This is a genomic window from Chryseobacterium flavum, assembly GCF_003385595.1.
In the GTDB taxonomy this organism is placed as follows: Bacteria; Bacteroidota; Bacteroidia; order Flavobacteriales; family Weeksellaceae; genus Chryseobacterium; species Chryseobacterium flavum.
In genome coordinates, this window is sequence record NZ_QNUE01000014.1 from 57,672 (window position 1) to 108,690 (window position 51,019).

44 protein-coding genes and 1 rRNA gene (1 of these 45 running past the window's edge) are annotated in these 51,019 nt (G+C 35.8%); 23 read left to right on the plus strand and 22 right to left on the minus strand.

Annotation, left to right across the window (positions count from 1 at the left end):
• The 8 genes from DRF59_RS16025 to DRF59_RS16065 form a co-directional block, all read right to left on the minus strand.
• Window positions 1-239 carry the 5' portion of an enoyl-CoA hydratase-related protein gene (locus DRF59_RS16025; protein WP_115962438.1) on the minus strand. 562 nt of this gene lie to the left of the window's left edge, so only the first 239 of its 801 coding nucleotides appear in the window; it begins with the start codon at window positions 237-239; the stop codon falls past the left edge of the window.
• 114 nt (window positions 240-353) lie between these two features.
• On the minus strand, window positions 354-818 hold the full coding sequence (paaD, locus tag DRF59_RS16030) for a 1,2-phenylacetyl-CoA epoxidase subunit PaaD (RefSeq protein WP_115962441.1): 465 nt from the start codon (window positions 816-818) through the stop codon (window positions 354-356).
• Window positions 819-1,072: 254 nt separating this feature from the next.
• The gene (gene paaC / locus DRF59_RS16040) at window positions 1,073-1,822 is read right to left on the minus strand and encodes a 1,2-phenylacetyl-CoA epoxidase subunit PaaC (RefSeq protein WP_115962447.1); all 750 of its coding nucleotides are present in this window, start codon (window positions 1,820-1,822) and stop codon (window positions 1,073-1,075) included.
• A 70-nt stretch (window positions 1,823-1,892) separates the two neighbouring features.
• Complete coding sequence (gene paaB, locus DRF59_RS16045; RefSeq protein WP_002981782.1) at window positions 1,893-2,174, minus strand: 1,2-phenylacetyl-CoA epoxidase subunit PaaB; 282 nt, start codon at window positions 2,172-2,174, stop codon at window positions 1,893-1,895.
• 111 nt (window positions 2,175-2,285) lie between these two features.
• The gene (paaA, locus tag DRF59_RS16050; protein ID WP_115962450.1) at window positions 2,286-3,224 is read right to left on the minus strand and encodes a 1,2-phenylacetyl-CoA epoxidase subunit PaaA; all 939 of its coding nucleotides are present in this window, start codon (window positions 3,222-3,224) and stop codon (window positions 2,286-2,288) included.
• A gap of 84 nt (window positions 3,225-3,308) precedes the next feature.
• Window positions 3,309-4,394, minus strand: coding sequence for a 2Fe-2S iron-sulfur cluster-binding protein (locus DRF59_RS16055; RefSeq protein ID WP_115962453.1), 1,086 nt, complete (start codon window positions 4,392-4,394; stop codon window positions 3,309-3,311).
• A 130-nt stretch (window positions 4,395-4,524) separates the two neighbouring features.
• Window positions 4,525-5,841: a phenylacetate--CoA ligase family protein gene (locus tag DRF59_RS16060; protein WP_115962456.1), complete on the minus strand. Its 1,317-nt coding sequence runs from the start codon at window positions 5,839-5,841 to the stop codon at window positions 4,525-4,527.
• A 137-nt stretch (window positions 5,842-5,978) separates the two neighbouring features.
• Complete coding sequence (locus tag DRF59_RS16065; protein WP_115962459.1) at window positions 5,979-6,557, minus strand: TetR/AcrR family transcriptional regulator; 579 nt, start codon at window positions 6,555-6,557, stop codon at window positions 5,979-5,981.
• 380 nt (window positions 6,558-6,937) lie between these two features.
• Between DRF59_RS16065 and clpB the strand changes: the two genes are divergently transcribed.
• From clpB to DRF59_RS16105, 8 genes are all read left to right on the plus strand, one after another.
• Window positions 6,938-9,529, plus strand: a complete 2,592-nt coding sequence (clpB, locus tag DRF59_RS16070) for an ATP-dependent chaperone ClpB (RefSeq protein ID WP_115962462.1) — start codon at window positions 6,938-6,940, stop codon at window positions 9,527-9,529.
• A gap of 230 nt (window positions 9,530-9,759) precedes the next feature.
• The gene (locus tag DRF59_RS16075) at window positions 9,760-10,764 is read left to right on the plus strand and encodes a zinc metalloprotease (RefSeq protein WP_115962465.1); all 1,005 of its coding nucleotides are present in this window, start codon (window positions 9,760-9,762) and stop codon (window positions 10,762-10,764) included.
• Between the two features lie 235 nt (window positions 10,765-10,999).
• Window positions 11,000-11,530: a hypothetical protein gene (locus DRF59_RS16080; RefSeq protein ID WP_115962468.1), complete on the plus strand. Its 531-nt coding sequence runs from the start codon at window positions 11,000-11,002 to the stop codon at window positions 11,528-11,530.
• A 15-nt stretch (window positions 11,531-11,545) separates the two neighbouring features.
• Complete coding sequence (locus tag DRF59_RS16085; RefSeq protein ID WP_115962471.1) at window positions 11,546-12,190, plus strand: hypothetical protein; 645 nt, start codon at window positions 11,546-11,548, stop codon at window positions 12,188-12,190.
• The gene (locus DRF59_RS16090) at window positions 12,169-12,948 is read left to right on the plus strand and encodes a sensor histidine kinase (RefSeq protein ID WP_115962474.1); all 780 of its coding nucleotides are present in this window, start codon (window positions 12,169-12,171) and stop codon (window positions 12,946-12,948) included. The genes DRF59_RS16085 and DRF59_RS16090 overlap by 22 nt, the downstream gene beginning before the upstream one ends.
• A 2-nt stretch (window positions 12,949-12,950) precedes the next feature.
• Window positions 12,951-13,592: a response regulator transcription factor gene (locus DRF59_RS16095; protein ID WP_115962477.1), complete on the plus strand. Its 642-nt coding sequence runs from the start codon at window positions 12,951-12,953 to the stop codon at window positions 13,590-13,592.
• A gap of 239 nt (window positions 13,593-13,831) precedes the next feature.
• Window positions 13,832-14,827 (plus strand): zinc metalloprotease, encoded by a 996-nt coding sequence (locus tag DRF59_RS16100; RefSeq protein WP_115962480.1) that lies wholly within the window; start codon window positions 13,832-13,834, stop codon window positions 14,825-14,827.
• A gap of 298 nt (window positions 14,828-15,125) precedes the next feature.
• Window positions 15,126-16,121, plus strand: coding sequence for a zinc metalloprotease (locus DRF59_RS16105; protein WP_115962483.1), 996 nt, complete (start codon window positions 15,126-15,128; stop codon window positions 16,119-16,121).
• 41 nt (window positions 16,122-16,162) lie between these two features.
• Here the strand turns inward: DRF59_RS16105 and DRF59_RS16110 are convergent, their stop codons facing one another.
• The 4 genes from DRF59_RS16110 to DRF59_RS16125 all read right to left on the minus strand — a co-directional run bounded on the left by DRF59_RS16110 (window position 16,163) and on the right by DRF59_RS16125 (window position 22,371).
• The gene (locus DRF59_RS16110) at window positions 16,163-18,028 is read right to left on the minus strand and encodes a M1 family metallopeptidase (protein WP_115962556.1); all 1,866 of its coding nucleotides are present in this window, start codon (window positions 18,026-18,028) and stop codon (window positions 16,163-16,165) included.
• Between the two features lie 255 nt (window positions 18,029-18,283).
• A complete protein-coding gene (locus DRF59_RS16115; RefSeq protein ID WP_167456688.1) occupies window positions 18,284-19,111 on the minus strand; it encodes an endonuclease/exonuclease/phosphatase family protein in 828 nt (275 codons plus the stop codon).
• Window positions 19,112-19,203: 92 nt separating this feature from the next.
• A complete protein-coding gene (locus DRF59_RS16120) occupies window positions 19,204-21,402 on the minus strand; it encodes a M1 family metallopeptidase (protein WP_115962486.1) in 2,199 nt (732 codons plus the stop codon).
• 87 nt (window positions 21,403-21,489) lie between these two features.
• Window positions 21,490-22,371, minus strand: coding sequence for an SDR family oxidoreductase (locus DRF59_RS16125; RefSeq protein ID WP_115962489.1), 882 nt, complete (start codon window positions 22,369-22,371; stop codon window positions 21,490-21,492).
• 127 nt (window positions 22,372-22,498) lie between these two features.
• Between DRF59_RS16125 and DRF59_RS16130 the strand changes: the two genes are divergently transcribed.
• On the plus strand, window positions 22,499-24,796 hold the full coding sequence (locus tag DRF59_RS16130; protein WP_115962492.1) for a GH92 family glycosyl hydrolase: 2,298 nt from the start codon (window positions 22,499-22,501) through the stop codon (window positions 24,794-24,796).
• A gap of 125 nt (window positions 24,797-24,921) precedes the next feature.
• Here DRF59_RS16130 and DRF59_RS16135 read toward each other — a convergent pair whose 3' ends face one another.
• The gene (locus DRF59_RS16135; RefSeq protein ID WP_115962495.1) at window positions 24,922-26,256 is read right to left on the minus strand and encodes a dihydroorotase; all 1,335 of its coding nucleotides are present in this window, start codon (window positions 26,254-26,256) and stop codon (window positions 24,922-24,924) included.
• A 191-nt stretch (window positions 26,257-26,447) separates the two neighbouring features.
• On the opposite strand from DRF59_RS16135, the gene DRF59_RS16140 reads away from it, so the two are divergent.
• The 8 genes from DRF59_RS16140 to ribA all read left to right on the plus strand — a co-directional run bounded on the left by DRF59_RS16140 (window position 26,448) and on the right by ribA (window position 33,525).
• Complete coding sequence (locus tag DRF59_RS16140) at window positions 26,448-27,902, plus strand: lipopolysaccharide biosynthesis protein (protein WP_115962498.1); 1,455 nt, start codon at window positions 26,448-26,450, stop codon at window positions 27,900-27,902.
• Window positions 27,903-28,045: 143 nt separating this feature from the next.
• Window positions 28,046-29,062, plus strand: a complete 1,017-nt coding sequence (locus DRF59_RS16145; protein WP_115962501.1) for a sugar phosphate nucleotidyltransferase — start codon at window positions 28,046-28,048, stop codon at window positions 29,060-29,062.
• Between the two features lie 113 nt (window positions 29,063-29,175).
• Window positions 29,176-30,015, plus strand: coding sequence for a DUF4292 domain-containing protein (locus DRF59_RS16150; RefSeq protein ID WP_185144929.1), 840 nt, complete (start codon window positions 29,176-29,178; stop codon window positions 30,013-30,015).
• Window positions 30,012-31,574, plus strand: coding sequence for a peptidoglycan DD-metalloendopeptidase family protein (locus DRF59_RS16155; protein ID WP_115962504.1), 1,563 nt, complete (start codon window positions 30,012-30,014; stop codon window positions 31,572-31,574). Before DRF59_RS16150 ends, DRF59_RS16155 begins: the two co-directional genes overlap by 4 nt.
• Before the next feature lie 31 nt (window positions 31,575-31,605).
• Complete coding sequence (locus tag DRF59_RS16160; RefSeq protein ID WP_115962508.1) at window positions 31,606-31,818, plus strand: twin-arginine translocase TatA/TatE family subunit; 213 nt, start codon at window positions 31,606-31,608, stop codon at window positions 31,816-31,818.
• Between the two features lie 14 nt (window positions 31,819-31,832).
• Window positions 31,833-32,447, plus strand: coding sequence for a DUF4254 domain-containing protein (locus DRF59_RS16165; RefSeq protein ID WP_115962511.1), 615 nt, complete (start codon window positions 31,833-31,835; stop codon window positions 32,445-32,447).
• Entirely contained in the window at window positions 32,444-32,905 is a 462-nt protein-coding gene (locus DRF59_RS16170; RefSeq protein WP_115962514.1) for a hypothetical protein, read from the plus strand. Before DRF59_RS16165 ends, DRF59_RS16170 begins: the two co-directional genes overlap by 4 nt.
• Before the next feature lie 23 nt (window positions 32,906-32,928).
• A complete protein-coding gene (gene ribA, locus DRF59_RS16175) occupies window positions 32,929-33,525 on the plus strand; it encodes a GTP cyclohydrolase II (RefSeq protein ID WP_115962517.1) in 597 nt (198 codons plus the stop codon).
• Between the two features lie 123 nt (window positions 33,526-33,648).
• Here ribA and DRF59_RS16180 read toward each other — a convergent pair whose 3' ends face one another.
• On the minus strand, window positions 33,649-34,188 hold the full coding sequence (locus DRF59_RS16180) for a hypothetical protein (protein WP_115962520.1): 540 nt from the start codon (window positions 34,186-34,188) through the stop codon (window positions 33,649-33,651).
• A gap of 117 nt (window positions 34,189-34,305) precedes the next feature.
• On the opposite strand from DRF59_RS16180, the gene DRF59_RS16185 reads away from it, so the two are divergent.
• The 5 genes from DRF59_RS16185 to DRF59_RS16205 are packed head-to-tail and all read left to right on the plus strand — an operon-like array spanning window position 34,306 to window position 39,201.
• Complete coding sequence (locus DRF59_RS16185) at window positions 34,306-35,997, plus strand: glycoside hydrolase family 3 protein (protein ID WP_115962523.1); 1,692 nt, start codon at window positions 34,306-34,308, stop codon at window positions 35,995-35,997.
• Between the two features lie 26 nt (window positions 35,998-36,023).
• Window positions 36,024-37,172 carry an N-acetyl-alpha-D-glucosaminyl L-malate synthase BshA gene (bshA, locus tag DRF59_RS16190; RefSeq protein ID WP_115962526.1) on the plus strand — a complete coding sequence of 383 codons (1,149 nt, stop codon included), beginning with the start codon at window positions 36,024-36,026 and terminating at the stop codon, window positions 37,170-37,172.
• A gap of 28 nt (window positions 37,173-37,200) precedes the next feature.
• On the plus strand, window positions 37,201-38,463 hold the full coding sequence (locus DRF59_RS16195; protein WP_115962529.1) for a DUF2851 family protein: 1,263 nt from the start codon (window positions 37,201-37,203) through the stop codon (window positions 38,461-38,463).
• A gap of 1 nt (window position 38,464) precedes the next feature.
• Entirely contained in the window at window positions 38,465-38,686 is a 222-nt protein-coding gene (locus tag DRF59_RS16200; RefSeq protein ID WP_002981826.1) for a PspC family transcriptional regulator, read from the plus strand.
• A gap of 2 nt (window positions 38,687-38,688) precedes the next feature.
• Window positions 38,689-39,201 (plus strand): GNAT family N-acetyltransferase, encoded by a 513-nt coding sequence (locus DRF59_RS16205; RefSeq protein ID WP_115962532.1) that lies wholly within the window; start codon window positions 38,689-38,691, stop codon window positions 39,199-39,201.
• Window positions 39,202-39,263: 62 nt separating this feature from the next.
• On the opposite strand, the gene DRF59_RS16210 is transcribed toward DRF59_RS16205, so the two are convergent.
• Window positions 39,264-39,998, minus strand: coding sequence for an SIMPL domain-containing protein (locus DRF59_RS16210; RefSeq protein ID WP_115962535.1), 735 nt, complete (start codon window positions 39,996-39,998; stop codon window positions 39,264-39,266).
• A 113-nt stretch (window positions 39,999-40,111) separates the two neighbouring features.
• Entirely contained in the window at window positions 40,112-40,858 is a 747-nt protein-coding gene (locus tag DRF59_RS16215; RefSeq protein WP_115962538.1) for a carboxypeptidase-like regulatory domain-containing protein, read from the minus strand.
• 182 nt (window positions 40,859-41,040) lie between these two features.
• Between DRF59_RS16215 and DRF59_RS16220 the strand changes: the two genes are divergently transcribed.
• A complete protein-coding gene (locus tag DRF59_RS16220) occupies window positions 41,041-44,181 on the plus strand; it encodes a UvrD-helicase domain-containing protein (protein ID WP_115962541.1) in 3,141 nt (1,046 codons plus the stop codon).
• An 81-nt stretch (window positions 44,182-44,262) separates the two neighbouring features.
• On the opposite strand, the gene DRF59_RS16225 is transcribed toward DRF59_RS16220, so the two are convergent.
• The 6 genes from DRF59_RS16225 to rrf form a co-directional block, all read right to left on the minus strand.
• On the minus strand, window positions 44,263-44,772 hold the full coding sequence (locus DRF59_RS16225; protein WP_115962544.1) for a ferritin: 510 nt from the start codon (window positions 44,770-44,772) through the stop codon (window positions 44,263-44,265).
• A 127-nt stretch (window positions 44,773-44,899) separates the two neighbouring features.
• Window positions 44,900-45,346 carry a hypothetical protein gene (locus DRF59_RS16230; protein WP_115962546.1) on the minus strand — a complete coding sequence of 149 codons (447 nt, stop codon included), beginning with the start codon at window positions 45,344-45,346 and terminating at the stop codon, window positions 44,900-44,902.
• 177 nt (window positions 45,347-45,523) lie between these two features.
• A complete protein-coding gene (locus DRF59_RS16235) occupies window positions 45,524-46,474 on the minus strand; it encodes a hypothetical protein (protein WP_115962548.1) in 951 nt (316 codons plus the stop codon).
• Between the two features lie 139 nt (window positions 46,475-46,613).
• Window positions 46,614-49,265 (minus strand): 4-alpha-glucanotransferase, encoded by a 2,652-nt coding sequence (locus DRF59_RS16240; protein WP_115962550.1) that lies wholly within the window; start codon window positions 49,263-49,265, stop codon window positions 46,614-46,616.
• Between the two features lie 137 nt (window positions 49,266-49,402).
• Complete coding sequence (locus tag DRF59_RS16245) at window positions 49,403-50,566, minus strand: T9SS type A sorting domain-containing protein (protein WP_115962552.1); 1,164 nt, start codon at window positions 50,564-50,566, stop codon at window positions 49,403-49,405.
• Window positions 50,567-50,938: 372 nt separating this feature from the next.
• Window positions 50,939-51,019 (minus strand): 5S ribosomal RNA (gene rrf, locus DRF59_RS16250); the annotation flags it as partial.

Sequence of the window (51,019 nt, forward strand, 5' to 3'; positions counted from 1 at the left end):
TCATGGTGCTCTTTACCTACCGCAAAGGCCTCATCCAGATTCTGACCTGAGCAGAACGCTCTTCCTCTTCCGGAGATTGCAACGCATCTTACTGTTTCATCTTCGCTGCATTCTTTAACAAAATCTCTAAGATCTGCCAAAGCCGGCTTTGTAAGGGCATTCATAGTTTCCGGCTGATTAAGAAATGCTATTTTAAGCTTCCCGTCAAAATGCGATTCAATATCGAGTTGTGTGTACATAGTTTAATTTTTTATGATTTCACTAAATTAGTTATAATGTAACAATCTACAGTGTAACAATACAATAAATGTAATGTAATGCTGAACAAATTGCTGCGCTTATACTTTATTAGTTTAGTGACATTTAAAATAGTCAAAGGGCTCCAGACAGTCTAAGCATTGGTAAGACGCCTTACACAAAGTAGACCCGAACCTGCTTACCTGTTTGGTATGTTCAGAACCGCAACGCGGACATTTTTTCGGTTTCCCGATATGGTGTTCGTCTGCTCCTTTTTCGGGAGGTGTGATTCCGTAAGCACGGAGTTTTTCTCTCGCTTCATCGGTTAACCAATCTGTGGTCCAGATCGGAAACATCTTGGTCACTACTTTGGCATCCCATCCGTTTTCTTTCATCATTTTGATAATATCCTCCTCAATAGTAAACATGGCAGGACAGGCAGAATAAGTTGGTGTAATGATTACTTCACAAGTGTTTTCACCTGTGATCTGCGCATCTCTTACAATTCCTAATTCCACAATATTGATTACCGGAATTTCCGGATCCGGAATTAATTCTAATATCTCTAAAGGATTTCTCAACCTCTTATTATTTTTTTTCTAAACAACATTAAAAGAACAATCACAATAATATCAATGACAATTAATACTTTTCCTCGTTCTATATCCTTACATAAATTTCTTCCCGTTATCTGTGAAACACAATCTCCAAGAATACTGGTTTCGTACTTTAAACTAACCTGTGTATTGATTATTCCAAAGTAAAATATTGGGATTAAAATAATCAATACTATTATCAGTACTTTAAAATATTTCTTTTTCAAAATTGCAACCTCCTACCATGTACACCCCGGATACGCTCTCTGCATATACTGAAGCTCACAAAGGATATATCCGAAATACTCTGTATGATATCCTGTTCTTGATTTTGGCTGCATGAAAGGGTTTTCAGGATATTCTAATCCGAAATCCGCAAAATCTTTTTTTGTAACAGCAAGAAATTCTTCATAAAGGACATCTGCATCCGGAGCAATATTTAAAGCAACCAGATCTTCTTCACCTTCTGTTTTAGCAAAAAGGCCTTTCGTATATTCCCAGATATTCTCAACAGCTTTTACCAAACGGGACTTACTTTCTTCTGTTCCCTGAGCAAAAATTTTCATCCAGGATGCAGCATGAGTATAGTGATATCTTACTTCTTTTAATGATTTTTGAGCAATGGCGGCCAACTCTTCATTAGCAGAATTCGATAATGCTTCATACATCAGTTTCTGATATACTGCAAAAACATAAACTTTCAGAATCGTTTGTGCATAGTCTTCATTGGGAAGTTCTACCCAGTGCGCATTCAGATATTCGTGCTCGTATCTTAAAAACGCAATATCATCTTCACTTTTACCGTTATCAATCACTCTTGAAGCGTACACATAAAAGTTATTCGCCTGTCCCAGTTCATCCAACGCAATATTCGTCAATGCAATATCTTCCTCAAGATAAGGACCTTCTCCACACCATTCAGACAAGCGCTGCCCCATAATGAAACTGTCGTCTGCTAGTTTTAATAAATAATTATATAATGGGTTCATTGTTTTAGCTTTTGGCTTTTTGGCATATAGCTTTTGGCAAATTGCCGGCAGCTAACAGCCAATAGCTGTTTTACATATTTTTTACGTCGTTAGGAATCTCGTAGAAAGTCGGGTGACGGTATAGTTTATCATCAGCCGGATCAAAGAACGCTTCTTTATCTACACCTTCCGAAGTCACAATATATTTGCTAGGAACAACCCAAACAGAAGTCCCCTCTTTTCTTCTTGTATAAACGTCTCTTGCGTTCTGCAAAGCCATTTCTGCTGTTGGTGCCTGTACAATTCCAACGTGTTTGTGAGATAATCCCGGTTTAGTCTGAATAAACACTTCCCACATATCTAAATTTGCCATAGTCAAATTAATTTAACAATGTATCAATGTACCGGTTTAACAATGAGATGCTTTGACAAGCTCAGCATGACAATGATGGTTACATTTCTACATTGGTATACTGTTACATTATTATATTACTTCTTTTTGTTGTTTCTCAGCAAAAGCTGCTGCAGCTTCTTTTACCCACGCATTTTCTCTCTGAGCTCTTCTCTTTGTTTCAATACGTTTTTTGTTGCAGGGTCCGTTTCCTTTTAATATTTCCATGAATTCATCCCAGGGAAGTTCTCCGAAATCATAATGCTGTCTTTCCTCATTCCATTTTAAATCTTCGTCTGGAATAGTTAATCCTAAGAATTCAGCCTGAGGAACGGTAACATCAATAAATCTTTGACGAAGGCTGTCATTACTTTCTCTTTTCACCCTGTAATTCATAGAGATTTTAGAGTTTGGAGAACTGTCATCGTTAGGTCCGAACATCATTAAAGCCGGCCACCAGAAACGGTTTAAGGCTGCCTGAGCCATTTCTTTCTGCTGTTTCGTTCCTCGGCAAAGTGCCATTAAAATCTCATATCCCTGTCTCTGGTGGAAAGATTCTTCTTTACAGATCTTTACCATCGCTCTTGAATAAGGGCCATAAGAGTTCCCCATCAACATTACCTGGTTCATAATGGCAGCTCCGTCTACCAGCCATCCGATTGCTCCGATATCTGCCCAGCTTAGGGTAGGATAATTGAAAATACTTGAGTACTTTGCTTTTCCTTCCAGCATATCTTCATAAGTAGCATCTCTGTCTGCTCTGATGCTTCCATCTCCTAAAGTTTCTGTTGCAGAGTAAAGGTATAAACCATGACCGGCCTCATCCTGAACTTTTGCCAAAAGGGCCATTTTTCTTCTTAACGAAGGAGCTCTGGAAATCCAGTTGGCTTCCGGGAGCATTCCTACGATTTCAGAATGGGCGTGTTGCGAAATCTGACGAACCAATAATTTCCTGTAATCATCAGGCATTACATCTTTGGGTTCCACTTTATTTTCTTCGTGAACGTATTGAACAAATTTTTCTAAGTCCATAATCTTTCAATTTAACAATGTATCAGTCTAGCAATGTACCAATGATTGTTATATTGGTAAATTGTTATATTGTTACATTAATTTTTAAACATCATAATTAAGCATCACCACATTGGTTGTGGGGTGACATTGGCAGGTAAGAACATAGCCTCTGGCTACCTCTTCTTCGGTAAGCGCGTAGTTTTTCTCCATGAAAACCTCTCCTTCCAAAACTTGCGCTTTACACGTACAACACACTCCTCCTTTACATGCAAAAGGCACAGGAAGATTGTCTTTCAATGCTTTATCTAAGATACTCTCTTTTTTGGAATTAAGGTGGAAAGAATATTCATCATCATCAATGATTACCGTTACCATACTTTCAATATTGGCAATTGCCTTGAATTCATCGCTCATTTCCTCTGTATTTTCTTCATCCGGAGCGGTGAAATATTCAAATAATACCTGAATAGCAGGTACTTTTTTATCTTTTTTCAGATAATCTGCAATTCCTTTAATCATTTCTGAAGGTCCACAGATAAAATAAGTAGCTTCTCTTACATCAATATCTGTATACCTTTCAAATAACTGCTCCAGTTTTTCAGCAGAAATTCTTCCTTCGAAAACAGGATCCTCATGCTTTTCACGGCTTACCAGATAAACCACTTTAAGCCTTCCGTTGAATTGCTCTACCAGCTTATCAATTTCAGCTTTTCTTAAAACGTGATTCATACTTCTATTACTGTAGAACAGATAGGCATTACTCTTAGGTTCCTGATAAAGACTTTCTTTAATATTGGACAAAACAGGAGTAATTCCGCTTCCGGCTGCCAGTCCAACATATGTTTTCACATTTGTCGGATGATAAGAAGTGTTAAATCCCCCCATCGGAGGCATTACTTCCAATATTTCATCCATATGAAGATGCTCGTTGAAATATCCTGATACTTTTCCGTTTTCCAATAATTTCACCAATACTTCCAGTGTATTGCTTTTTTCACTCGGAGCATTACAGATAGAGTAAGAACGCCTTTCCTCATTCCCATTGATCATCATTCGGAAATTCAGATATTGTCCCTGCTTGAATCTGAACTTATCTTTCAGCTCTTCAGGAATTTCCACCGCTACATTCACTGCATCGGGTGTGTCTTTCTGAACCTTAACCGTTTTAAGTTTATAAAATGAATTCATTATTTTTTTAAGTATTCTTTTTTCAAATTGAGCTATTTCATGAAACAGCCGATATGTCTATTTTTAGATTCCTTTCTCATACTGTTCATTCAATATTTTTACAGAATCGCTACCGGCTATCCTGCATTCTTTATTTCTTCAGAATCCTGTTAATTTTCCCACCTTCACATTTCGGCAAGCTATCCTGAGCATGAACCTTTACTTTTGTGGTGATTCCTACCCGTTTTTTTATTTCGTTTTCTATGTTTTTTCCGAAGTTCCCGACAAAATTAAAATAATCATCGGTATTGGCTTCTATTTTTTGCGATCTCACCAGATCATCGTCTATTTCAACATCAATATCCAAAGCAATGCACATATGCTCCTTCTCCACAGGTGTCAAATAGTAATTAGGAACAACTCCCTTTACATAGGAGAAGGCATCTTCAATCTGACTTGGATAAACATTTACTCCTCTTACAATCAACATATCGTCTGCCCTGCCAACAATGGGCTTCATTTTCACCATTGTTCTTTTGGCATTTTCATCATAGTAAAGACTTGTAATATCATTTGTCCAGTATCGTAAAAGCGGCATTGCTTTTTTCGTTAAAGTAGTGATCACGAGCACACCTTCTTCTCCGAAAGGAACCGGCTGTTTAGTAACCGGATCTAAAATCTCAGGATAAAAATGATCCTCCCAGATATAAGCTCCGCCTTTCTCTTCGAAATCCTCCATGGAAACACCAGGACCTATAATTTCGCTCAATCCGTAGATATTAGTTGCGTGAACTCCCAATCTTTCTTCTATATGCCCCCTGATGATTTCTGTCCAGGGTTCTGAGCCTAAAACAGCATATTTAAGACTAATTTCATCTGCTGATATTCCTCTCTTTGCAAATTCATCTGCAATCGTTAAAGCGTATGATGGAGAACAGCAGATCACTTCCGGTTTAAAATCTACAATCAGATCCACCTGTCTTGCTGTCATTCCTCCTGAAATAGGCAAAACACTCATCCCAAGCATTTCTGCTCCGTAGTGAAGACCTAATCCTCCTGTGAAAATTCCATATCCGTAGGCATTGTGTAACTGCATTCCTGGTTTGGCCCCTGCAGCTTGTAAAGATCTTGCCACAACCTCACTGAAAAGGTCAACATCTTCTTTTGTATATCCTACTACTGTTGGCTTTCCTGTAGTTCCGCTTGAGCAGTGGATACGCTGAAGCTCACTTTTAGGGACAGTAAACAATCCGAACGGATAATTATCTCTTAAATCCTGCTTGTAAGTAATAGGAAGTTTCGTAATATCTTCAATCGACCTTATATTTTGTGGAGATATTTGCAATTCATCAAATTTCTTTCTATAAAATTCCGACTTCTCTCCCAAATAGCTGATCAGGCTGATCAACCGGTCGGATTGAAGCTGTCTCAACTGATCCAGCTCCAGATATTCAACTGAAAAATCCATAAAACTAACTAACATTTGTTAGGTGTAAATTTAAAAAGATTTCGGAAGCTGGCAAAATTTTTATGACTTTTGTCATATTTTGAATGATTCTAAATAAGAAAGATTTTTTTCTTCGGCAGAAAGGACAAGAGGAATGCTTATTTTTTTTGATTCCCCAGCAAACCAAAAAGAATTTTATCTCTTATTTCATTAGTAATTTCGTCCGTTGAATCACTGTCTCTTTTGAACCAGAAATAAGAATTATTTAAAGTATGGAGGATAAATCTGGTGGTAAATGATGGTGATTTCAGCTCCCAGTTTTCAGCTTTATAGATCTCGGAAATCAGTTCTTCAACCTCTTGCTGATAGTTTTTTCTTAATTCTACAAATTCAGAAAGCCTTTCTTCAAGGTGTTTCCATTCATTGGAATAGATATGGGTAACATCACGGTTTTTAAGAACAACGGAAAGGTGCTTGTCCAGCAGCAAATTCAGTTTTTCCCTTGGGGCTATATCAGTATTTTTTACTTCCTGAAGCTCATCGAAAAACTCCTGGGCAATGCCAAAACAAATCCATTCCAAAATTTCTTCCTTTGAACGGATATGTGCATACAATGATGCTGCTTTGATATTGAGTTTCGTAGCCAGGTCCCTTACCGAGCTTCCCATATATCCTTTTTCTTTGAAAAGCTCTACTGCTACGTCTAGTATTTTTCTTTGTTTTTCTTTTAGTTCCATCTGGTAAAATGCAAAAGTAATTATTCTTAATTAAACTGCTTATTTTTTGACCGTAAAAAGAATAAGTCCCTCACAGCAATGTTCAGTTTCATCACTTACTGCTTTACTGCTTTAAGTGCGTATGACTATTTGTTCATAAATTATAAAGAGATAATTGTGAAATCGGAAATTTTGTCAAGTTAAATTTCCGTTAAAAATGCATAATCCGGAAATTTTGTCTATATTTTTTGTAAATTTAATAATTGAACAGTTTTTGTGATACAGTCATCGACTAAATGATTAAATAATTGATGGACATTAAGAAACTAAGCCTCAAAATTTGGTTTCTTGGTGTTTTTTAAAACTAAAATTTAAACCAATCCAATATAAATATATAGAATATGAACTTAAACCAATATACTGTAAAATCACAGGAAGCTATCCAGGCAGCACAACAAGTTGCAATGGAATTCGGCAACCAAAGTATTGAACCTCAACATCTCCTTGAAGGAATCTTTCAGGTAGATGAAAATATTTCGCCTTTCTTATTGAAAAAGTCTGAAGCAGATGCGGCATTAGTAAGAGAGCGCAACCGTGAAAATTTAGAAAAGCTACCTAAAGTACAGGGAGGAAACATTTATCTTTCACAATCAGCCAACAAAGTATTGCTGGATGCACCCAACATTGCCAAGAAAATGGGTGACGAATATGTAACCATTGAACATTTATGGCTGTCTCTTTTGGAAACCACTTCTGAAGTATCCAAAATGCTGAAAGATATGGGCGTAACCAAAAACCTGCTGGAAGGTGCCATTAAAGAATTAAGAAAAGGAAGCAAAGCAACTTCTGCAAGTTCAGAAGAAACATATCAATCCTTAAATAAATATGCTAAAAATTTCAATGAGTTAGCAGCAGAAGGTAAACTGGATCCTGTAATCGGACGTGATGAAGAAATCAGAAGAGTTTTACAGATCCTTTCCAGAAGAACCAAAAACAACCCAATCCTTATTGGAGAACCAGGTGTAGGTAAAACAGCGATTGCAGAAGGAATTGCCCACAGAATTATCAGCGGTGACGTACCTGAAAACCTTATGGATAAAACATTATATTCATTGGATATGGGAGCTTTGATCGCCGGAGCAAAATATAAAGGTGAATTTGAAGAGCGTTTAAAATCAGTTGTCAATGAGGTGATCAAATCGGATGGCCAGATTATTCTTTTCATCGATGAGATTCACACGTTAGTAGGAGCCGGGGGCGGTGAAGGTGCAATGGATGCAGCCAACATCTTAAAGCCTGCTTTGGCGAGAGGAGAATTAAGAGCAATTGGCGCTACTACCCTCAACGAATATCAAAAATATTTTGAAAAAGACAAAGCCCTGGAAAGACGTTTCCAGAAAGTAATGGTGGAAGAACCGGATACTGAATCTGCCATTTCTATCCTTCGTGGTATTAAAGATAAATATGAGGCTCACCACAAAGTAAGAATTAAAGATGAAGCAATTATTGCTGCTGTGGAAATGTCTCAAAGATATATTTCAGACCGTTTTTTACCGGATAAAGCCATCGATCTTATTGATGAGGCTTCTGCAAAACTGAGAATGGAAATCAATTCCAAACCGGAAGAGCTTGATGTGCTGGACAGAAAATTAATGCAGATGGAAATTGAATTGGCTGCTATTTCAAGAGAAGGTAACCAAACAAAAATTGATCACCTCAAAGAAGACATTGCCAAAATATCCGAACAGAGAAACGAGATCAACGCCAAATGGCTGAAAGAAAAACAGAAAAGTGAAGATCTTACCCAGATCAAAAAAGATATTGAGTCTCTGAAATTAGAAGCAGAAAGGGCTTCCAGAGCGGGAGACTATGCCAAAGTAGCGGAGATCCAATACGGAAAACTTCGTGAAAAAGAAGAAGAGTTCAGCAAAGTTGAACTTGAAATGCAGAATCATCAGAATGAGCTTATCAAAGAAGAGGTTACTGCTGAAAACATCTCTGAAGTTATTGCTAAATGGACAGGTATTCCTGTAACCAAATTATTACAATCTGAAAGAGATAAATTATTAAATCTGGAAACGGAACTGCATCACAGGGTAGTAGGACAGGATGAAGCCATTCAGGCTGTTGCGGATGCCATAAGAAGAAACAGAGCCGGATTAAGCGATGAGAAAAAACCTATCGGATCTTTCTTATTCCTGGGAACAACCGGCGTTGGTAAAACAGAGCTGGCAAAAGCACTTGCGGAATTCTTATTCGATGATGAAAACAATATGACCAGAATTGATATGAGTGAATATCAGGAACGTCACAGTGTTTCCAGACTGGTAGGAGCACCTCCGGGATATGTAGGATATGATGAAGGCGGGCAATTAACTGAAGCAGTAAGGAGAAGACCTTATTCAGTGGTACTTTTAGATGAAATTGAAAAAGCACATCCGGATGTTTTCAACACCCTTTTACAGGTTTTAGATGATGGACGTTTAACAGATAATAAAGGCCGTGTGGTAAATTTCAAAAATTCAATTATCATCATGACCTCAAACCTGGGTTCCCATTTAATTCAGGAAAACTTTGAAAATATTACAGAGGAAAACCAGGATGAAATTGTGGATAAAACCAAAGAAGATGTTTTCGACTTATTAAAACAAACCTTACGTCCGGAATTCCTGAACAGAATTGATGAGATTGTATTGTTCCAACCACTAAGAAAAAAAGAAATCGGAAAAATCGTTCAATATCAGCTGAGAGGATTTAACGATATGTTATCAAAAAGAAACATTATCATGACCTTTACCCAGGATGCTGTTGATTATCTTATGAATAAAGGATATGATCCCGTTTTTGGAGCAAGACCTTTAAAGAGAGTAATACAACAGGAAGTATTAAATAAATTATCCAAAGAAATCCTTGCCGGCAATGTAAACGACGGAGACCGGATCACTTTAGATTATTTTGAGGAGACTGGTCTGGTTTTCAGACCTACTGAATAACAAGTAGTTTTTTTCATATACATTATATTTTTGTAGATAAGTGCTGTAGAAAACCTGCAGCACTTATTTTATGAATACCTCTGAAACAAAAAAAACCGTGTAATAACAACACAAATAAAATCCAAATAAAAAACAACGATTATTTACATTTAACATAAAAAAATATTTAAATTATTAAACATATCTTATTAAAATTTACCATATATTCGTTTTCTTAAAAAAACGAATATATGAAAAAAATCTTTTTTGGAGCCTTAATTGCGCTCTTAGTTTCATGTAATAATAATGAAACCGAAAACATTACTCCGGAAAACACAAATGTGGAACAAGCAAACATCACTGCTGGTAAAGAAGCATTCTGCGGTTCTGATATTCTCCGGAAAAAGCACCTTGCAGAGGATCCTGCTGCAATGCAAAGAATGCTTCAGATAGAAAGCCAGACCGCCAACTATATTGAACAGAAAAAGATGGGTAAAATTTTACCTGACGGAAGTATAGAAATACCAGTGATCTTCAACGTACTTTATACAAAAGCCGCTAACAATGTATCTGATGCCAGAATAAATTCGCAAATTGATGTACTTAATAAAGCTTTTGCATCTACTCACGCTGACATTTCAAATATTCCGGCAGAATTCCAGCCGGTTAATGCAGGAGATACCAAAATAAAATTCAGATTGGCTGGTATCAACAGAAAATCAACAAAAACCTCCAGATGGGCACCGGATGATAAAATGAAAAAAGCATCCACAGGAGGAATGGACTCTACAGATCCAACAAAATATCTGAATATCTGGGTAGTGGATTATATGCCGTACCAGTCAGGATATGTCCTGGGTTACGCCACCTTCCCGGAAGATGCAGGACTCTGGAATGACGGAGTAGTTATGATGGATGATTATGTAGGAGAAGGAGGTCCTGATCCAACTCACAATCAAGGAAGAGTTACAGTACACGAAGTAGGCCACTACCTAAACCTAAGACATATCTGGGGAGATGCTAATTGTGGAAATGACTTCGTGGATGACACTCCTCAACAGATTACAAAACACTCCGGAGTACCAACATATCCAAGATATGAAACCTGCGGTGGAGTTTCCCGTTCTGTAATGTTTATGAATTATATGGACTATTCAGACGAAACAACCTTATTTATGTTTACACAACAACAAAATAACAGAATGCAGGCTACCATTTCAGCAACCGGACCACGGGCCGGTTTAAGGGTTCTGTAATTGTTTTAAAAAGAAAAAGGCTGCCTTAAGGCAGCCTTTTTCTTTTAAATCTAATATTCCTCACAATTCAAACCGTAAAGCAACCCAAATAAAAACATATTCCATAGTTTTATTCTTTATAAAAATAACAATCCGTAAAAACACGGTAATTTTTATCGTATAATTCCCCAGGACGTAAGTACATTTGATATCTTTTTTTTACGAAATTTGCTCTTTAATCATAAACAGCTAAGACATGAAAAAATCTACAGATGAACAGACTCCAAAATCCGGCATAATGTCCAGTGATTTGATCAAAACTCTAATAGAAAATTATCGTCAAAATCATCTGAATGCCATCAACAGCAACCTGAATATTAAAGATGCCCATTCCATCTGGTTTGACCTGCCTAAACTGAAAAGGTTTATCGCCACCATGGAGAACGAAGCACGTAAAGTAAACCCCAATTGCACAGAGGATGACCTTGGCATCAGATTTTATTATGCAGCTTACCCCAAAACAGAAAGCTGGGAAATTATGAAAACTCATCCGGTCCCGGAAGAATATGCAGAAAAACATACATTGGTTTTAATTCCTACAATGAAAAAGGAAAATGAGACAGGAGAAACACTTCATTACGATTTCAATCCGCTATATAATGAGCAAACAATGGCATTAGCATTAAATAGCCGAAGTAAAAAACAACAGCCCAAAGATGAAAATTCTATCGGAGAAAATAGCGGACAGCTCATTCCTCCGTCAGATTCTAAAGTGGAATCATTTTAATCATCCCTCAAAAACATGACCGAATTCCAGGATTTCATAAGCAAAAGCATGCTTTGGGTAGAAGGACTCACAGCAGTTATTGCCATTTTCTATTATAATCGCGAAAAAAAACAGCAATGGAAATTTTTCGTATTTTATCTGGTTTTCATTTTTCTCTGTGAAGCATTTGGAAGATGGGGAAACTTTATTTACTTCTCAAAAGCTCAATATTATAATTATTTCGTAATGCCATGCCAGTTTATTTTCTTCTACTGGCTGTATGCAGCAAAATCTTTGCAACAACCAAAACTTTTTTATATCCTGTCACTGCTGTATCTACTATCCTTTATTCCCAACGAAATATTTTTTTCCGGAAATAAAATAGTATTTGCTTTCAACTACACTTTCGGCTGCCTCATTTTAATGCTCCTGGTAGTAATGGAATATTACAAACAAATTAACTCCCACGACATTCTTAATTTTAGTAAAAACAGAATGTTTTACATCAATTTAGGCATCACTCTGTTTTATATTGGCACTCTGCCTTTTTTTGCACTTTATTCCCCTCTGAGAAAATATTTGGAGATTTGGAATATTTATTTTGATTACTTCCTGATATCAGGTATAGTTATGTATATTTTATTCTCAATTTCATTAATATGGGGAAGACAGAACTCTTGATCATCATTATTTTGTTTAATATTTTTTTCGTAATGTTTGTCGTTGCGGTTGTGATCTACATCAGGAATTACAGACAGCGTAAAAAGGAATACCTGAATGAGATTGAAATGAAAAATGAGGTTCACCAGCGGGAGATACTGGCTACCCAACTGGAAATCCAGCAAGCCACAATGCAACAGATCGGACGGGAACTTCATGATAATATCGGTCAGAAACTCACCCTTGTAAGCTTGTATGTTCAGCAAATGCTTTATGAAAACAAAGCTCCTGAAGCAAATGAAAGAATTGATCAGGTCTCACAAATCATCAATCAATCGCTTCAGGATTTAAGAAGCCTTTCCAAAACCTTAACTGATGACAACATCAACCAGAAAGAAATTGTAACTTTGATTCAGGAAGAAGTAGACAATACCAATTCTTTTAAAAAATGCAATATAAGTTTTGAACATAACTTTGACCAGCTGGATTTAAGTTTTGTCCATAAAAATGTCCTCCTTCGAATTACGCAGGAATTTATTCAGAACAGCATTAAACATTCTGAATGCAAGAACATTTTTATCAGCCTAAATACTTCAGAAGATATACTCTGGGAATTGAAAATCCGGGATAACGGAAAAGGATTTGATCTTTCAAAGATCCAATCAAATGGTATCGGTCTTACCAATATGAAAAACAGAGCTAAAATTATTGGGGCAGATTTTCATATTGAGAGCTACGAAAACACAGGAACCCAGCTCCATATTATCTTAAAAAAATAATTATGAAAAAAACAATTGTAATTGTTGATGACCATATTCTTATTGCAAAAGCCCTGGAAGGCATTATTGGCAATTTTAACGAATTTGAAGTAATCTACGTCTGTGAAAACGGAAAAGATCTTATACAGAAATTTGAAGAAGGAAATAAAATTCCCGACATTATCCTTTTAGATATCAGTATGCCTATTATGGATGGTTTTGAAACAGCAAACTGGCTCACGAAAAATCATTCTGACATCAAAGTGATGGCTCTTAGTATGCAGGGAGACGACAACAGCGTAATCAAAATGATTAAAGCAGGAGCAAAAGGTTATCTGTTAAAAAATACTCATCCCAGAGATCTGGAAACAGCACTCTGCAGATTAGTTTCTGACGGTTTTTATTATCCGGAATGGGCTTCAAAAATTATATTTACCAATCTTAACAAGGATCAGCAGACAGAAATGTCAGTAAAAATTTCAGATCGGGAAAAAGAATTTTTAAGATATACCGTAACGGAATTAAGCTATAAAGAAATTGCAGACAAAATGTGCTGCAGCCCTAGAACAGTAGAAAGTTACCGTGATCAGCTTTGCGAAAAACTTGACCTGAAAACCAGAGTAGGCTTAGCTGTGTTTGCCATCAAAAACGGTTTTGCCAATTAAGACTACAGCATATATTTAAATTATATTCAATAAAATAGTTTTGAATTAAAATTTTTCATTTAAATAAAATAAAACAAGAAAATATTTTTATAAAAAACATAAGACACTAAATTAACAATTATCACATATTCAAACATTATGTTAAAAGAATGAATTATATTCAACATTTTGGTTAATTTATTTGCATATTATATTCAAATGGTATAAATTCACGATTCTTAATATAAAAAACAAGACTTATGAAAAAACTACTATTTGGAGCTCTTATGCTCGGCTTGATGTCTGCCTGTAACAGCGACAACATCACAACCCAGAACGAAGAGACTGCAAATCTATCAACCACTTCTTCATTAACTGCTACCAGCAGAATATGTGCATCAGAAGACCTCAGAAAAGCAGCACTTGAAAAAGATCCTGCACTTAGACAAAAATTTGAAGAGCTTGAAGCAAAAACAGAAAAGTTTGCTCAGGATCTGAAGCTAGGCAGAGTTCTTGCTGATGGCACAGTAGAAATACCTGTAGTTGTAAATGTAATATACAGAACAGCTGCAGAAAATGTTTCAGATGCAAGAATCGCAGAGCAAATTGATGTTTTAAATGCGGATTACGGGGGCACTAATTCCGATGCGTCAAACATTCCTTCAGAATTCCAATCTGTAAAAGCCGGTGACGTAAAAGTAAGATTCAGACTGGCCAACACAGTAAGAAAATCCACCACCCAAACAAGCTGGGGAACCAACGATTCCATGAAAAAAGCATCTACCGGAGGTATTGATGCAACAAACCCATCTAATTACCTGAATATCTGGGTAGTGGGTAATATGGGCAATATTCTTGGCTATGCTACATTCCCGGAATCGGCAGGATTATGGAACGACGGAGTAGTAATTGCAGCTCCATTCTTTGGTAAAACCGGAGCAAGCTCTCCATTCAACCTGGGAAGAACAGCTACTCATGAAGTAGGTCACTATCTGAACCTAAGACATATCTGGGGAGATGCCAGATGTGGAAACGACCTGGTTGCAGATACTCCGACACAAACAACCAGCAACGGAGGAAAACCTACATACCCTCTTTATAATCGTTGCAACGGCGTAAGCAGATCCGTGATGTTTATGAATTACATGGATTATGTAGATGACGCAGCAATGTTCATGTTCTCTGCAGGACAAAAAACAAGAATGCAATCTGTAGTGGCAGCTTCAGGCTCCAGAGCAGGATTGAGAGTTTACTAGATTACAATATTAAAAATAGATCGATGAATACTAACCGCCCCGATGGGCGGTTTTTTAATTTTAAATTTTACAGCAACACTATAAATAGATATAATATTTTACGTTAAAAAACACTTAAAAGTGAAATAAAAAAATAATTTTAATAATTTTGATTAAAATTCAACACATACTAAATATAATTATCATAATAACATCAATTATTAAAAAACATTAACAAAATTCAATCAAAATACGAAATAATTTGCGTATTAAATTTATTTAATATAAATTCACACTTTCAAATCCAAAATAATATAATATGAAGAAAATTCTCTTGGGAGCCGGAATTATATTTCTGGCCTCCTGTAACAACGATGTTAATTCTGTAACAGAACAACAGGAAGAAACCCCTACTCAACAACTAACTAACAGAAGATCCTGCCCTTCTGACATGATGCGGGACAAGATCTTAAGCACAGACCCTGCTGCAAGAGCAAGAGTTGAAGCGATTGAACAATTCACAGAAAAACATCTTAATGACATTAAAGTAGGTAAGGTTCTGGCCGATGGTACCGTAGAAATCCCGGTTGTCTTTAATGTTGTATACAACACCAGCAGTGAAAATGTATCCGATACAAGACTACAATCACAGATTGATGTTCTGAACAGAGATTACGGAGGCACCAATGCAGATAACAGCAATACTCCTTCAGAGTTTGTTCCGGTAAAGGCAGGTGATACCAAAATCCGATTCAGGTTAGCAAAAACAGTCAGAAAGCAAAGCAGCATCACAGTCTGGAATCCTGATGAAAATAAAATGAAATCTGCAACAACGGGTATAGCTGCCACCTCTCCGGATAATTATTTAAACATTTGGATTGTTAATAATATGAGTGGCGGAACCCTTGGCTATGCTTATTACCCCGGAACTATTTCAGCTTCTTTAGATGGTGTTGTTATCGCAGCACCTTATATCGGAACAGGATCCGGCACTTCCGCCCCGTTCAATTTGGGAAGAACAGCAACTCATGAAGTGGGTCACTATTTAAATCTACCTCATCTTTGGGGATCTTCCAATACAGGATGCCAGACAGATTACTCCAATGACACTCCTGTTTCTCCGGGCCCGAATTACGGAATACCATCGTATCCTCTCTACCGTACATGTAGTGGAGTAAGCCGATCACAGATCTTTATGAATTATATGGATTACGTAGATGATAAAGTCATGGTCATGTTTACCACTAATCAGAAGCAAAGAATGCAAGCCGTAGTTTCTGCTTCAGGACCAAGATCAGGTCTGAGAGTCTACTAATCAACATAAAAAAAGCCTTCAGGAAATTGAAGGCTTTTATTCTATAATTTTTTACTGTTATCTTCCGGTGTATAATCCATAAAAATATCTCCATCCAAAAGTACAGATTTTACTTTTTTCTTAATTGGAATAACAAGATCCGTAAGCTTCTGGTCTTTTTCCCATATCGAAGGTGAAAAATGAAGTTTCTCTGTTGTTTCATCTTCATACGTCAGAACCGCATCAAACGGGATAGCAAACCCACCGACATTCACAACATTTACAGTTAACAGGTCATTCATCTGGGACACCCCATTTACCTTCAGATCAATATAATTGTTGGTATAGAACCAATTCTGAAAAAACCAGTTTAAGTTTTTCCCCGATCCTGTATTCATTGAATTAAAATAATCCCATGGAACAGGATGCTTACCATGCCAGTTATCCATATAATGATGTAATGCTTTTTTAAATAATTCATCTCCCAGATAATCTTTCAAAGCCAGGTAAGACAAGGAAGCCTTCACATAAGAATTATTACCGTAACCGGAACCACTTACCTGAGTACTCATTGTGATGACAGGCTGATCCTGCTCAGCTGAAGGATCACTGATCCATTTTTTTACCCGGAAGTTTTTATAAAACTCCTTGGCACATGCTTCTCCATTTTCATCAATCCCAATCAAATATTCCAGAGTGGTTGCCCAACCTTCATCCATAAAAGCATATCTGGTCTCATTAATTCCCATATAAAAAGGGAAATACGTATGAGCAATTTCATGATCAGCAGTTAATCTGGCATCCTGAAGATTATCAGGAATACTGCTGTCATTAATCATCATTGGATATTCCATATCAGCATAACCCTGAATAGCCGTCATAACATTATAAGGATATTCAACACCCGGCCAGTTTCTGGAAAACCAATCTAAATTATAGCGCATCCAATCCACATACTGTTCAAAGTCTTTCGCTCCTGCTTTATATCCGGCCTGGACACTTGCTCTCTTTGTTTTTAACTGCACACTGGAAGCATCCCAAACATAATGATTGCTTAGTGCAAAACAAAAATCAGTAATATGATTGGCTTTAAATTTCCATACATTCCATTTATTCTGCTTTGTAACTTTTCCTGATTTCATTTCCTGTTCAGTCGCAATATGCATTACCTTGTCACTTTTCAGAGAAGCCTTATACCTTTTTAAATATTCCGGTTGCAACACCGCCTCAGGATTCAGAAAATCACCTGTTGCCCAAACAACATAATTTTTTGGAGCCGTGATCGCAAAACTATAATCATTAAAATCATTATAGAACTCCTGCCTGTCAGAATGCGGAAGCATATCCCAGCCATTATAATCATCATAAACTGAAATTCGCGGGAAAGAGTAAGCTACATAAAATGTTTCGGGATCTATTTGCCCTTCCCTGCCACTTTGTACAGAAAGCGGATATTCCCAGTCTATTTTAATCTCTGTCTTTGATTTAGGCTTCAAAGGAGATTTCAGTTTAACTTTTTCAACAGTTCCCCAATCATCACTATTAATATCATATTTTACTCCATTTACAATGAATGATTTAATTTTAAGTCCTGAAGACAGAAAATCCTTAGAAACTGTTCCTGAACGTGGAGATTGAGGCTTATGAAGGTTATTCACAAATCTTATAGCCAGCTCATTAAGGGTATCAGGACTATTATTGCTGTAAACAATTGTTTCTTTTCCGGAAACTATTTTTGTAGCAGCATCTACTTTTACCTCAACATTATAAGTTCCTTTATTCTGCCAGTAATTTTTGCCGGGAGCTCCGGACGTATTACGGGTTCCTTTTTCATAAGCTTTTTTTATATTTCTCGGCATATATAAATCCTGGGCAGAAAATTGCAACAACGAAGCAATTAACATTACACCGGAAAAAATTCTCTTCATAATGATCTTTTTTAAGATTGACGCCAAAAATAATGAAAATGTACCATAGATAAACATTTTCCTTTGCGACAACGCATTCTATAAACTGGTTTTAAAAAAAAAATTTTACTTTCTGCTAATTCTTAAAGTCCCATCATTTTTATCTTTGCTCAATAACCATCTCTTTGACTTTAATTATTTCTCTATTCACAAAAAGTAAAAGTAAAATAATGGTCTAAAATGAACTAAACGGCCATCTTTAGACAATACGAAATATCAGAATGAAAGTTCAGTAATAACCGGGAAATGATCTGATGGATAAAGCAGATTCTCTCTTCTGTCATTGATATGCCTATGTGACTTAATTTTAAACCCTTTGGTAAAAATATAATCAATTCTTTCTTTTGGCACTTCATTTATATTGAAGCCTGTAAAAGTTCCTACAGGACCGTAATGCTTCGTTTCCGAATGGTAAAAAGAGTCCTTCATATTCCTCGAAAGAATTTTAATAGGTTCAGTATCTTCTGTCAGATTAAAATCTCCGCTTACTGTTACGGGAAGATTTTTAGGATTAAGCTCCTTGACTTTTTTTAGGATAAGCTCAGAAGACTTCACCCTTGCTACATTTCCAATATGATCAAAATGAAGATTCATCGCGAGAAATTCTTTCCCGGACTTTTTATCTTTAAATATTGCATATGAACAGATTCTGTTCAAAGCCGCATCCCATCCTCTGGAAGGTATTTCAGGAGTTTCGGAGAGCCAAAAAGTACCTGATTTTATAATATCAAGCCTATCTGTATTAAAGAAAATAGCAGAAAACTCCCCTTTTTCTTTTCCGTCATCTCTTCCTACTCCAATGTAATCATAATTCTTAAGTCCGTTTTTAATATCTTTCATCTGCTCAGGTAAAGCTTCCTGAACTCCAAAATAATCGGGATGATAATACGTAAGTAAATCTGCTACATCCTGCTTTCTCTGTGGCCAGGCATTCTCCTTATCGGAATCTACATTTAGTCGGATATTAAAGCTCATTACCGTAAGATCCTGCGAAAATCCCAATACAAAAAGCATCAGGCATACCATTGAAAATCTAAAATTCATAACCTATTTTATCAATAAGAGACAAAAATAAGACTTCTCTGTCAACAGAAAAGTCTTATTTATATCATAATATTGTTAAATTATTCTAAAAGTTATTCTTTACTGAATTTAAATTCCCTTCCGGCTTCCGTAAGGGTAATATTTTTTTTGTCACTGCTGAAAATAATAGTCAGATCAGCCTGATCAAAAATAAACTTATTATCTCCTGTATATTCAAGAGGAAATTCTGCCTGTCCTGCAACCATTCCATAAAGCTGTCCGTTTTTCTCCGTAAAAGTGATCTTAAAGTTAATCTCTTTACTTCCGTAGACACCTGTAAAATCTTTGACATTTATTTTACCTACAGACCTGATGTCAGAAGAGATCCAACTATTGTTTTTTACATTAACATCAGGAGTCACAGAATCCGGATCAAGCTTTACCTCATCTATTTCCTTATCAGAATTCACTTTAAAAGTCCATTCCGTATTTCTTTTCCATACTTCCACAGGGATTTTCACAGTTTGAGCAGTTCCATCCTTAAATTTCACCTGAACTGTAGTAGGCATAGGCAGCTGACCAAGATTTTCAACAGTTACCTGAGCTCCGTTTTTAAAATCTCCGCTGATATATTTTACATTCTTGACGGCCTGGTCAATTTTCCATTTATTAAAGAACCATCCTCTCCAGAACCAATTCAGCTCTTCTCCGGAAACATTTTCCATAGTATGAAAAAAGTCCCATGGAGTTGGATGTTTAAACGCCCAGCGTTTAATATAGGTTCTGAATGCCTTATCAAATTTTTCAGGCCCAAGAATTGCTTCCCTTAAAATGGATAATCCTGTACCTGGCTTATAGTACGCCAAAGCACCGATATTTCTTTCTTTCATATTATCAGGGCCTACCATAACAGGCTCCAGATGATCCCCCATAAGAAAACTCCCCGATCTGGCCAGGTTCTGTTTTCTATAATATTCACCTTTATTAAAAGCTTCCGTTGAAAGTCCATTAATAAAGGTATTAAATCCTTCATCCATCCAGGCAAACAGCCTTTCATTAGAGCCTACAATCATAGGAAACCAGTTATGTCCGAACTCATGATCTGTTACCCCCCAGAGATCCTCTCCCTTTGAATCCATATGACAGAAAACAATTCCCGGATATTCCATTCCCCCCTCGTTTCCTGCAACATTTGTAGCGGCCGGATAAGTATATTCATACCATTTTTTGGAATAATGTTCAATCGCTGCTTTTGTATATTCAGTGGATCTTCCCCAGGCTTTCTCACCGGCACTTTCAACAGGATATGCAGAAATAGCAAGAGATTTTCTTCCACTGGGCAAATTAATTTTTGCAGCATCTATAATAAATCCGGAAGAAGAAGCCCATGCAAAATCCCTGGCCTGTGTAATTTTAAATTTCCAGGTTTTTGTTCCTGCTTGTTTATTTTTACCAATTTCAGATTCCAGGCGGATCATAACTGTTTTATCACTGTTTCTTACCTGATTCCAACGGTTAATTTCTTCTTTACTGTACACTTCTCTCTCATTAAGAAGCTCACCAGATGCTACAACATAATGGCTGGCAGGTACTGTGATGTTTGCCGTAATATTTCCATATTCCAGATAAAATTCCGAAGCACCAAGATAAGGCAGCGTATTCCATCCTAAAACATCGTCATAAACACACATTCTCGGATACCATTGCGCCATAGTAAAGATTCTGCCATTTTTTGTATCCTGTACTCCCATTCTGTCCGATCCGTATTCAGGTGAAATGAAAGAATAATCAATTTTAATCTTTGCTACTCCTCCTTTTGCTTTTAATTCTTTAGGGAGATCAATCTGCATCCTCGTATCTGTAACAGTATATTTCACTTCTTTTCCATCAAGTTTCACTGACTTAATGGAATATCCTCCGTTAAAATCTTCGCCATGTGCCCCATTTCTGCTTCCTGACAACGGAACCACACCATTTCCACGGGAATCTTTTGCAAATAAATTCTGATCCAATTGCAGCCAAAGAAAACTTAGCTGATCGGGGCTGTTATTCGTATAGGTAATTTCAGCAGTACCAGTAATTTCTTTTTTATCTTCATTCAGACTTACATTTAAATGATAATCCGCTGAATTTTGCCAGTAGGCATGACCAGACTGGCCACTTGCTGACCTGGTTTCCGTCCCCGTCTGAGGATAAAAAAAGGGCTTAAAGGCTTCTATATAATCGTATTTTGGAGTTTCTTGTGCATTTAAAGAGCCTGAGAACAGGAAAAAAGTGACAGCCGAAACAAGCACCGGAAGTTTATAACTCATGTGAAAAAATTTTGTTATCCTTCTGCATAAGTAAAAAAAAATCCCGGAATTGTTACAAATCCGGGCACTTTATTTATTTTTTTTAATCTAATTTGATTTTTTAGCTTTTATCATCGCTTCCAATGCGTCCCACATTTCCGCCGGTATTGCTTCAAGCATATTAAATTCACCTGCCCCCTGCAACCATTCACCTCCGTCAATAGTTACTACTTCTCCATTCATATATGCCGAATAATCCGAAACCAGATAGGCAGCCAGATTTGCCAGCTCCTGATGCTCACCCACTCTTCTCAGCGGAACTTTTTTTCTCATATCGAATTTTTCCTGGAGATCACCAGGCAGAAGCCTATCCCAGGCTCCTTTTGTCGGGAATGGTCCCGGAGCAATGGCATTAAATCGAATTCCATATTTTGCCCACTCTACAGCCAAAGACCTTGTCATAGCCAGCACACCTGCTTTTGCACAGGCAGAAGGCACCACATAAGCAGAACCTGTCCATGCATATGTCGTTACAATATTCAGTACGGTTCCGGGACTCTTAGATGATATCCAGTGTTTTCCCACCGAAAGCGTACAATTCTTCGTCCCCTTTAAAACAATATCTAAAATTGAATCAAAAGCAGAATGGGTAAGCTTTTCTGTAGGCGAAATGAAATTCCCTGCGGCATTATTCAATAAAATATCAATCTTACCAAACTCTTTCAGTACAGCTTCTTTCATTGCTTCAACCTCATCCCAGTTTCTCACATCACAAGCTACACAAAGAACCTTACCACCGGTTTCTTCTTCCAGTTCTTTTGCTGTAGCTTGTAGTTTTTCAAGGTTACGCGAAGTGATCACAACATGAGCTCCAAGCTCAAGGAAATATTTTGTCATCGCTTTTCCCAGTCCGCTTCCTCCTCCTGTCACAATAGCTACTTTATCTTTTAATGCGCCTTCACGCAACATTGGCTGTGTATATAAATTCATATGAAATATTTTCCTAAAAATAATAAATATTGAACGGAATGCCCTCAAATTAAATTTATAAATAATGCCATAAATAATATTCTTTGTTTTTTAATTACTTTTATCATTCAATAATATCCTTTCAATTATGAAAAAAACGGGAACCGCTATTCTTCTTTCATTGTTGTTTTTTACATCAACTATTAAAGCCCAAAAGTTTGAAAAGCTCTATCAGTATGTAAATCCACTGATCGGAACAGAAAAAATGGGGCATACTTATCCGGGGGCCACTGTTCCATTCGGAGCCATACAGTTAAGCCCTGAAACAGATACTGTTTCTTATGAACTCAACGGAAAATATAATGGTGAAGTATATAAGTACTGTGCAGGGTACCGCTATGAAGACCAAACAATTACCGGATTCAGTTCTACACACTTTAGCGGAACAGGCCACTCCGATTTAGGAGATTTTCTTATTATGCCGACGGTGGGAACACTCCAATTAAATCCAGGAACAGCCTCCCATCCTGAAAAGGGATACCGGAGCAGGTTTTCTCATCAAAATGAAAAAGCAGAAGCCGGATATTATAAGGTAAAACTTGATGATTATAATATTTTAGCTGAACTGACTGCCACAACACGAGTGGGTGTTCATCGTTATACATTTCCCAAATCAGATCAGTCTCATATCATTTTAGATCTGATGGCAGGTATTTACAATTACAATGGAAAAAATGTCTGGACATATGTTCGTATAGAAAACGGCAACACCATAACAGGTTATCGCCAGACTAACGGCTGGGCAAGAACAAGAACTGTATATTTTGCTATGACATTTTCAAAGCCGTTTAAATCATACGGACAAAAAAACTATGATGCCACACAGGTTTATAAGGGGTTTTGGAGAAAATTTAACCAGACTGAAAATTTCCCGGAAATCGCAGGAAAAGATCTGAAAGTATATTTTGATTTCAACACCACTGAAAATGAATCCATTGAAGTTAAGCTTGCTATTTCTCCTGTAAGTCAAGCTAATGCATTAGAAAACCTTAAAAAAGAAACAGGAAACTTGCATTTTGATGAGGTCAGGACTAAAGCTCAGGAAGAATGGAATAAAGAATTAAATAAAATTGTAATCAAAGGCTCTGAAACTGAAAAGATTAATTTTTATACTGCAATGTATCACACCTTTATCAACCCAACCACTTATATGGATAGCAATGGTGAGTATAAGGGTCTCGATCAGAACACCCATAAAGCAGAAGATTTTACAAATTATACGACCTTCTCCTTATGGGACACCTACCGCGCACTCCATCCCTTCTTTAATATCATTCAGCCCAAACGGAATAATGATATGGTGAAATCCATGATGGCACACTATAATCAGTTTTCAATGAAAATGCTTCCCATATGGTCACATTATGCCAATGACAATTGGTGTATGAGTGGTTATCACAGTGTAAGTGTAGTTGCCGATGCCATTATTAAGGGAAATTATAGCGGAGATCCGAAAGAAGCTCTGAAAGCCTGCGTTGAAACAGCTAATAAAAGAAGTTATGAAGGTATAGGACAGTATATTGACTTAGGTTATATTCCTGCAGAGAAAAACGGGACCTCAGTTTCAAACACGCTCGAATATGCTTATGATGACTGGGCCATCGCCCAACTCGCAAAACATTTAGGGGAAACGGAAATTTACAATACCTTCATCAAACGTTCTGAAAACTGGAAAAATAACTTTGACAAAACCATAGGATTTATGCGCCCCCGTCTTGCAGACGGAAGTTTTAAAAAAGATTTCGATGTACTGAGTACTCATGGACAGGGCTTTATAGAAGGAAATTCATGGAACTACAGCTTCTTTGTACCACAGAACCCACAGGAACTTATAAAAATAATGGGTGGAGAGAAAAAATTTGCTTCAAAGCTTGATGAACTGTTCACCATGCATTTGCCTGACAAGTTTTTTGCAGATACTGAAGATATTACCCGAGAAGGGATCATTGGTGGATATGTCCATGGAAATGAACCTGCTCACCATGTTGCCTATCTGTACAACTGGGCAGGGCAGCCCTGGAAAGCCCAGGCAAACATCCGTCATATTCTGGAAATGCAGTATAAAGCAACGCCAGACGGATTAGGCGGAAATGATGATGCCGGTCAGATGAGTGCATGGTATATTTTGAGTACACTTGGATTCTACCCTGTTGCACCAGGCTCAGAAAATTATTCTATCGGAAGTCCGGCAATTGATCATGCAGTTTTAAACCTGGAAAACGGAAAAACCTTTGAAATTGAAGCCATAAATCAGAGCCCCAAAAACGTATATGTTCAACGCGTCTTATTAAATGGTAAAGAGATTAAAAATTTCACATTGAAACATTCTGAAATTATGGCCGGAGGTAAACTTACTTTCCATATGGCAGACAAAGCGAAAAAATAAATATCTTTTAGATAACGATCCTGGCTAAAAGCCGTAATAAAAAAGTGGGACTTTGCCCACTTTTTTTAATATCTGATAATAGTACCAAAAGAATCAGAATTTTCCAGTTGCATCCCTGTCTATTATTACTCCACTTCAAAAAGGAGACGCTCTCCAAACTTTTCCTCAGTAATTTTTCCATTTTCATACACGAGGTGTCCGTTTACAAAAGTATGGGTTACTTTTGAATGGAAATTCATTCCTTCCAGCGGGCTCCATCCGCATTTATATAAAATATTATCTTTAGCTACCGTCCAATCTGCATTCAGGTCTGCCAAAACTAAATCTGCTTTATATCCCTCTTTTATAAAACCTCTCTTCTCCACCTTGAATAATATAGCAGGATTATGACACATCTTTTCAACGATTTTCTCTAATGAGATTTTTCCGTTTTTATAGTTTTCCAGCATTACGACTAATGAATGCTGTACCAAAGGGGCCCCGGAAGGACATTTTGTATAGACATTCTGTTTTTCTTCAGCAGTATGAGGAGCATGATCTGTCGCAATTACATCAATCCGGTCATCCAGCAATGCTTTCCAAAGTGCATCTTTGTCTTTTTGAGTTTTAACAGCCGGGTTCCATTTGATAAGGCCTCCTTTCGTTTCATAGTCTTCATTGGTAAAAGTCAGGTGATGAACACATACCTCAGCAGTGATCTTTTTATCTTTTAAAGGAATATCATTTCTGAAAAGTTCCATTTCTTTTGCTGTTGAAAGGTGAAATACATGAAGCCTTGCTCCCGTTTTCTGAGCCAGCTCAATTGCTTTTGAAGAAGATTTATAACAAGCTTCTTCGCTTCTGATCAGATGATGAAATTTTACAGGAATATCTTCTCCGTATTCATCAATGTACTTTTGGGTATTGGCCTTTATGGTTGTTTCATCCTCACAATGAACTGCAATCAGCATTTTAGTATTACTGAAAATTTTCTCTAGAGTTTCAGGATTATCCACCAGCATGTTTCCGGTAGATGACCCTAAGAATAATTTAATTCCCGGAACATTTCTGGGATTTGTTTTTAAGACCTCCTCTAAATTGTCGTTGGTTCCCCCCATCATAAAGCCATAGTTCGCATAGGCCTTTTCAGATGCGATTTCATATTTGGCAGCCAGCAACTCCTGAGTAACTGCGTTCGGAACAGTATTAGGCTGGTCTATAAAGCTTGTTACCCCGCCTGCAATTGCTGATCTTGATTCACTTTCGATATCTCCCTTATGAGTAAGTCCCGGTTCGCGAAAGTGTACCTGATCATCAATAACTCCTGGAAGAAGATATTTACCTTCTCCATCAATAATCTGATCTGCATCATCAGAAATAGACGTTGCTATTTTAGAAATCAAATCATTTTCAATCAGAATATCGCTCTCAAAGATCCTGCCTTCGTTAACAACTTTTACATTTTTGATAAGGGTTTTCATTTTTACGTACAAATTAGATGTTAGTTATAAAGAAGTCAGAACCTGTCTTAAGTTATAAAATTTAATTACCTGTTTTTAACTTCAGGGCTCCTGCTTCTATAAAAAGCAAAATTAAGGTTTATGAATGAATTTTAATATTACCCATCATAAATCAATTTCTAAATATTTACATTTGCATAAAAATTTTCGACTTGTATAAGAAACTATTTGGGCAGACGGCTGTATATGGACTCAGTTCTGTATTGGTCCGGATTTTCCCTTTTATCATTGCTCCAATCGTAACAAAAGCATTTGGCCCCTCGGCCTCATCTCCTTTTGTAGACTGGTATTCTATAGCTGGAGTAATTACCGTATTACTTACGCATGGCATGGAAACCTCTTTCTTCCGTTTTGCTCAGGAAGATAATATTGACAAAAAAACATTAATTTCAACATGTTCGGTAAGCATTATAAGCATGGGGCTTATTTACCTTATACTGGGATATGTTTTCAGGTATCAGCTTGCAGATGCATTTGAAACCCCTGATCAGGTTAATTACCTTGTCATATTTCTTTTTATCCTCTCGTTGGATGCTTTTTCTACCATCCCATCAGCCATTCTCAGGCTTCAGGGGAAACCATTTAAATATATGTTTTCCAAAGTTGCCGGATCTTCAGTTTATTTTTTACTGGTGTTATTCTTTATCAGATGGCTGCCCAATCATCCTGAGGGTATATTGGGATTAAAATATAATCCTGAATTTGGTGTAGGCTATGTTTTTGTAGCTAACCTTATACAAAGTATTATTACACTGCTAATTGTAGGGAAGGAATTTTTCAGCTTCAGCATTTCCAGGTTTGATTTTGGTTTATGGAAAAGAATCATGAATTATTCCTGGCCTGTCATGATTGCAGGGCTTGCAGGAATTGTGAACCAAACACTGGACCGTCAATTTCTAAAGTATCTTCTACCTGAAGAAGAGGCTCGTCATCAGATTGGAGTATATGGAGCCGTGTATAAAATTGCTACCTTTATTACTGTTTTCAGACAAGCTTACCAGCTCGGTATTGAACCCTACTTTTTTTCAAGCTTTAAAAACAAAGACTCCCATAAAACATATGCTGTGCTGATGGATGTTTTTGTTATCTGCAGCTGCATTATTTATATGGGACTTATGGTAAACCTTCAATGGATATCTGAGAAATATCTGAGAAATCCTCTTTATTACGAAGGGATAGAAATCATACCATTTGTAATGCTGGGTGCTTTATTTTTAGGAATTTATCTTAATCTTTCAATATGGTATAAACTATCAGATCAAACCAGGGTAGGACTCTACATTTCGGTAATAGGAGCATGCATTACGATTCTTATCAATTTTCTGTTTATTCCACAATATGGATATTGGGCCAGTGCTATTGCAGCTCTGATAACATTCATGTCGATGATGATTATATCCTATGTATGGGGGCAAAAGCAATATCCTATTCATTATAATACCGGCAAAATTCTGATATACCTGATGTTTACCATTGGTTTTTCATTGGTTTCATTTTATTACTTCAGGACCAATTACCTGATAGGAAACTTATTCCTGATACTCTTTCTTTGCCTGATAGGATTCAAAGAGAAGGCTATATTATCAAAAATTATTAAAAGATCTTAGGTTTTGGTCTCTATTTTGATAGTTGTAAGCCTGAAAATATTAAACAAACGTATAAAATAAGATAGCTCATTATCCTAAAAGGGTTAATCTATATCTTTAATAAAATAAACAGCATTTAAACAAAAAATATCTTTATATTATTTATGAAAATTATTGTCCCTATGGCTGGACGTGGTTCCAGATTACGTCCACATACACTAACTGTTCCTAAACCTCTTATTCCTATTGCAGGAAAACCTATTGTACAGAGATTAGTGGAAGATATAGCTAAAGTTGCGGGTGAAAGTATTGAAGAAGTAGCTTTTATCATCGGGGATTTTGGACCTGAAATCGAAAAATCCCTTATTCAGATCGCTGAAAAGCTGGGAGCAAAAGGAAGTATATACTATCAGAATGACCCATTGGGGACAGCACATGCGATCAAATGCGCAGAGCAGTCAATGCAGGGAGATATAGTTATAGCATTTGCAGATACATTATTCCGTGCAGACTTCCAGCTGGATAAAAATTCAGATGGTGTTATCTGGGTAAAAAGTGTTGATGACCCATCAGCTTTTGGAGTAGTAAAGTTAGACAACTATGGGTTCATTACAGACTTTGTTGAAAAGCCTCAGACTTTTGTCTCAGATCTTGCCATTATTGGTATCTATTATTTCAACAGCGCTGAAAAATTAATGGAAGAAATCAATTATATCATGGATAATGATATAAAAAATGGTGGAGAATACCAGCTGACAACAGCTTTGGAAAATCTTAGAGCCAAAGGAGCTAAATTTACTTTAGGTAAAGTAAATGACTGGATGGATTGCGGAAATAAAAATGCTACTGTAGAAACGAACAGTAAAATTCTGGAGTACGAAAAAGTAGAAATGGGACAGTATCCGGCTTCTGCTGTTATTGAAAACTCTTTGATTATTCCTCCTTGCTTTATCGGAGAAAATGTAAAAATTTCAAATTCAAAAATAGGGCCTGGCGTTTCATTGGGAAATAATACTGTAATTGTGAATTCTAATATTGAAAATTCCCTGATTCAGGAAAATACAAAAATTAATCATGGTAATCTTTCCAATTCAATGATTGGTAATTCGGCACAGTATGTGGGTGTAGCCAGAGAGATTTCCCTGGGTGATTACTCTGTTTTAGATTTTCTTTCCAAATAAATAATAAAGAAATTTCTTTAATTTAAATATAACATAATCAGACCACACAAAACATTTTGTGTGGTTTGGCGTTAATATTGCACCGTATTTTTAAATTGAAAAATGATAAATACATGAAAAAGTGGATACCACTCCTGCTGTTACTCCTTGCTTTATCGTCCTGCAAAACTAAAAACGCTGTTAATACAGACAATGGCCGGGACAGTATTATCACTGCAGAGGATAAAAGAAATCCAAAAGATGTAAATGAACCGGTGAGAGACAAACTCACCTTTTACGAACATGTATTGATTCCGCCAAAATTCGATCAGATTAAGATCAGCAGCAAAGTAAATGTGGAAACAGGAAGTTTTGTACCCACTTTAGAGGCTACTACTTATATTGAAAACGATAAGAAAGTCTGGATGAACCTGAGAGCTGTATTTTTGAATGTGGCCCGGGGAATCGCAACTCCTGAAGGAATAAAAGGACAGGACAAAGTAAATAAAACTTACATTGATTCTGACTTCGAGTATCTTAACAACTTGCTTAATGTTAATTTCATCGACTATAAATCTCTGGAAAAAATTCTTTTAGGAAGGACTTTTGTAAAGATCAGTGATTCTCAATTTACTCTGACCCAAAATGCACAGGGATATAAGATGACCTCTAATATCAATCAGAAAATTGTAACTGACGAAAAAAACAGAGAATATAAAATCGTACTCCAGTATGATACGAATTATGATTTATTGAGTGTAAATCTCAAAGATGTCTTATCTCCGGATGAATTGGAAATTTCTTACAGCGGCTGGGAAGAGTATGAAGGAATCCGTTTACCAAAAAATGTTAAAATAATTATAAAAGGCTCAAAATCCAGCCAGATTTTGATGGAAAACACGAAATTTGACTTTTCGAGGATGGAAACACCTTATTCTGTACCATCGAGTTATAAGAAAATTGAGATTAAATGATTAAAAAATTTAGCTTTTTAATAGGTGTTCTGATGTTCGGACTGCACCAGGGACAGCAGAAAAAAGAACAGCTGCAGAAGCAGAATGCTGAACTTAAAAAACAAATTGCACAAATAAATACAGATTTAGCTAAGACCAGAAATGAGTCTAAGCTTTCTATAGCCTATCTTACAAGCGTTAATCAAAAATTGGTTTTAAGAGAAAAGGTTTACAATAACACCCAGAAAGAGAAAAGATTCATTGAAGATGATATCTATCTGCGACAATTAGAAATCAACCGTCAGAACAAAGAATTGGCTGTTTTGAGAAAAAACTATGCCGAAGTTCTTGTCAATGCATATAAAAACAAAGGAGTTCAGAACAAAGTTACCTTTATCCTTTCTTCTAAAAACCTGGGTGAAGCTATACGAAGAGTACAATACCTGAAACAATATTCTGATTATCAGGATAAAAAAGCTGCCGAAATCACCAATGCCGCTAACCTGATCAAAAAAACAATTGCACAAAGGCAAAACTCTATAAAAGAGAAAGAAAACCTGTTGGTAAACCAACAGAAAGATTTAGCAACCATCAATGCAGAAAGAGTACAGAAAGAACAGCTTGTAGCTGAATTTAAAAAGAACGAATCAAAGCTTACTGCCGAACTGAAGCAAAAGCAAACCCAGTCAAAAGCACTTGAAGGGCAGATCAGAGCAATCATTGCAGAAGAAATAAGGATTGCAAAAGCAGAAGAAGAAGCCAGAAGAAAAGCAGAAGCAGAAAAAATACGTTTAGCCAAACTTGCCGCAGAACGTGAAAAAGCAAGAATTGAAGCCGAAGCAAAAGCAAGAGCTGAAGCTCTTGAAAGAGAAAGAAGATTGGCAGAAGCAGAAGCAAAAAGAGCGGCTGAACTGGCGGCGAGAAGAGCAGAAGAAGAAAGAAAACGTAATGAAGAAGCCGCAAGGGCTGAAGCAAGTGCCAGAGATGAAGCAAGGAGAGTTGCCGCTAAAAAGGCATCTGATGAAGCTGCGGCCAAAGCTAAGGAAGCTGCTGATAAGTTAATTGCAGCTAAGGCTGCAGAAACAGCTCTAGCCAAGAGAAAAGAAGAAGAGAAAAAAGCTGCAGAAACAAAAGCAATGACCAGTTATGGAGTATCTTCTTCTACAGGAAGTAGTTTTGCCGATAACAAAGGAAGACTAGGCTATCCTGCTGACAGAGCCGGACGTATTACCCATCGGTTTGGAAGACAGCCCCATCCGGTTTTCAAAAATATTACTGAAGAAAACAATGGTATCAAAATTTCCGTTCCATCAGGCACTCGTGCAAAATCTGTATTCCCGGGATCTGTATCTTCAGTACTGGCAAACAATGACGGCACCAAAACTGTTATTGTAAAGCACGGAAGCTATTTTACCATTTATTCCAACTTAGGAAATGTAAGTGTTTCCAAAGGCCAGCAGGTTTCTTCAGGAACTCCGGTAGGAACAGTGGCACAGGATTTCGATGGTTCATATACTCTTGATTTCCAAGTATGGAACGGCAGTACACCAGTTGATCCATTAGGTTGGATTTCATATTAAAAAAAGCTTAACTTTGCAAAAATTTTAAGAGATGAATACACTAACAATACTTGCCTTATCTTGGCAGCACATCCTGATCGTAGCAATACTTTTAGTATTACTATTCGGAGGAAAGAAAATTCCGGAATTAATGAGAGGCGTAGGTTCAGGGATCAAAGAATTTAAAGATGCGGTAAAAGAAGAAGACAAACCTGGTTCTGAAAATAAAACTTCTTCTACAAATAATAATTCTTCCAGTAACTAAATTCCTTAGCATTAATGAATTTCACTGAGACTGCATGGAAAGTCTTCAATCAATGTATTGAAGACTATCACGTGTCTGATGACGTTAACACTCTAATTAATAACCCGTTCGAAAAAGATAGTTTGGAACGGATTTTGTATGCAAAGAACTGGATTGATACCGTTCAATGGCATCTGGAAGATATAATTAGAGACGAAAATATTGATCCGGCTGAAGCTCTTCAACTAAAAAGAACAATAGATGCATCCAATCAGAAAAGAACTGATCTGGTAGAATATATTGACAGCTGGTTCCTTAAAAAGTTTGAAAATATTACTCCTAAACCTGAAGCAAAAATAAATACGGAAACTCCCGCTTGGGCAGTAGACAGGCTATCAATTCTTGCATTAAAGGTTTATCATATGTCGTTAGAAGCAAACAGAGAATCTGCTTCTGAAGAGCATCGAAAAAATTGCCAGGCAAAACTGGATGTACTGCTCACTCAGAAAGAAGATCTCTCAACTTCTATAGATCAGTTGCTTGCTGATATTGAAAACGGTAGCGTTAAGATGAAAGTGTACAAACAAATGAAAATGTACAATGATGAAAGTCTTAACCCAATCCTTTATCAAAAAGGGCAACAGAAATGAAAAGACTATTTTTTTTTGGAGTACTACTTATAATAATAACATCTTCCTGTGCAACGGAAAAGCTAAACCTTTCACCACTGTCTAATAATTTTTACAGTGAAACAAAAGGTTCAGATTCCGACAGAGGCTCAAAAAAGGGTTTTAACATCAATATCAAGGAAAATGTAAATGCTTCTGAAATTTCAAACATCATTTCAACCTTTCCTAAGTTTAAAAACAATGGGTTGAATGATGAAATCACAAGCCTGAAATACAGCCTTCAGAATTATTTATACGCAATTGATGCCAATAACTCTGCAGGAAAAAGCAGATCACTTAAAAGCTTCGAAAAATCATACAAAAAAATTCAAAAGCTAAGACAGAATCTTGAGAGAGATGATGATGAGGTTCTTAACAGATATCTGGTTCGTCTGAAAACCAATATTTCTGTTATTGAAGACACTTTACCAGGAAGTTAAAAAAACTAATTGAACTATTATTAATGATTAAAATTCAGGCGGAAGCCAATGTTCCAACAGAACACGGCAATTTCCGAATGATAGCTTTCTCTGAAAACGAAAACGACTGGATGCCTCATATGGCTATTGTCGCAGAAAATACAGATTTTTCCAAACCTGTTAATGTGCGTTTCCATTCAGAATGTATTACCGGAGAAGTTTTCCATTCAAAAAAATGTGAATGCGGCCAGCAATTGGATGCCGCTATGAAATATATCCATGAAAATGGAGGAATTATTGTATACCTTCGTCAGGAAGGCAGAAATATTGGTATCATCAACAAATTAAAAGCTTATTCTCTACAGGAAAAAGGATTGGACACAGTACAGGCCAACCTGGAACTGGGACTTCCTGCAGATGACAGAAACTTTGGAGTAGCTATTGAAATTCTTAATCTGTTGGGGGTTACAGATATCAATCTGCTGACAAATAATCCTGAAAAGGTAAAGTATGTAATAGACAGTAATATTCACCTTAATTCAAGGGTTCCGTTACAAATTCCTGCCAATGAAATTAGTAAAGGCTATCTCAAGACAAAAAAAGATTTCTTTGGACATCTTCTTGATGACAATGATAATTAGATAAAAACAAAAGCTTCAGATAATTCTGAAGCTTTTGTTTGTTTATAAGGTCCAAATCAAAAGCCCCGGAAGATTACTCCCGGAGCTTTTTTAATTATAAAAAACTGAAAAGATATTTCTTAATTAATTTACTTTTGTTGATGGCACATTAGAGTCATCAAGCTTGTAATATTTAATAACAGCGTTATAATCACTGTAATCTACAGCAGCAGCATTGCTTGCTGATTTTCCGGCAGGATCTGCAGGAACCAAAACAATTCTAAAAGTCTGATTAATCAGATATTGGCTTGCTTCAGCACCCACTAAAGTTGACTGATCAAAGTTAGCTTCTGTGCTAATATCTACATTTTGAGAGTTGAAAATATAATTATAATCTAATTCTCTACCATTGGATAAGTAAAAAGTCTTAGGTATAAGCTGCCATATTGCGGAAGCATTTGTATTTGAATTGATGTTTCTATATACCAGAACTACATCAGTATTCTTAATGCTAAGTCCTTGCGAAATAGTCCAGTTTGCATTGTTAGCTCCGGTGAAAGTACCTGTAATATCCTTCATTCGGGAATCTACTGTATTCTGAACAACTACATCATCACTGTTGTCACAGCTATAAGCTAAAAAACCGATACCTGCTAGTAATATAAATGGAAGAATTTTTTTCATTTTTTTCAAAAGTTTAGTTATTATTTATATTGCGTATTCAAATCATATACCAAAAATTTCAAAAACTTTGTTTTCGTCATTTTTTTAATTGTATTTTTGTTCTTATTCAAAAAAGTCATGAAGAAAATATTATATACTTCACTCTTTATTGCAGCGTTGGTAAGCCCTAAAATTAATGCACAGTATCAACCTAAGAATATTTCTGCAGAAGATTTTAAAAAGGCTCAGCAATGGACAGACAGAACATATAACAGCCTATCCCAAGATGAAAAGCTGGGACAGCTTTTTATTGTTGCGCTCTACACAAATAAAGGAGAAGACTATATTAATCAGGTCAGGAATATTATTACCAATGATAAAATAGGAGGATTGATTTTAATGCAGGATGATGCGGCCAGAGAAATTAATCTTGTTAATGAATTTCAGCAAAAATCCAAAGTTCCGTTAATGATTGGTATGGATGCAGAGTGGGGACTTTTCCAAAGAATTGCAACAGCTCATAAATTTCCCTGGGCAATGACCTTAGGAGCTATTCAAGACAAAAACCTGATTTACCAGATGGCTGCCAAGATTGCCGAAGACTGCCACAGAATGGGCATCAACTGGGACTTTGCTCCGGTTGTGGATGTCAATACCAATCCTGATAATCCTATTATCGGAAACAGAAGTTTTGGTTCAGAAGTAGACAATGTCATCAGCTCTGCCCTTTCTTATTCAAATGGGCTTCAGGATCATAATATATTAGCTGCAATTAAACATTTCCCGGGTCATGGTGACACCAGTACAGATTCGCATCTTGATCTTCCCGTTGTTTCCCATAATCTTGACAGATTAAATTCCGTAGAGCTCGCTCCTTTCAAAGCTTTAATGGATAAAGGGATCGGAGGAGTTATGGTAGCCCATTTATATGTCCCAAGTTTAGAATCCGGGAAAGGCATTCCTGCCTCGGTTTCTCAAAATATCATCACAGGAGTATTAAAAGAAAAGCTTGGATATAAAGGGCTAATTATTACTGACGCTTTAAATATGGGAGCTGTGGCCAATAAATATAAGCCTGGTGAACTGGATGCTATGGCATTTAAAGCCGGGAATGATATCATGCTCTTCTCTCAAGGCGTTTCTGAAGGGAAAAAACTTATTCAGAAAGCAATAGACAGAGGTGAGATTCCACAGTCAAGACTTGAAGAAAGCGTAAAGAAAATACTACTGACCAAATACTTTCTGGGGCTAACACAATATACTCCCAAAAACCCGGAGAATATTAATACCGATCTTAACAATGACTCTCATAAGACATTGGTACAAAACTTATATTCCAATGCACTGACCTTATTAAAAGACGATCAAAAACTGCTTCCGGTCGCTGGAAAACAAATGTATTATGTTCCATTGGAAGAAGCTCCCTACCAGACTTTTATAAACAGGCTGGGACCTGATGTTGTGCTTAAAAAAGCGAATGAAATCAGTACCATTCCGGCTGGCTCAACTGTAATTGTAGGCTTGCACAAAGACAATTCAACAGCTTACAAACCCTATAAGATATCAACAGAATCCAAAAGGATCCTTACCAGTCTGACCAGGAATCAAAAAGTTATTCTCAATGTCTTCGGAAGTGCTTATGCGCTGAAAGATATAGATATTTCAAAAATATCTACCGTTCTTGTTTCCTATGAAAATAATGATGATTCAATGAACGCAACAGCTGATGCATTAAACGGAAAAACAAAAATATGGGGTAGACTTCCTGTACTTGTTAACAGTCAGTTAAAAACCGGAATGGGGATAGATTTTATCCCGGCTTCAAAATAAGTAAAACATCAAACAACAATAATCTAATGAAAATAGGCATACTTTGCTATCCAACATATGGAGGAAGCGGAATTGTAGCAACAGAACTGGGAATGTCCCTTGCCAATAAGGGATATGAAGTACACTTTATCAGCTCTGCCCTCCCCGCAAGATTAGACATTACAAATCCTAATATTTTTTTCCATAGAGTAAATGTTCAAACCTACCCTCTTTTTCAATATCAGCCCTATGATATTGCATTAAGTTCTATGATCTACAGGGTAGTTAATCTTTATAAACTGGATCTTCTTCATGCCCATTATGCTATTCCTTATGCTTATGCAGCTTTTACAGCTAAGCAAATGCTTCGGGAAGACCATAATGATATTCCGTTAGTCACAACACTTCACGGAACTGATATTACCCTTGTGGGGCAGCATCCAAGCTATAAACATGCTGTAGAATTTTCCATTAATCAGTCAGATGCCATCACTTCAGTTTCTGAGAGCTTAAAAAAAGATACTCTTCAGTTTTTTAATATCAAGAAAGAAATCCAGGTCATTACAAACTTTATTGATAATTCGGAATTTGATGACTGTTCAGAATGCCAGAGGACACAGTTTGCCAATCCTGATGAAAAAATTTTAATTCATGTGTCCAACCTCCGTCCTGTAAAGCGTGTGGACGAAGTTTTACAGATTTTTAAAAATGTAGAAAAAAAGGTAAAATCAAAACTGATTATTATCGGAGAAGGTCCTGACATGGAAAAAGTTAATCAGTTTCTGGAAGAGAATCCTGACCTTATTTCTAAAATCCGTCTTTTGGGAAAAGTAAATGATCTTTATAAAATTTTACAGCTTTCCGATGTATTTCTTCTACCTTCCGAACAGGAAAGTTTCGGACTGGCTGCTCTGGAAGCTATGGCGGCTTATACTCCTGTGATCAGTTCTAATGCAGGAGGTATCCCTGAAGTTAATATTCAGGGAGAAACCGGATATCTAGCTGAAATCGGGAATGTAGAAGCAATGAGTAATTATACCATCAAATTATTGAGTAATGATGAACTTTTAGCTAAAATGAAGAAAAATGCGAAAGAACAGGCTGTAAAATTTGATTTAAAAAATATTCTTCCTATATATGAGAAAATGTATAGGACAACCATAGAAAATTTTAAAAAGGAGTTGACGAAAGTATAATATTTATATTATATTTATCGTCACACTTATGACGGAAAAGTTACTTCAATATCTTTGGAACTATAAGATTTTCACACATTTTGACTTCAAGGATATTGAAGGAAATCCTGTTGAGATCATCAATTCCGGAAAATGGAATAAAGATGCAGGACCAGACTTTCTGGAAGCCTCCATTAAGATCAACAAATTAGTAATGGCAGGAAATATAGAACTTCATGTACGTTCTTCCGACTGGGTTTTCCATCGCCATTCTTCAGATCCCAATTATCAGAATATTATTCTCCATGTTGTATTTCACCATGATCTGGACATCCCGGAACTGGCTGAAAGAAATGTTCCCGTTCTGGAACTGAAAAATTATATTGATGACAATATAATATACAAATATGAAGGCCTCATGAATAGTAATCAATTTATTGCCTGTGAGAAAATTTTTGACAGCAAAATAATTCCTATTCATTTTCACGAGGGAAACATTTTTAAAAAGCTGGAAGAAAAATCAGCTGAATTTGAGGAAAGCTTAGTTCTGTACAAAAGAAATTTTGAAGCAGTTTTATTTCATAGCCTGGCCTACTCTTTTGGCTTAAAAGTAAATGCCCATATTTTCAGACAGATAGCTGAAAGTATTGATTTCAGCATCATCAATAAGATCAGACAAAACCCTTTGCAGCTTGAAGCTTTATTCTTCGGAGTTTCCGGATGGCTTGATTTTCCGCCAGACGGGCAAACCAAAATATGGAAACGGGAATTTGAGTTTCTCAAAATAAAGTTTAAAATCCCTGATTTAAAGTTCCATCCCAAATTCTTAAGATTAAGGCCTCCCAATTTTCCAACTATCCGTTTATCTCAATTAGCAGATCTTTATTGCAGCAACCAAAATTTATTTTCAAAAATAATCAAAGCTAAAAATACAGATGAGTTGTATGATATTTTCAAGCCTGTACAAGCTTCCGGATATTGGACCTGCCATTTCAATTTCGGAAAACTATCCAAACCCAATCCTAAGGTCCTGAGTAAAGACTTTACGGATATTATCATTTTAAATACGGTCTTGCCATTAAAGTATGTTTATCACAGGTATCACAAGGAAGAGACGGCTGATGATATTATAAAATTTTATTACCATATTACAGCGGAAAAAAATTCTGTAATTACTGGCTGGAACAATCTTGGAATGAAGATAAGCAATGCTCTGGAAAGCCAGAGTTTGATTTATCACTATAAAAGCTCGTGTAAAGAGAAAAATTGCTTATCTTGCAGTATTGGTTTTAAACTTTTAAAAGAATCTTGAAATGCTGAGTAATATCCGACATAAAATGGAGAGAGAATGGTTTGGTGTTCTGACAAGAATGGGAGCCAAGTTGGGAATTCCCGTATCTAAGCTAAGAGTATTCTTCATTTATTCTACTTTTGCTACAGCAGGCTTTTTCTTTCTTATTTATCTGGGGCTGGCATTTACTTTATGGATTAAAGACATTTTTATTACCAGAAGACCCAGTGTTTTTGATTTATAATTATGGAATTTTTACCGATTACTTATGCTGAGGATAATAGAGTTCAGGAGATCTATTCTTCTTACACCAGCACTTTTCCTGTAGATGAGCAAAGAGATAAGGAACAGTTTGCAGGATTATTTTCAAATCCGAAGGCAAAAATAATGTCTGTAGTTCACGAATCTGAAACAATAGGTTACCTCATTGTATGGGAACTGAGCTCTTTCATTTTTGTAGAACATTTTGAAGTGTTTGAAGCATTCAGAAGTAAAAAATTAGGATCTCATATTATAGCCCATTTATTAAAAAGCTATCCCAGAATTATTTTGGAAATTGAACCTGAAGATCTCAATGAGGATGCGAAAAGACGTTATGCTTTCTACCAGAGAAACAATTTTGAACTGATTGACCCAACGCATGTACAGCCAAGTTATGGAGAAGGAAAGCAGGCCCTGAATTTATGGTTACTCGCCAATTATTCTCCTGAGAATATAGAGCGTATAAAAAAAGAAATTTGTGAAATTGTTTATTCCTAAACATAAAATGCCGGAACATTCCGGCATTATTTTTTTGACAATTACTTTTCTCAGGGCACTTATTAATCCACCTCGTATTCCAACTTGATAGTAATACTTGCTTCTTTTTCTTTGGATGAAGTATTAAAGGTTCCTCCATAAGAATAATCTTCATTTGAGTTTGGTGCTGTAATCTGGATGACTCCCATTGTAGCTTTTTTAAGATTTCCCAACCTGCTTCCGGAATTTTCTGCAATTTTTTCAGCACGTTCTTTAGCATCTTTTGTCGCACTGGCAATCATTTCCTGTTTTACAGTCGCCAGTTTTGTATAAAAATACGATGGAGAAGAGGAAGTAAACTCAATTCCACGATTGATAATCTCTGTAATATTCCTTGAAAGGTTTTCAATCTTTGCTACTTCCTTACTTTCAATCGAGACTTTTTGAGTAAGGTTATATCCCGAAAATTCTCCCTGTACATAATTACCATTGGAATCATTATAACTTCTGAACTGCTTTTGAATATCTACTGATGAAAACACAATTTCATTTTGTTTTATTCCTTTTGACACCAGATAGTCATTTATTACTTTTCTATCCAAAGCCAGTTCATCATATGCAGATTTCAGGTCAACATTATTTTTGGAAAAACTCCCGGACCAGGTAATAAGATCGGAAATAAATTGTTTTGTTCCCAATCCTGTCACAGAGATTGTGTTTTCAGACTTATTCCTGTTCTTAACGGCATTCCCTAAAAGACCCAATCCAATCACAAAACCTAAAGCTCCAACTGCTACTGCAATAATATTTTTATTCATAAACCTTGCGAATTTGATTTACACTGAATGCATCAATTTCTATTCCAATATTTTAGGTTTTTTTTAACATTATTTCCAGCATTGATCAGGCTACAAATATTCCCCTGCATCATTTATCTTTGAGTCTGTGGAGCCCGATACGATGATATTCTGGTCAGTACAAAACGCTGGAACCTATTGAGATCTGCATCACTGCAAAAACCGTATTTCAGAATATTTTTTCTTTCAAAGCCTCCTGCCAGCACATACGAAATAAAATGATCGATCTGAGCTTTATTGATCTGCAGATCAGTAAAGTATTCTTCACCAAGACTTATCTTAATATAATTGATCAGATCCACATCATCCCATTTATTTTTAACTTTCCCGATTGAGAATCCCTGCCCTTTAGGCTGAACAAACTCACCTGGTCTTGCTGCCAGCACCCTGGGATCTGTTTTCTGAACAATATACCGGTCTATTTCTTTGACCAGTTTTTCAACTTTTTGCGGACGATTGTTATTTTTTACATCAATCTTCAGATCTCCGGTAATACCCTGTTTTATTTCGACTTCCGGAATTTGGATAACAGCCCTCACCAGACTGATATTAACAGGAGACTGAATATTTTCCTGAGAAATTCTCTGTATAAATCTTTCGTACCCTGCTTTAATAAAACGGAGCTCATCTCCCGCCCTTCCGGAAATCATAAAATGTCCATCGCTGTTTGTAATAACCGTTTCATCTGTCCTGATATTGATTACCGTAACTTCCTGGATTTCCAAACCGCTCTCTGACACAACTTTTCCAAAGATATAGTTTTGAGCATTTGCAGTAATAAAAGAGAAAAGAGATAATAAAAAGAATAGTTTAAGTTTCACGGGTTGTTTTTATTAAGCAAAGCTAAAACTATTTTTAAATTATACCATAAGTTTAACCTCACTTAACTCCTTTTAGTATTTCTTTTTAATTTTTAGTTCTAAAACTGTTAAACAGAGGAAGTAAATTGTTAAAATTTATTTTAAATTTTAGTTAACTTGCAGTCTGAATTCTACTTTAAACAATGCAAAATTCTTATACAGTCATTAATGCTTCTGCTGGATCAGGGAAAACATATGCCCTTGTCCAAAGGCTGCTGATGATCTGTCTCCGGTATCCTAATCAACAGCAGTCGATCAGGAATATTCTCGCCCTTACATTTACCAATAAAGCGGCTAATGAGATGAAGGAAAGAATTCTGACATGGCTTGGAAACTTTTCTGCAGAAAACTATATAGAAAATAAAGACCTTAAAAATATTCAGAAAGCTTTTGAGGATCAGGGGTTAAAAATAACAATCGATGAATTGCATCATCGTTCTAAAAAGTTACTGGATTATATTCTTCATAATTACTCCACTCTTAATATCGGGACCATTGACCGTTTTAACTCCAGGCTCGTAAGAAGTTTTTCATATGAATTGGGACTCGCTAAAAATTTCAATCTCGAAATTGAAGCTGAGCCTTTTTTGATTGAAGCTGTTGACAAAATGCTTGATCAGATTGGTGAAAATGAAATAATTTCCAATTCTTTTATGGATTATGTAGATTACAGCCTTGAAAACAATGAAAGAATCAATCTTAATAAAAGTCTCTATGACTCCGCAAAAGAATTTGTAAAAGATATTCATTATGAACATCTTAAGAATAACAAGAGTTTTGACGATGCCCATTATGAAAACATAAAGAATATCCTTCGTAAAGAAATTGTCTTTCACAAAAAACAGTCTGCAGAACTTGCAGTAAAATCTGTTGAATTGTTTAAATCAAGAGGCATTGAAATTGAGGATTTTGCCCAGGGAAAAAACGGGATCGGAGGCTTTTTTATCAAAGTTACCGACTTTTATCAGCAGAAAAGGCCAGGGTTTCCCTTTCCCACTACTCAGGAAGAATCTGTGGTCAGCAATTACAGAAAAGGGGCCTCTTCAAAATCCAAACATAAGGAAACAGAAATTTTTGAAATTCTGGATCAGCTCCTTGAAAACAGGATGCAGCTTATACTATGGTATATTGAAACCCAAAAGAAAGAAAAGATTTTATCTGCTCTTCTTCCCTTAAAAGTAAATAAGGATATTCAGGATGAGCTAAAGAAAATTGAAGAAGAAAATGATCTTGTCCTGCTTTCGAAATTTAACATCCTGATCAACGAGAATCTTAAGGATGAGCCTTCAGCATTTATTTATGAAAAGGTGGGTTCACAGTTTCAACACTACTTTTTTGATGAATTCCAGGATACCTCAGAGCTGCAATGGCAGAATTTTGTTCCTCTCCGGGATCATAGTGTATCCTCAGAAAACACTTCATTTACATTGGTAGGAGATCCTAAGCAAAGTATTTACAGGTTCAGGGGCGGGGAAAGCAAATTAATGCTGGATATTATTAACAAAAAAGAATTTTCTCCTAAAGAAGCAGATCTTCTCGTTTTGAAAGATAATTGGAGAAGCGCAAAAAACATTGTAAAGTTTAATAACGAACTGTATCGTTATCACTCCGAAGAACTGGAAGATGAACACAAAAATATTTTTGGTACAGATGCTGAACAAAGCCCCAGATCACAAATTGAGGGGCGCGTAAAGGTCAATCTTATTGAGAATCTTACCAATGATGAGTTCTACAATGATACCTCCGAAAAAATGAGAAAAGACATCCAGGAATGTCTCAATAATGGATTTAAATTTTCTGATATTACCATTCTTTGCCGGGGAAATTTTGATATTTTCAGTTATTCGCAAAAGCTTGGAAATTTAAAGGTAACTTATTGTGGTGCAGAAACCAACATCAAAACAATTTCTGATAAAGGCCTTACTTTAGAACTGTCCAATACATTAAAAGCTGTCATAGAATTTTTAAGATGGGAAATTAATCCGAAAAATAAGCACTGTCTTATTATGATGATGTACTATCTTAATACTTTAGGTAAAATTCATATGGCTGATTTCACCTTGGAGATGAAAGAAATTCTGGATATTGAAAACCATGAAGAAATCCTTCGCTTCATTCAACAAAAATATTCATTACAACTCAAACAGGATAATTTCCCAAGATTTAACCTTTATAACTTTATAGAATATTACATTAATGAATTCTCTGTAGAAAACAAAGAAACTGATTTCCTGCTTAACTTTATGGAAATGCTCTTTAACTTTACCCAAACTGCAGGTGTAAGTACAAAAGAGTTTTTAAAATATTGGGATGAAGAAGCTTCCTCTTATACTATTCAGGCTTCAGAAAATATTGATGCTATTCAGATTATGACCATTCATAAATCGAAAGGGCTGGAATTCCCTATTGTCTTTATTCCTATGATGAATAAGAACAGGGATAACGAATTTACCAACTGGTTTGATACCCATGGAAACGACGCCTTAAAATCAGTCAACGTTAACCAGTTCAGTAAAAATCTTGAAGTATATGATGAAGAAATTCAATTGTTTAACAAAAAGAATTCTTATAAAAATCTGATAGACAGATTATGTTTACAATATGTTGCCACTACCAGGCCTGTCGAGCAGCTATTTTTTTATCTTCAAAAAGCAAATAAAACATCCAATAATCTTGAACTTCTTGAGTTTTTTAATAGTAAAAACATAAACCAGTCCGATGAATTTGATCTTTATGAAGTTAGTCCTGAAATATTGAGAAAACACACCAAAGATAAAAGTTCTCTTTATACCACCCAGAATATACAGGATCTGAAAAATGTTAATGAAAAGAATACTTCTATAAAAATTGCCACTCCCTCAAAAAATTATCAGGTAAGAAATGAGAAAGTAAGGATAGGGCTTTTTGTTCATGAGCTTTTGTCAAAAATAAATGCGGAAAAAGATATTTCTAAGGTACTGGAGAGCTATATGCTGGATGGACAGATTACACTTGAAGAAAAAAAGGAAATTCAGGAAACCTTACACGGCATTGTGAGGACATATGCTGAATTTTTTGATGAAAAGTGGGAAGTCATCAATGAAAAGGACATTATGATCTCTGAAAATGGCGAAAGTCATATTTCACGACCGGACCGGATTTTAAAAAGTGAAGAAGGTTATATCATTGTTGATTTTAAAACCGGTGAAGAGAAAACAAGAGATGAGGCCCAGATTCAGGGCTATAGAAATATTCTTGAAAGTCTTGGAAAAAAAGTATTAAAGACTCAAATCATTTACCTGTAAATATACAGTTCACTATTAGTATAAAAAACAAAAAACCGCTATCTTGTCAGACAGCGGTTTTTCATATCCTGAAATTTCATATTAAGCAGTGGTATCAGGAGTAAACACTCTCTGTGACAGTTCCTGGTCAAACAGATATAATGCAGATGGATTATCACAAACCATTTTGATTTTCGTAACATACTGTGATGCACTCGCCTCTTCTTCTACTTGTTCGTTAATAAACCATTGTAAGAAAGATGTTGTTGCAAAATCACCTTCTTCGTTAGCATTTTTTACAATATTGAAAATACTTTTAGTTACTTTTTTCTCATGCTCCAAAGCTTTTTCGAAAATATCAGTTGCATTTTCGAACTCATGCGGAGGTTTTGCAATTTCTCCGATGATGATTTCCCCGCCTACATCATTCAGGTAATCAAACATTTTATCTGCATGCATTAATTCTTCCTTACTTTGAACTCTGAAGTAATTCGCAATACCATCTAAATCTTTTCCTGAAAACCATGCTGACATTGAAAGATAATATTGAGCGGCATATTGTTCGTGGGCAATTTGTTCGTTAATTAATTTTGCAATTTTTTCGCTAACCATAAGTATTAAATTTATAGTCAAAAATAGGGAATATATGCCCGAAATCAAAAGCTTTACAGAAAATTAATGCAAAAAGGATGGAGAATACTCCATCCTTTACACATTAAAAAATTAAAATTATAAACTCTTATTTAGTTTCAGGAGTTCCGGCATTCATTGGCTTTTTCATCATTCTTTTTTCTTTCATAGCCATTTTTCTCTTCTCCATTTTAGCTTCTCTTTCAGCATGCCATTTATCATATTGTTGAGGAGTAAGAATTTTCTTCATATCAGCATCCATTTGTGCTCTTTTGGCTTTCTTTTCTTCTATTTTAGCCTGTCTTTCCGCTTTATTTTTATCAAAATCAGCCTTCATTTCCTGCTTTTTCTTTTCATGAAGAGCTTTTATCTGATCAACCTGCGATTGATTAAGATCAAGGTCTTTTTGCATTTTTGCTAAATGTTCCTGTTCCTTTTGTTCCATTCTCTGCTTCATTTCAGCTCTTTTTGCTTCTTTCTCCTGTGGAGTAGTTTGTTGGGCCATTGCCAGACTTCCCATTCCTATAAATGCTATTGCTAAAACTAATTTTTTCATCTTTAAAAAATTTAATTAATTGTTATTCTATCTTTTGGATAAGCAATTAAAACACAAGTTAAATTAACAAATTCATAAATAATGTTAATATTTATTTAAAATAAACCATAAAAAACATAAAAAAGGGCAGATTATAAAAACCTACCCTTCACACCACTTAAATATAATATATGAAAATTAATTCTTCACTAAGCTTCCTCTAAAACCTCCGTTATTACCACGGTTGTGATGGCCTGGCGAAGAATTTTCTGTTTTTTGTCTGAAGCCTCCGTTATTCCCTCTGAATCCTCCATTTTCTTTTCTTCCTTCACCATTATTTCTAAAGCCGTCATTATTTCCTTTAAAGCCTTTGTTATCAGAGTTTCCCCTGAATCCTCCATTGTTATTTCCCCTGCTCCTGTTATCATCATTCCGGAAACCGGAATTATCGTTCTTTCTCCAATTATCATTACCACGGAATCCCCCTGAATTATTCCCATCTCTTACGGGGCCCCTGAAGCCATTGTTAGTCCTGCTATCCCTTCTGATGATATTAAATGTAGGGTTATCCATTCTATGAAATCTGGCTCTGTCCAATCTGTAAATATTAATATTTACATTTCTATATCTTGGCATTACCGCATATCTTGGTACATAATATGTTCTTCTGTAATTCTGAAAATAAACAACCGGGCTGTATCCACGATAATAATTATTTTGAAAAACCACAAAAACTCTTGGTCCTAATATCCGTTCCAAAGCATAGAACCTATCATAATACCATCGGTCCGGATTATATCTGTAGAAATTATTCCAGGCACTAAAACTTACATATAGATTATTCAATCTGATAATCTGATCAACCTGCCAGCGATTTAATCTGTTTTGTACAAAGAATCCGTTCCAGTCTATATTAATAATACTATTTCTATAATCGTTATAATAACTTTGATAATAGTCATTCGGATAATAATCCTGAGGATAATTGTAATAATAATCATCAGGAAAATAACTTCTGTCATCTTCATCGCTGTAGTAGCCTCCTTCATTCTGATAATAACCATCATCTCCCCAACCATTATTCGGATATTGCTGAGCAGAGGCAAAAACGCCCAGGCTTACCGCTAATCCTAAAAATATTTTTTTCATTTCTATAGTTGTTAATTGGTTAGTATATAGCAGAATATCTTAATTCTATCTTTTTGATACAAATAAAAAAAAGAAGTTAAATCTTAGGATTAAACTTCTTTTAAAATATTTTTAACTAACTGATAATCAAATGTTAAATTTACAACCTTCCACTATCTTTTATCCAATGTGCTATTTTTTCATTAAAGATATGTTTATCTTTCAGCTCTTCCAGGTTTATATGCATTCTATAACGCCAGTAATGCGGAAAGACAGCCGGGTTATTGATTCTTTCATTATCTATATTCTCATTTGAAAGCTCTGTATCCGTAGCCAGAAATTCCTGAATCGGGAAAATCGCTAACATTGCATCGTTATATAAATGTTGCTTCATAATGATTTCTGCTAAATGAGGCTCCAGGTCTTCAGAGGCTTTTCCATACTGAATTAACTGCTGATTAAAATATTTTTGAGTTGTGTTCAGATCTTCCTTCCACCATTGCCGCAATGTTGAACTATCATGGGAAGATGCAGTGACCACATTCATGTAATTTGCATTTTGTGGGTTATAGAAGGGAATATTTTCAGCAGGCATACGTTGCACTTTTAAAGCAATAATTGCGAGTTCATCCATAACCACAGGCACACATGCAGGAACCATTCCCAGATCCTCACCACAGATCAGCATTTTGGTGGCATTCAAAATAACAGGAAGTTTTTCCATTGCTTTTTCATACCAAAGATGATCCTGCTTTCTGAAAAAATAATCATGGTACAGATCATAAATACCTTTTTTTTCAGACTCAGTTAAATATTTATATGATTCTGTATGGTAAACATTAAATCTTGGATGATAAACCGTCTCTCCATTTCTTTCCTCTGTCAAAAATAAAACATTTGCACATAAGGAAATCAGCTTCTCTTCAAGCGCTCCGTAAGGTTGTTTTTTAAAGTAATCGGCCAGCTTTCTCTGGGTATCAAAGTCTTCTTTGAAAGAATAGGTTCCATCCTGGTTATGCTCAAAGAAGTCAAGCACTTTACCACTGTTTTCACCGAAGTAATCCCATAAAATCTGGTTATTGATATAGGGTTTACAATACCTTTTAAAATCAAACGGAATCTGCCATGCTTTAAACTCATCCAAAACAATGGGAACAGCCGGATAAAAATATCCCAGTATGCCCTGTACAGCAGAAATTGGCATTCTCCATATCCTGAAAAAACCTAAAATATGGTCTATTCTCATTGCGTCAAAGTATTGTTCCAATGCTTTGAACCTATTTTTCCACCATCTGTAGTTATCCTCTTTCATTGCCTCCCAATTGTAGGTCGGGAATTCCCAGTTCTGTCCAAGCTCAGTAAACTGATCTGGTGGTGCTCCAGCCTGAAAATCCATTCCGAATAGTTCCGGCTCGGTCCATGCTTCTACAGAATACCGGTAAATTCCAATTGGCAAATCTCCCTTTAAGGAGATTCCTAAATTATGGGTATAATCAACTGCATCTTTTAGCTGCTTGTGAAGTTGGTATTGTACCCAGGCATGAAGCATTGACTGATCGTAATCTTTACTTTTTACAGTAAAGAATTGTGCAATTTTTCCCGGAATATATTTTTTATGGGTTTTCCACTCATTAAAATTAGGAGTTTTATACTTATCCCTTAATACGCAAAACGCAGCATATGGAATTAACCAATGTTCGTTGTCTTTGATAAATTTTTTAAAACTCCTGTCTTTATAAATATTTTCTTTCGCTGTATTAAAAATGATCTTTAAATATTTCCATTTTCCAGCGATCATCTTTTCATAATCAATCAAATCAAGATCATTCAAATCCTGTTTTTCAATTAAATACTCTTCAACTAAAGCCTTGGGTAAAGAAAAATCAAGGTTATCTATAGAAATGTATTGTGGATGCAATGCATAGACAGATACCGCCGCATATGGATATGAATCCGTCCATGAATAATTTGCTGTTGTATCATTAACAGGAAGAATCTGAATAATCCCAAGGTTGGTAGCCTTTGCCCAGTCTGCCATTTTTTTAAGATCAGCAAATTCTCCCACACCAAACCCATCTTTAGTTCTTAATGAAAATACAGGAACAGCAACTCCTGCATCATGATACATCTGGTAAGCTTTAAACCTAAAATAGTGATTGGAAACAATCTGTAAAACATCTGGTAATAAATTAGGTGCTGTGAATCTGTTTTCACCGGTCTCAACATCAATGACCTTGTTTTCCTTTATATCATACAGACAATATTTAAATTGGATATATTGGTTTTCAGGAATTTCTACAGAAGCTTCCCATATTCCAAAATTTGTCTGAGACAGATGAATAACTTTTTCATAATGCCAATTTCCCAATGATTCTGTACTTCCAAACAATACAATTCTCCAGTCCGGATTATAAATAGGAGCTTCTATTCTGAATAAATGAGTATGCTTCTTTAAAACTGCAGCCTTTTCAGGAATAAAGTCATGTAGTTTATTATAAAGGATTTTGTTGTTTAAATAATTTTCAGGAAAATTTTTATTATTCCATTCATCAAAAATAATAAACTCTTTATAATTATGTGGAAAATTAAGATGGTGCAAAACAAACTCTTCTCTCAAAATATTCATCCTCTCATCTACTAGCTGATATTTATAGGAAATTGATTTTGAGAAAAAATCTACCTCACATTTCCACAAACCATTTTCAGCATAAAACATAGTATGGATCTGTCCCTGACTATCTCCGTCTCCAATAACAAGTTGCAGATTTTCCCCGGCCTTAGCAATATAACCTACATTAAAGTATAGCTTCATCTATATTTTTTTATAAAAATACATTTTAATATCGAAAAATAAAACTTATCAAGTATCAAATAATTATTAAAAAACCTTCTCAAAAGTATTGAAAAGGCTTATTTTTTTAAATTATTTAGTTATTATATTTTAATTAGTTATTTTGTTATCAGAATCTTTTTATTCAATATGGCTTTCCCGGAATCATCCGTAATATTTACGAGATAGGCACCTTCTGCCAGGTTATTAAAATATATCTTTTGGTTTATAGTTTCTTCTTTTATAAATAAATTTTCATTCATAACCTGCTTGCCTGACAGATCAAATACATTCATTCTAATGTTTCCTTTTATATTTTTATTGTTAATACGAATGTTGATAAATTGTTCATCAACCCTTGTAGGATAAATATCAATAGTACTAAAATTAACCGGAGCAGATTTATTATTAACAAAATACTTGCTTGCAAGATCATATATATGTAAATCTTTTTCACCAGGTAATTGAACGGCCTGCAAAGTTTCCAGATTTACTTCATATAAAGGTGCTCCTTTAGCGCTTGCTATCACAACATTTCCTTTGTCATTAACAGCAGATCCGTTTACAGAATAATGCTCGGGAATACCTGCAATTTTTCCAATAAATCTTGCTGTCATATCTTGTATTGAAATTTTAAATACATTTCCTGAAGCAGCAAAAATATAAAAGTTATGATCTGCACCTGCAACCATATCTCCTCCAAAACCCGTTTCAAGAGCTGTAAATGAATTTTTCCCATTAGAAGCTTCATCTTTTATCATTCCTAAATCATGTACCAGGTATTGTCCGTTCTTTTTTTGGATCTGTAAAAACTGTGTACCCGAATTATTAACTGCATAGATATTTCCGTCATATCCCGCAGTCATTCTCGTAATATGTGAGTTGATATCGCAAGAGGAAACTGTTGCAACATTATTTTCTATTAAAGTAATTTCTTTTGTTTCAAGATTCAAAACGTAAATATTGGAAGAAAACATAGGCATATAAACAAGCCTGTTATCAGAAAAATCATAGGCTAATGCTGCCATTGCCGGAGCCTGGGAGCTACTGTAAGATTGTTTGTCTTCAACTACTATCCTATTTCTTTTTTGGGAAAAAACTTTAGAGGTAATATCTGCTGAAAAGATTACTCTACCGGTAGTTCCTGAAGTTCCTTCAATTTCCCGGAGATTATTGAAATCAATACTCTGGGTATTCTTTCCTGTAATGGCGAAAAAACCACGCTGTGCATACGTATTTGCCCCTAACAGTAGCAAAAATAAAGGGAATAAATGTTTTTTCATAATATGTAAATTTAGATTCGTATCATTTTGATATAACTAAGTTACATAATTCCGGATTGAAAAAACAAAAAAACAACAAAAACTAAATCACATTAATAACAAATAATATAAAACACTATTATATTAACAATACAACATCAATATTCCTGTATGAGGTAACGGTTGTAAGAGTTATAAGTTATGAGTTATGAGTTATAAGTTTTGGGATATGGATTCAGGGTAATTGATGAATGGTGGGCTGTACTCATTGTTAATTCTTGCTGATGGCTGATGGCTCATGGCTGATGGCTTATTGCCTATAGCTCATTCACAGGGGTATATAACAAAAAAATCCTTTATCATAACGATAAAGGATTTTAAAAATAAAATAAAAACTGGCGGCGGCCTACTCTCCCGCGTTAGCAGTACCATCGGCGCTGGTGGGCTTAACTTCTGTGTTCGGAATGGGAACAG

Coding starts and splice junctions, on each gene's coding strand:
- DRF59_RS16210 (WP_115962535.1), bottom strand. CDS start 39,998: ATGAATAAAAATATTATTGCAGTAGCAGTTGGAGCTTTAGGTTTTGTG.
- DRF59_RS16125 (WP_115962489.1), bottom strand. CDS start 22,371: ATGAATTTATATACACAGCCAATGTTGCGTGAAGGCGCATTAAAAGAT.
- DRF59_RS16180 (WP_115962520.1), bottom strand. CDS start 34,188: ATGAAAAAAATTCTTCCATTTATATTACTAGCAGGTATCGGTTTTTTA.
- DRF59_RS16055 (WP_115962453.1), bottom strand. CDS start 4,394: ATGAATTCATTTTATAAACTTAAAACGGTTAAGGTTCAGAAAGACACA.
- clpB (WP_115962462.1), top strand. CDS start 6,938: ATGAACTTAAACCAATATACTGTAAAATCACAGGAAGCTATCCAGGCA.
- DRF59_RS16165 (WP_115962511.1), top strand. CDS start 31,833: ATGAATTTCACTGAGACTGCATGGAAAGTCTTCAATCAATGTATTGAA.
- DRF59_RS16060 (WP_115962456.1), bottom strand. CDS start 5,841: ATGGATTTTTCAGTTGAATATCTGGAGCTGGATCAGTTGAGACAGCTT.
- paaC (WP_115962447.1), bottom strand. CDS start 1,822: ATGAACCCATTATATAATTATTTATTAAAACTAGCAGACGACAGTTTC.
- DRF59_RS16095 (WP_115962477.1), top strand. CDS start 12,951: ATGAAAAAAACAATTGTAATTGTTGATGACCATATTCTTATTGCAAAA.
- DRF59_RS16090 (WP_115962474.1), top strand. CDS start 12,169: ATGGGGAAGACAGAACTCTTGATCATCATTATTTTGTTTAATATTTTT.
- DRF59_RS16065 (WP_115962459.1), bottom strand. CDS start 6,557: ATGGAACTAAAAGAAAAACAAAGAAAAATACTAGACGTAGCAGTAGAG.
- DRF59_RS16220 (WP_115962541.1), top strand. CDS start 41,041: ATGCAAAATTCTTATACAGTCATTAATGCTTCTGCTGGATCAGGGAAA.
- DRF59_RS16195 (WP_115962529.1), top strand. CDS start 37,201: ATGACGGAAAAGTTACTTCAATATCTTTGGAACTATAAGATTTTCACA.
- DRF59_RS16150 (WP_185144929.1), top strand. CDS start 29,176: ATGAAAAAGTGGATACCACTCCTGCTGTTACTCCTTGCTTTATCGTCC.
- DRF59_RS16145 (WP_115962501.1), top strand. CDS start 28,046: ATGAAAATTATTGTCCCTATGGCTGGACGTGGTTCCAGATTACGTCCA.
- DRF59_RS16160 (WP_115962508.1), top strand. CDS start 31,606: ATGAATACACTAACAATACTTGCCTTATCTTGGCAGCACATCCTGATC.
- DRF59_RS16120 (WP_115962486.1), bottom strand. CDS start 21,402: ATGAGTTATAAACTTCCGGTGCTTGTTTCGGCTGTCACTTTTTTCCTG.
- DRF59_RS16240 (WP_115962550.1), bottom strand. CDS start 49,265: ATGAAGCTATACTTTAATGTAGGTTATATTGCTAAGGCCGGGGAAAAT.
- paaA (WP_115962450.1), bottom strand. CDS start 3,224: ATGGACTTAGAAAAATTTGTTCAATACGTTCACGAAGAAAATAAAGTG.
- DRF59_RS16205 (WP_115962532.1), top strand. CDS start 38,689: ATGGAATTTTTACCGATTACTTATGCTGAGGATAATAGAGTTCAGGAG.
- DRF59_RS16110 (WP_115962556.1), bottom strand. CDS start 18,028: ATGAAGAGAATTTTTTCCGGTGTAATGTTAATTGCTTCGTTGTTGCAA.
- DRF59_RS16080 (WP_115962468.1), top strand. CDS start 11,000: ATGAAAAAATCTACAGATGAACAGACTCCAAAATCCGGCATAATGTCC.
- DRF59_RS16225 (WP_115962544.1), bottom strand. CDS start 44,772: ATGGTTAGCGAAAAAATTGCAAAATTAATTAACGAACAAATTGCCCAC.
- ribA (WP_115962517.1), top strand. CDS start 32,929: ATGATTAAAATTCAGGCGGAAGCCAATGTTCCAACAGAACACGGCAAT.
- DRF59_RS16235 (WP_115962548.1), bottom strand. CDS start 46,474: ATGAAAAAAATATTTTTAGGATTAGCGGTAAGCCTGGGCGTTTTTGCC.
- bshA (WP_115962526.1), top strand. CDS start 36,024: ATGAAAATAGGCATACTTTGCTATCCAACATATGGAGGAAGCGGAATT.
- DRF59_RS16115 (WP_167456688.1), bottom strand. CDS start 19,111: ATGAATTTTAGATTTTCAATGGTATGCCTGATGCTTTTTGTATTGGGA.
- DRF59_RS16135 (WP_115962495.1), bottom strand. CDS start 26,256: ATGAAAACCCTTATCAAAAATGTAAAAGTTGTTAACGAAGGCAGGATC.
- paaB (WP_002981782.1), bottom strand. CDS start 2,174: ATGGCAAATTTAGATATGTGGGAAGTGTTTATTCAGACTAAACCGGGA.
- DRF59_RS16130 (WP_115962492.1), top strand. CDS start 22,499: ATGAAAAAAACGGGAACCGCTATTCTTCTTTCATTGTTGTTTTTTACA.
- DRF59_RS16200 (WP_002981826.1), top strand. CDS start 38,465: ATGCTGAGTAATATCCGACATAAAATGGAGAGAGAATGGTTTGGTGTT.
- DRF59_RS16075 (WP_115962465.1), top strand. CDS start 9,760: ATGAAAAAAATCTTTTTTGGAGCCTTAATTGCGCTCTTAGTTTCATGT.
- DRF59_RS16100 (WP_115962480.1), top strand. CDS start 13,832: ATGAAAAAACTACTATTTGGAGCTCTTATGCTCGGCTTGATGTCTGCC.
- DRF59_RS16105 (WP_115962483.1), top strand. CDS start 15,126: ATGAAGAAAATTCTCTTGGGAGCCGGAATTATATTTCTGGCCTCCTGT.
- DRF59_RS16170 (WP_115962514.1), top strand. CDS start 32,444: ATGAAAAGACTATTTTTTTTTGGAGTACTACTTATAATAATAACATCT.
- DRF59_RS16155 (WP_115962504.1), top strand. CDS start 30,012: ATGATTAAAAAATTTAGCTTTTTAATAGGTGTTCTGATGTTCGGACTG.
- DRF59_RS16085 (WP_115962471.1), top strand. CDS start 11,546: ATGACCGAATTCCAGGATTTCATAAGCAAAAGCATGCTTTGGGTAGAA.
- DRF59_RS16185 (WP_115962523.1), top strand. CDS start 34,306: ATGAAGAAAATATTATATACTTCACTCTTTATTGCAGCGTTGGTAAGC.
- DRF59_RS16245 (WP_115962552.1), bottom strand. CDS start 50,566: ATGAAAAAACATTTATTCCCTTTATTTTTGCTACTGTTAGGGGCAAAT.
- DRF59_RS16230 (WP_115962546.1), bottom strand. CDS start 45,346: ATGAAAAAATTAGTTTTAGCAATAGCATTTATAGGAATGGGAAGTCTG.